Annotated in this window: 48 protein-coding genes (1 of these 48 running past the window's edge); 29 read left to right on the top strand and 19 right to left on the bottom strand. The window is 52.9% G+C overall.

Features of this window, described 5'->3' with window-relative positions; all coding sequences use genetic code 11:
- The first annotated feature begins 278 nt into the window (after positions 1-278).
- Entirely contained in the window at positions 279-734 is a 456-nt protein-coding gene (locus NA986_RS16650) for a DUF4385 domain-containing protein (RefSeq protein ID WP_000985653.1), read from the top strand.
- A gap of 103 nt (positions 735-837) precedes the next feature.
- A complete protein-coding gene (locus NA986_RS16645; protein ID WP_000807818.1) occupies positions 838-2,139 on the top strand; it encodes an MFS transporter in 1,302 nt (433 codons plus the stop codon).
- Here the strand turns inward: NA986_RS16645 and NA986_RS16640 are convergent.
- From NA986_RS16640 to trxC, 5 genes are all read right to left on the bottom strand, one after another.
- Positions 2,136-2,459, bottom strand: a complete 324-nt coding sequence (locus NA986_RS16640; protein WP_001264467.1) for a YfiM family lipoprotein — start codon at positions 2,457-2,459, stop codon at positions 2,136-2,138. The genes NA986_RS16645 and NA986_RS16640 overlap by 4 nt on opposite strands.
- Positions 2,460-2,501: 42 nt before the next feature.
- Positions 2,502-3,857, bottom strand: a complete 1,356-nt coding sequence (gene pssA, locus NA986_RS16635) for a CDP-diacylglycerol--serine O-phosphatidyltransferase (RefSeq protein ID WP_000949286.1) — start codon at positions 3,855-3,857, stop codon at positions 2,502-2,504.
- A gap of 114 nt (positions 3,858-3,971) precedes the next feature.
- A complete protein-coding gene (gene pat / locus NA986_RS16630) occupies positions 3,972-6,632 on the bottom strand; it encodes a protein lysine acetyltransferase (RefSeq protein ID WP_023216176.1) in 2,661 nt (886 codons plus the stop codon).
- A 53-nt stretch (positions 6,633-6,685) separates the two neighbouring features.
- Positions 6,686-7,366 carry a tRNA-uridine aminocarboxypropyltransferase gene (gene tapT, locus NA986_RS16625; protein WP_000183644.1) on the bottom strand — a complete coding sequence of 227 codons (681 nt, stop codon included), beginning with the start codon at positions 7,364-7,366 and terminating at the stop codon, positions 6,686-6,688.
- Between the two features lie 72 nt (positions 7,367-7,438).
- Positions 7,439-7,858, bottom strand: coding sequence for a thioredoxin TrxC (gene trxC, locus NA986_RS16620; protein WP_001098732.1), 420 nt, complete (start codon positions 7,856-7,858; stop codon positions 7,439-7,441).
- Between the two features lie 203 nt (positions 7,859-8,061).
- Here trxC and NA986_RS16615 point away from each other — a divergent pair, with 203 nt between their 5' ends.
- Complete coding sequence (locus NA986_RS16615) at positions 8,062-9,099, top strand: tRNA/rRNA methyltransferase (RefSeq protein WP_000997370.1); 1,038 nt, start codon at positions 8,062-8,064, stop codon at positions 9,097-9,099.
- Between the two features lie 115 nt (positions 9,100-9,214).
- On the opposite strand, the gene ung is transcribed toward NA986_RS16615, so the two are convergent.
- Positions 9,215-9,904 (bottom strand): uracil-DNA glycosylase, encoded by a 690-nt coding sequence (ung, locus tag NA986_RS16610; protein WP_000179978.1) that lies wholly within the window; start codon positions 9,902-9,904, stop codon positions 9,215-9,217.
- 318 nt (positions 9,905-10,222) lie between these two features.
- Between ung and grcA the strand changes: the two genes are divergently transcribed.
- On the top strand, positions 10,223-10,606 hold the full coding sequence (gene grcA / locus NA986_RS16605) for an autonomous glycyl radical cofactor GrcA (RefSeq protein WP_000627811.1): 384 nt from the start codon (positions 10,223-10,225) through the stop codon (positions 10,604-10,606).
- A 61-nt stretch (positions 10,607-10,667) separates the two neighbouring features.
- Here the strand turns inward: grcA and eamB are convergent, their stop codons facing one another.
- Positions 10,668-11,255, bottom strand: coding sequence for a cysteine/O-acetylserine transporter (gene eamB / locus NA986_RS16600; protein WP_000188415.1), 588 nt, complete (start codon positions 11,253-11,255; stop codon positions 10,668-10,670).
- A gap of 102 nt (positions 11,256-11,357) precedes the next feature.
- On the opposite strand from eamB, the gene NA986_RS16595 reads away from it, so the two are divergent.
- Positions 11,358-12,257, top strand: coding sequence for a LysR family transcriptional regulator (locus tag NA986_RS16595; protein WP_001728952.1), 900 nt, complete (start codon positions 11,358-11,360; stop codon positions 12,255-12,257).
- A gap of 17 nt (positions 12,258-12,274) precedes the next feature.
- On the opposite strand, the gene srmB is transcribed toward NA986_RS16595, so the two are convergent.
- Positions 12,275-13,609 carry an ATP-dependent RNA helicase SrmB gene (gene srmB / locus NA986_RS16590; RefSeq protein ID WP_000219174.1) on the bottom strand — a complete coding sequence of 445 codons (1,335 nt, stop codon included), beginning with the start codon at positions 13,607-13,609 and terminating at the stop codon, positions 12,275-12,277.
- A gap of 129 nt (positions 13,610-13,738) precedes the next feature.
- Here srmB and trmN point away from each other — a divergent pair, with 129 nt between their 5' ends.
- Positions 13,739-14,476 (top strand): tRNA(1)(Val) (adenine(37)-N(6))-methyltransferase TrmN, encoded by a 738-nt coding sequence (gene trmN, locus NA986_RS16585; protein WP_020899102.1) that lies wholly within the window; start codon positions 13,739-13,741, stop codon positions 14,474-14,476.
- Here the strand turns inward: trmN and nadB are convergent.
- On the bottom strand, positions 14,461-16,083 hold the full coding sequence (gene nadB / locus NA986_RS16580; protein ID WP_023216174.1) for an L-aspartate oxidase: 1,623 nt from the start codon (positions 16,081-16,083) through the stop codon (positions 14,461-14,463). The genes trmN and nadB overlap by 16 nt on opposite strands.
- A 263-nt stretch (positions 16,084-16,346) precedes the next feature.
- On the opposite strand from nadB, the gene rseD reads away from it, so the two are divergent.
- From rseD to acpS, 12 genes are all read left to right on the top strand, one after another.
- Complete coding sequence (rseD, locus tag NA986_RS16575) at positions 16,347-16,511, top strand: rpoE leader peptide RseD (protein ID WP_014344135.1); 165 nt, start codon at positions 16,347-16,349, stop codon at positions 16,509-16,511.
- Positions 16,508-17,083: an RNA polymerase sigma factor RpoE gene (rpoE, locus tag NA986_RS16570; protein ID WP_000003307.1), complete on the top strand. Its 576-nt coding sequence runs from the start codon at positions 16,508-16,510 to the stop codon at positions 17,081-17,083. Before rseD ends, rpoE begins: the two co-directional genes overlap by 4 nt.
- Before the next feature lie 31 nt (positions 17,084-17,114).
- On the top strand, positions 17,115-17,765 hold the full coding sequence (gene rseA, locus NA986_RS16565) for an anti-sigma-E factor RseA (RefSeq protein WP_001168374.1): 651 nt from the start codon (positions 17,115-17,117) through the stop codon (positions 17,763-17,765).
- Complete coding sequence (gene rseB / locus NA986_RS16560) at positions 17,765-18,721, top strand: sigma-E factor regulatory protein RseB (protein WP_000812021.1); 957 nt, start codon at positions 17,765-17,767, stop codon at positions 18,719-18,721. Before rseA ends, rseB begins: the two co-directional genes overlap by 1 nt.
- Positions 18,718-19,197 (top strand): SoxR-reducing system protein RseC, encoded by a 480-nt coding sequence (gene rseC / locus NA986_RS16555; protein ID WP_020899100.1) that lies wholly within the window; start codon positions 18,718-18,720, stop codon positions 19,195-19,197. The genes rseB and rseC overlap by 4 nt, the downstream gene beginning before the upstream one ends.
- A gap of 251 nt (positions 19,198-19,448) precedes the next feature.
- On the top strand, positions 19,449-21,248 hold the full coding sequence (gene lepA, locus NA986_RS16550) for a translation elongation factor 4 (RefSeq protein WP_000790154.1): 1,800 nt from the start codon (positions 19,449-19,451) through the stop codon (positions 21,246-21,248).
- Positions 21,249-21,264: 16 nt separating this feature from the next.
- Entirely contained in the window at positions 21,265-22,239 is a 975-nt protein-coding gene (gene lepB, locus NA986_RS16545) for a signal peptidase I (RefSeq protein ID WP_000002559.1), read from the top strand.
- A gap of 273 nt (positions 22,240-22,512) precedes the next feature.
- Positions 22,513-23,193, top strand: coding sequence for a ribonuclease III (gene rnc / locus NA986_RS16540; RefSeq protein WP_001068341.1), 681 nt, complete (start codon positions 22,513-22,515; stop codon positions 23,191-23,193).
- A complete protein-coding gene (gene era / locus NA986_RS16535) occupies positions 23,190-24,095 on the top strand; it encodes a GTPase Era (protein WP_000102230.1) in 906 nt (301 codons plus the stop codon). The genes rnc and era overlap by 4 nt, the downstream gene beginning before the upstream one ends.
- An 11-nt stretch (positions 24,096-24,106) precedes the next feature.
- Positions 24,107-24,835, top strand: a complete 729-nt coding sequence (gene recO, locus NA986_RS16530; protein ID WP_000399380.1) for a DNA repair protein RecO — start codon at positions 24,107-24,109, stop codon at positions 24,833-24,835.
- A gap of 11 nt (positions 24,836-24,846) precedes the next feature.
- The gene (pdxJ, locus tag NA986_RS16525; RefSeq protein ID WP_000818964.1) at positions 24,847-25,578 is read left to right on the top strand and encodes a pyridoxine 5'-phosphate synthase; all 732 of its coding nucleotides are present in this window, start codon (positions 24,847-24,849) and stop codon (positions 25,576-25,578) included.
- Positions 25,578-25,958: a holo-ACP synthase gene (gene acpS / locus NA986_RS16520; RefSeq protein ID WP_000986043.1), complete on the top strand. Its 381-nt coding sequence runs from the start codon at positions 25,578-25,580 to the stop codon at positions 25,956-25,958. Before pdxJ ends, acpS begins: the two co-directional genes overlap by 1 nt.
- 111 nt (positions 25,959-26,069) lie before the next feature.
- Here acpS and NA986_RS16515 read toward each other — a convergent pair whose 3' ends face one another.
- A complete protein-coding gene (locus NA986_RS16515; RefSeq protein WP_001196291.1) occupies positions 26,070-26,330 on the bottom strand; it encodes a YfhL family 4Fe-4S dicluster ferredoxin in 261 nt (86 codons plus the stop codon).
- Between the two features lie 37 nt (positions 26,331-26,367).
- Positions 26,368-27,294: a LysR family transcriptional regulator gene (locus NA986_RS16510; RefSeq protein ID WP_001022463.1), complete on the bottom strand. Its 927-nt coding sequence runs from the start codon at positions 27,292-27,294 to the stop codon at positions 26,368-26,370.
- A gap of 115 nt (positions 27,295-27,409) precedes the next feature.
- On the opposite strand from NA986_RS16510, the gene NA986_RS16505 reads away from it, so the two are divergent.
- On the top strand, positions 27,410-28,606 hold the full coding sequence (locus tag NA986_RS16505) for an L-lactate MFS transporter (RefSeq protein ID WP_001276364.1): 1,197 nt from the start codon (positions 27,410-27,412) through the stop codon (positions 28,604-28,606).
- Positions 28,607-28,627: 21 nt separating this feature from the next.
- Complete coding sequence (locus tag NA986_RS16500; protein WP_000684021.1) at positions 28,628-29,545, top strand: oxidoreductase; 918 nt, start codon at positions 28,628-28,630, stop codon at positions 29,543-29,545.
- A gap of 38 nt (positions 29,546-29,583) precedes the next feature.
- Here NA986_RS16500 and NA986_RS16495 read toward each other — a convergent pair whose 3' ends face one another.
- Complete coding sequence (locus NA986_RS16495; protein ID WP_000995695.1) at positions 29,584-30,432, bottom strand: MurR/RpiR family transcriptional regulator; 849 nt, start codon at positions 30,430-30,432, stop codon at positions 29,584-29,586.
- Between the two features lie 115 nt (positions 30,433-30,547).
- Between NA986_RS16495 and murQ the strand changes: the two genes are divergently transcribed.
- From murQ to tadA, 4 genes are read left to right on the top strand one after another with little or no spacing between them, the layout of a single operon-like run.
- Positions 30,548-31,441 carry an N-acetylmuramic acid 6-phosphate etherase gene (gene murQ / locus NA986_RS16490; protein WP_001048541.1) on the top strand — a complete coding sequence of 298 codons (894 nt, stop codon included), beginning with the start codon at positions 30,548-30,550 and terminating at the stop codon, positions 31,439-31,441.
- Between the two features lie 10 nt (positions 31,442-31,451).
- Complete coding sequence (locus NA986_RS16485) at positions 31,452-32,813, top strand: PTS transporter subunit EIIC (protein ID WP_000361660.1); 1,362 nt, start codon at positions 31,452-31,454, stop codon at positions 32,811-32,813.
- A gap of 3 nt (positions 32,814-32,816) precedes the next feature.
- A complete protein-coding gene (gene yfhb, locus NA986_RS16480; RefSeq protein WP_000253558.1) occupies positions 32,817-33,452 on the top strand; it encodes a phosphatidylglycerophosphatase C in 636 nt (211 codons plus the stop codon).
- Positions 33,453-33,476: 24 nt separating this feature from the next.
- Entirely contained in the window at positions 33,477-34,028 is a 552-nt protein-coding gene (gene tadA / locus NA986_RS16475) for a tRNA adenosine(34) deaminase TadA (protein ID WP_023216173.1), read from the top strand.
- Positions 34,029-34,078: 50 nt separating this feature from the next.
- On the opposite strand, the gene mltF is transcribed toward tadA, so the two are convergent.
- Together mltF and NA986_RS16465 are read right to left on the bottom strand one after the other, a co-directional pair.
- Positions 34,079-35,623: a membrane-bound lytic murein transglycosylase MltF gene (gene mltF / locus NA986_RS16470; RefSeq protein ID WP_023216172.1), complete on the bottom strand. Its 1,545-nt coding sequence runs from the start codon at positions 35,621-35,623 to the stop codon at positions 34,079-34,081.
- Complete coding sequence (locus tag NA986_RS16465; RefSeq protein WP_001669324.1) at positions 35,624-35,854, bottom strand: hypothetical protein; 231 nt, start codon at positions 35,852-35,854, stop codon at positions 35,624-35,626.
- Between the two features lie 24 nt (positions 35,855-35,878).
- Here NA986_RS16465 and purL point away from each other — a divergent pair, with 24 nt between their 5' ends.
- The 5 genes from purL to glnB all read left to right on the top strand — a co-directional run bounded on the left by purL (position 35,879) and on the right by glnB (position 44,361).
- Positions 35,879-39,766 carry a phosphoribosylformylglycinamidine synthase gene (purL, locus tag NA986_RS16460; protein ID WP_024147172.1) on the top strand — a complete coding sequence of 1,296 codons (3,888 nt, stop codon included), beginning with the start codon at positions 35,879-35,881 and terminating at the stop codon, positions 39,764-39,766.
- A 649-nt stretch (positions 39,767-40,415) separates the two neighbouring features.
- The gene (qseE, locus tag NA986_RS16455; RefSeq protein ID WP_001670672.1) at positions 40,416-41,846 is read left to right on the top strand and encodes a two component system sensor histidine kinase QseE/GlrK; all 1,431 of its coding nucleotides are present in this window, start codon (positions 40,416-40,418) and stop codon (positions 41,844-41,846) included.
- 1 nt (position 41,847) lies between these two features.
- Complete coding sequence (qseG, locus tag NA986_RS16450) at positions 41,848-42,612, top strand: two-component system QseEF-associated lipoprotein QseG (protein WP_077911523.1); 765 nt, start codon at positions 41,848-41,850, stop codon at positions 42,610-42,612.
- Positions 42,612-43,946: a two-component system response regulator GlrR gene (gene glrR / locus NA986_RS16445; protein ID WP_024131115.1), complete on the top strand. Its 1,335-nt coding sequence runs from the start codon at positions 42,612-42,614 to the stop codon at positions 43,944-43,946. The genes qseG and glrR overlap by 1 nt, the downstream gene beginning before the upstream one ends.
- A gap of 76 nt (positions 43,947-44,022) precedes the next feature.
- Entirely contained in the window at positions 44,023-44,361 is a 339-nt protein-coding gene (gene glnB / locus NA986_RS16440) for a nitrogen regulatory protein P-II (RefSeq protein WP_000717694.1), read from the top strand.
- A gap of 48 nt (positions 44,362-44,409) precedes the next feature.
- Here glnB and dtpD read toward each other — a convergent pair whose 3' ends face one another.
- The 5 genes from dtpD to hmpA form a co-directional block, all read right to left on the bottom strand.
- Positions 44,410-45,870, bottom strand: coding sequence for a dipeptide permease DtpD (dtpD, locus tag NA986_RS16435; protein WP_000856793.1), 1,461 nt, complete (start codon positions 45,868-45,870; stop codon positions 44,410-44,412).
- Between the two features lie 55 nt (positions 45,871-45,925).
- Positions 45,926-48,070, bottom strand: a complete 2,145-nt coding sequence (cadA, locus tag NA986_RS16430; RefSeq protein ID WP_001100652.1) for a lysine decarboxylase CadA — start codon at positions 48,068-48,070, stop codon at positions 45,926-45,928.
- A gap of 82 nt (positions 48,071-48,152) precedes the next feature.
- Positions 48,153-49,484 (bottom strand): cadaverine/lysine antiporter, encoded by a 1,332-nt coding sequence (gene cadB, locus NA986_RS16425; protein ID WP_000100008.1) that lies wholly within the window; start codon positions 49,482-49,484, stop codon positions 48,153-48,155.
- A 360-nt stretch (positions 49,485-49,844) separates the two neighbouring features.
- Positions 49,845-51,386: a lysine decarboxylation/transport transcriptional activator CadC gene (cadC, locus tag NA986_RS16420; RefSeq protein WP_023136412.1), complete on the bottom strand. Its 1,542-nt coding sequence runs from the start codon at positions 51,384-51,386 to the stop codon at positions 49,845-49,847.
- Between the two features lie 181 nt (positions 51,387-51,567).
- A protein-coding gene (gene hmpA, locus NA986_RS16415) for an NO-inducible flavohemoprotein (protein ID WP_000883151.1) crosses the window boundary here: on the bottom strand, positions 51,568-51,713 show its 3' portion. It continues 1,045 nt past the right edge of the window; only the last 146 of its 1,191 coding nucleotides appear in the window; the start codon falls outside the window, past its right edge; it ends in the stop codon at positions 51,568-51,570.

Below are 51,713 nucleotides of genomic sequence, written 5' to 3'. Positions count from 1 at the left end.
CAGAAGTGAAACGCCGTAGCGCCGATGGTAGTGTGGGGTCTCCCCATGCGAGAGTAGGGAACTGCCAGGCATCAAATAAAACGAAGGGCCCTGTCGGAAGACGGGGCCTTTTGTTTTTGTCTGTTTCTGCCGGATGGCGGCTCCGCCTTATCCGGCCTACAGGAATTATCCCGCCTACGAAGCTGGTGCTCTTGTAGAACCGATAAGAGCACAACCCACCCAATCGTTAACGATGAACTATCCTTTACACGTGCTTATATAAGCAGTGAGGATTTTCATTGGCTATCAAACCTTTTAACTACCAGCAGGACTTTTCCAGCATCGACTTCCGCCAGCAGCCTGAATTGTATCAGGTTGGACGAGGCGAGCAGGGGGTGCTACTGGTTGAACCCTACAAAAGCGAAATTCTTCCTTTCTGGCGCTATAAAGATGAAGCATCGGCGATGAAATCCGCAGAGCAGATCTACCAGTTGTTCGAAGCTTACCGGCAGCAGGATGATTTCGTTGGTATGGACATGGCGCGTAAATTTATTCAGATGGGATACACCCGCGCCAGGCGATACGCTAACTATAAAGGCGGTAAAAAGTATGCCGAAGACGGCAGCCTGAATACACGGGGTAATGATCCTATTAAGGCCGCGGCGGCAACGGTTTTCAAAGGTTGGTGGGATAAAATTCGTCAGGACGAAGACTATCTGAAACGGAAACGCCAGCATCAGGCACGGTGGGGATAAAAATTAGCAAACAAATAATTAACACTTTATTTACTTTTTGGTCTCGCGTAATCTGAATCTCCAAAATAAAAGGCCGATTAAGCCTGGCAACAAGGAGAACAGTATGGCAGAAATTATTCAGCGTATAGATAAAAACAACGCTGAGGCTCCGGAGATGCGGCGACGCATATGGGCTATCGTGGGGGCCTCTTCCGGAAACTTAGTGGAATGGTTTGATTTCTACGTCTACTCTTTCTGCTCGCTCTATTTTGCACATATCTTCTTTCCTTCTGGTAATACCACCACTCAGCTTTTGCAAACAGCAGGCGTCTTTGCCGCCGGTTTTTTAATGCGGCCTATCGGTGGTTGGCTGTTTGGACGCATTGCCGATCGACGCGGGCGCAAAGCCTCAATGTTGATTTCGGTGTGCATGATGTGCATGGGGTCGCTGGTGATTGCCTGCTTACCTGGTTACGATACCATCGGCACCTGGGCACCGGCGCTGCTACTTATTGCAAGGTTATTTCAGGGGCTCTCGGTAGGGGGAGAGTATGGGACCAGCGCGACATATATGAGTGAAGTTGCGCTTGAAGGTCGTAAGGGATTTTTCGCGTCGTTTCAGTACGTTACGCTTATCGGTGGCCAACTACTGGCATTGCTGGTCGTTGTGATTTTGCAGCAGGTTCTGGAGGATGCTGAGCTTCGTGCCTGGGGATGGCGTATTCCCTTTGCGCTGGGCGCCGTGCTGGCGGTTGTGGCGTTATGGCTACGTCGCCAGCTGGATGAAACCTCGAAGCATGAGACTCGCGCATTAAAAGAAGCCGGTTCGTTGAAAGGTTTGTGGCGTAATCGCAAAGCCTTTTTGATGGTGCTTGGTTTCACCGCGGCAGGCTCGCTGTGCTTTTATACCTTCACCACCTATATGCAGAAATATCTGGTAAATACAGCAGGTATGCATGCCAATGTCGCCAGCGGCATTATGACGGTCGCGCTGTGTGTTTTCATGTTGGTGCAGCCGTTATTCGGCGCGTTATCCGATAAGATTGGCAGGCGCACCTCTATGCTATGTTTTGGCGCACTCGCGACGCTTTTCACCGTTCCAATTCTCTCCGCGTTGCAGAATGTGACGTCGCCTTATGCCGCATTTGCTTTAGTGATGTGCGCGCTATTGATTGTGAGTTTCTATACCTCGATTAGCGGGATCCTGAAAGCGGAGATGTTTCCGGCGCAGGTTCGCGCCCTGGGCGTCGGTTTATCCTATGCGGTAGCAAATGCGTTATTTGGCGGCTCTGCGGAATATGTCGCGCTGTCGCTAAAATCTGTCGGTATGGAGAGTTCGTTCTTCTGGTATGTTACCGCGATGGCCGTTCTGGCTTTCCTGGTTTCGCTGATGTTGCACCGTAAAGGAAAGGGCTTGCGCCTTTAGTATCGCGCCATTTGCCAGATAGCGTAACCGGTTGTCGCGCCAGCGACATCCCAGACAAAATCTTTCCAGCTCCAGCCGCTGCCTTCCGGGCGGCTGTCCCAGAGTTCTTTTGAGGCTCCGAGACTCAAAGAAAACATCAGCCCTATCGCTGCGCTGCGGTCAGGGCTTACTCCCTGGTGACGCGCATACTCATTACCGGCTGCCGATAGCATCGCTGATGCCATAAAATGCTGGGCTTTATCCTGACCGCTCCAGTGGTCGTTAGCCAGATGGCTGCACCCGGAGAGAAACAACACCGCAAAAGGAATCAACACGCGCACGCTCACTCCTAAGAGAAAACCCCGTACAGGACGGGGCTTCGATTACAGGATACGGCTAATTAATCTGTCGATGCGGATCCGACGCAGGCGGCGAATCAATTTACGCACTTTTATCGGATAGTCGGCAATGCTCTGCAGGTCACGATAATGTTTTACGATGGTTGTGTGCGTTCGGATAAGTTCCAGCTCTTTTTCCCGCTGAGGGGCAAGCTCCTGCTTAGGATCGTGGATCAGAATGGCGTTTTCCAGATCCAGACGCCAGGCGCGAGGATTCAGATTGTTGCCGGTGAGTAGCATCCATTTATCATCTACCCACATCCCTTTCAAATGATAGGTATTGTCGTCATCTTTCCACAGACGCACCACAAGCTGATCGGTATTGACGTAATACTGTAAACGGCTCAGGAAGCGGCGCAGGTTAATCTCATAGAGATAGGGCAGCGCGCCAATGATCTTGAACGGTTCATCTTCCGGAATGTAAAAATCATTCGCGGTTTTATCGCCAACAATGATTTCGACTTTCTTTCCGTCGCGCAGTAGCTGAATAATATTCCGCACCAGTACCGCTGGTAGATTGAAGTAAGGGGTACAAATGGTGAGCTTATGCTCCGCACAGGGCATGAGATGGAAAATGGTTTTGTTCAGCAGACTGGATTTGCCAAGCCCGACCAGCGGCGTAACGGAGAGTTGCTCGTCATTAGCGTCACCCTGAAAATGATATGACGCATCACGCAGCTCCTGACGGTATAAGCGGATATCGTTTTTAATCTCCGGGCTTTTCGGCCGCTGGGTATTATCCAGACGATTCACACCACGGCCATTCATCAGATTTTGCGTCACCCAGTCAAACATGATGTCTGCCATTTGCCGATTGCGAATCAGCTGGTAGCGATCGTAGCGATATTTGTCATGCTGATGGAGATAGACATCGTTCAGGCTGGCGCCGCTGTACAGGACGCTATCATCAATGATAAAGCCTTTAAAATGCAGTACGCCAAGCGCTTCTCGCGTATTAATCGGTACGCCGTAAACCGGGACATCAATGCCGGGGTTTTCCTGCGCCAGTCGGCAATACCAGTCTGCATTGGTATTCGAGGCCGCTGCGCCAATGCGCCCGCGTTGCGCGCGATGCCAGTCGACCAGCACCCTCACGTCCAGTTCAGGACGCTGCCGTTTAGCCGCATAGAGCGCGTCGAGTATACCTTTACCCCCATCGTCCTGTTCCAGATACAGGGCAACGATACAAATACGCTGCGTCGCGCTGGCGATTTTCTCCAGCAGTGTCTCCCGAAAAGTAGCAGGAGTATAAAAGAAATCTACATCATCAACTGACTGAGAAATCTTAGGGAGTTGGGCAAGGTGTTGTTGATGTTTATTACGCTTAAATTTTGACAACATCACAGTGCATTTCTTCTCTGTTCATTGAAGGGTCCTCTGTGCTATGCAGACGACATAAGCGAGCAATAATAACATCAGTACCCGTTAAAGTGGTCAACATTTCCAGTACATTACTCACGATTCATCACATTTGGCCAGATTCAGCGTCAATCCCACGATGCCCTCGTCGAGCTGAATATCGACCTGAAATCCCAGTTTTCTGGCCAGCGCGACCATGCCGCGATTGTTCGGCATCGTAATACCGTTCAGCCGCTTCAATCCGTGATCGCGAGTATAGGCAATCAATTTCTCCATTAAACGGCGTCCTAAACCCAACCCTTTGAGATCTGAACGCACCAATACGGCAAATTCGGCATCTACGTTGTCAGGATCGGAAATCGCGCGCGTTACGCCGAGGATCTCTTCAGCGTTGTCCATCCGCCTCACGGCCACAAAGGCCATTTCTCGATCGTAGTCGATCTGCGTCATGTTGGCTAAATCTTCATGGGTGAATTCGTTGATCTCGCTGAAATAACGGTAGTAAAGATCCTCTTTGGTGACCTGTGCGATGAATTGTCGCAGCTGGGGCTCATCTTCCGGCAGGATCGGACGGCACAGGCAGCGATCGCCGTTTTTCATCTCCACCCACTCTTCAAGCTGGTGGGGATAGGGGCGTACCGCAAGTCGACTTTCGTTATCGCCATCAAACGGGGCAATATCCAGCGTCACATCCAGCGCGGTAAACTCACTGGCGGAAGCCAGCAGCGGATGGATATCCAAACGCTGAATTTCCGGGCAGTCGACAATCAGGTTTGAAACCTGGACCAGCAGCTGGCTTAAACCGACAATATCCAGCGGACGCAGCGCGCTACGGGCGCGAATTTTCCGCTGTTTAATGCCCTGAATCACCAGATAGCGCGCCAGATTCATGTTGAGCGGCGGCAGCGCGACGACGGCCTGCTCTTCCGGACGCCACTCTACGCCGCCTTCACCCAACATAATCAAAGGACCAAACACCGGATCGTGCTCGACCACCACACGAAGCTCCTGCGCGCCGGCGCGGTTAGCCATGCTTTGTACCAGCAAACCGTGAATCCGCGCCTGCGGCCAGGCCATCTTTACACGATCGAAAATGGCGTTCGCGGCCTGTTGTACCTCGCTTGCGGTCCGCAGGTAAAGCATGACCCCCTGAACTTCAGATTTATGCGGAATGTCGGGCGAGCGCAGCTTGAGAGCTACCGGATAGCCTATCTGTTCGGCGATATGCACCGCTTCAGCGCTGTCGCTGGCAATCCAGGTTGGGAGCGTGTGCAGCCCATAGGCGTGTAAAATCGGCTGTACCTCATGGGTATCCAGTGAGGTGGCACCTTCCGCAATCGCCCGCTGTAACAGATTATGCGCCTCAGCGGTATTGGACGTCAGGTTACTCGGCAACGCTGGCGTTTCTCGCAGTTGCTTCTGGTTACGCCGGTATTCCACCATATGCATAAACGCGGTAATCGTGCCTTCCGGCGTGCGGTAGGTTGGTAAGCCGGCTTCGCTGAATAGCCGTCTTGCCTCCTGAGACGAGAACTCGCCGCACCAGTTTGTCAGCAGCGTAACAAACTTGCCTCTGGGGTGGCGCTTAATCGTCTCGATCAGAGCATGGGCGCTTTCCGTACCCGGCGCGGCAGCGCTGGGAGAGTGGATAACCATAAGCGCGTCAAAATCCTGACTGGCGAGCAGGATATCCAGCGTTTTGACGTAATGTTCGCTGCTGGCGTCATCACACAGATCCAGCGGATTGGCAATATCAATGTGCGGGGGAAGCGCCTGCCGTAGTTGCAGGCAGGTCTCTTCGCTCAACGTCGCCAGCTTGCCGTTACGCGACCACAACTCATCTAACGCCAGCGCGGCAGGCGCGGCGCCATTGCTGATGATCATCAGTCTGTCGCCGCGTAGCGGACGCATATGGCTCAGTGTTTCGACGGCGGAAAAAAGCTCGTGCGTATCCTGGACTCGCAGCAGGCCTGCGCGCTGGATGGCCGCATCCCACGCAGGGTCCATTCCCGCGCTGGTATTAAGTAAACGCTGGGCTGCCGGGCTTCGGCCGCTTTTAATCACCAGAATCGGTTTGTTACGTGAAGCGCTACGGGCGGCGGAAACAAAACGGCGGGCGTCGCTTAACTGTTCCAGATAGAGCAAAATCGCGCTGGTCTTGCTATCGCGCGCCAGATAGTCCAGTAGTTCATCGACATCAATATCCAGGCTATCGCCCAGCGCGATAAAGTAGGAAAAGCCCATTTCACGCTGTTGCGCCCAGTCAAGAATAGTATTGGAAACTGCGGCAGACTGGGAAATAAAAGCGAGCTTGCCCTGTTTAATCGGGACGGGAGAAAAGCTGGCATTCAGCCCTTGCCACGGCGCGAGGAGCCCAAGACTGTTTGGACCCAGCAGACGCATTTTATAATGCCGGGCACAGGCAAGAAGTTCTTCATGTTGTGACGTGGGAGCAGAAAGGATAATGCACGTTTTACACCCTTTCGCGCCAAGCGCGTCCAGTAACGCCAGGTTACGGCTGGCGTTAGTGCATAAAATAGCCAGATCGGGGGTGAAAGGAAGACTGGCGATATCCGGCCAGGCCATGACGCCTAAAACGGCTTTCCAGGCGGGCGTCACGGGAAGGACGGGGCCATTGAATCCGCCCGCCAACAAGTTACGCATCATCAGGTAACCCGCGCGGTGGGGCTTCATTGATGCGCCAATCACCGCGATCGATTTTGGTCGCAGTAGCGCTTCCAGTCCTTGCTGGCTCATACCGGTTTCCCTTACACAGAAGTGACCGGATAATTTTAAACGCTTTCGCTATTTTATGCTGTGACGTTTCCCGGATGTTGCGTTTTTCCTGCCAGATAGCGCGTTTTGAAACGGGTGAAATGTTCACCTAAACTGGTTGCCGCCTCGGTATCTCCCGCCAGATCTAACAACGCTATGGCGACTTCGGCGGTACAATATTGCCCTTCGGCATGGATTTCACGCAGACGATAAGCTGAAAGACGCGATAAATCGACGGAAATGACCGGCAGATGATCCAGATAAGGGCTTTTACGAAACATTTTACGTGCTTCGGGCCAGGTGCCGTCCAGCATAATAAACAGCGGCGTTTTCCCGGCGGGCGGGGTGGAAATGACCTCGCGCGCTTCGCCGGCGTAGGACGCAGGAAAGACCACTATCGGTTGATAATCCGGATGCTGTACCAACTCCAGCAACGCCTGTGGCGGCTCGGTACGCGACCACTGAAACGCCGCGGTATCCGGCAAAATATCGGCTATCAGCCGGCCGGTATTGCTGGGTTTCATCGGTTCAGTGTCAAACATGACCAGACAAAAACGGCTTTTCGCCTGAGAAGGCGTTAACGTATCACACAGGCAAGATTTTAGCGGCAGCAGGCAGCGTTGACAGCGGCGAACCCGATTGCCTCTGGCAAGAAAAGGGCGAGTAGCGCGCGCAAGCCGTTCGGCGCGTAACTGAAGGACAGCGTTATTGGTCATAGAAAGCGTTTGCGGAGAAAAACGCTATTGTGGCAGAGGTGAAAACGGGGCACAAGATGCGCCCCGTGGCGTTTACAGCGCTTCGTTCAGCCAGCTGTCGAAAGGCGCTTTAGGCACTGCGCCATTAAGCATATCGACCACCTGTCCATGTTTAAAAATCATAATCGTCGGGATGCTGCGGATACCGAAACGGGCGCTGAGTTCCCGTTCCGCCTCGGTATTCACTTTGACGAAACGGACTTTACCGCTGCGCTCTTCTGCGACATCCTCGAAGATTGGCGCAAAGTTACGGCAAGGGCCGCACCAGGGGGCCCAGAAGTCGATCACCACTGGAAGATCGTCCTTCAACAGTTTGTCCAGCGTTTCGCCGGTCGCATTAATGACTTCTCCGTCAAACAACTCATGACCGCAGCGTCCACATTTTGCCGCGTCCTGAAGCCGATCGTCGGGGATGCGGTTAATGGCCTGACAATGGGTACAAACGGTGTTCATAGCTAACCTCTGAATACGTCGGAAGACGTCCCGCTACGCGCGGGATGTTTCTATAATGTTACATATTATCGAGGAGTCTGTGCTAAACAACAATGTGTTTTATTCAATGAGTACAATAGTCGCAAGCTTTTAAACGAAATCATGGCTAACCGGATGCACATCGGGTAATCTTCGCGCTTCGCGCAGCGCTGGTGGAGAAAAGCATGAACGATGAATTAAAAAACAAAAGCGGCAAAGTCAAAGTGATGTATGTCCGTAGTGATGATGACTCTGATAAACGCACCCATAACCCGCGTACCGGGAAAGGGGGAGGCCGCCCAGCAAAGTCTCGCACTGACGGTGGACGTCGCCCCGCCCGTGATGAGCGAAATAATCAGAGCCGTGACCGTAAACATGAAACTTCGCCGTGGCGCACCGTGTCCCGCGCGCCAGGCGATGAAACGCCTGAGAAAGTCGATCATGGTGGTATTAGCGGTAAAAGTTTTATCGACCCTGAAGTTTTGCGTCGCCAGCGTGCGGAAGAGACACGCGTCTACGGCGAAAATGCCTGCCAGGCGCTATTCCAGAGCCGTCCTGACGCCATCGTGCGCGCATGGTTTATCCAAAGCGTGACCCCGCGTTTTAAAGAGGCGCTGCGCTGGATGGCGGCGAATCGTAAAGCCTACCATGTGGTGGATGAAGCCGAACTGGCAAAAGCTTCCGGGACTGAGCACCACGGTGGCGTGTGTTTCCTGATTAAAAAGCGTAACGGTACGACCGTTAAGCAATGGGTAAAGCAGGCGGCGGATCAAGACTGCGTGCTGGCGTTGGAAGATGTCGCTAACCCGCATAATCTGGGCGGCATGATGCGTAGCTGCGCGCACTTCGGCGTGAAGGGCGTGGTGGTACAGGATGCGGCGTTGCTGGAGTCCGGCGCGGCGATTCGTACTGCGGAAGGCGGGGCGGAGCATGTCCAGCCGATCACTGGTGAAAGCATTGTTGACGTACTGGATGACTTTCGTCAGGCGGGGTACACCGTGGTGACGACGTCCAGCGATCGCGGTCAGGCGCTCTTTAGTACGACCCTGCCGGAAAAGATGGTGCTGGTCTTAGGCCGTGAATATGACTACCTGCCGGAAGCGGCGCGCGAACCCGGCGATCTGTGCGTGAAAATTAACGGCACCGGGAACGTGGAAAGCCTGAATGTGTCGGTTGCGACAGGCGTACTGCTCGCCGAGTGGTGGCGACAGAATAAAGCGTAAGGGCTGCAGCCCGGTGACGCAACGCGCGCCGGGCCAATGATGTACTTTCTACCGCCCGGTCAGACAAGGCGCTTTCGCGCCGTTATCCGGGCGATAAAACGGCGAGTCGCCAACGTTATTCACTCTCAGCCGGTAATACTGGCGTCCAGTCGATAGTTTTCTCGCCGTGTTGTTCCAGCCATTGGTTCGTTAGCGCAAAATGGTTACAGCCAAAAAATCCGCGGTGCGCAGAGAGTGGCGAGGGATGCGGGGCTTTCAGAATATGGTGGCGCTGTGGATCAATAATCGCGCCTTTCTTCTGGGCGTGCGAGCCCCACAGCAGGAAGACAACCCCTTCGCGGTGTTGGTTAATCAGGCTTATCACTTTATCCGTAAAGGTTTCCCACCCCAGGCTGGCATGAGAGTGCGCCTGGCCTGCCCGTACCGTGAGCACCGTATTCAGTAACAGTACGCCCTGGCGCGCCCAGCTTTCCAGATAACCGTGCGCGGGGCGAACAAAGCCGGGAATGGAGGCTTCCAGCTCTTTGTACATATTCACTAATGACGGCGGGGGAGCGATCCCAGGACGCACGGAAAACGCCAGACCATGTGCCTGGCCGGGGCCGTGGTAAGGATCTTGCCCCAGGATCACCACCTTAACGTCGCCCAGTTCCGTGAAGCGAAAGGCGTTAAACACATCTTTTTGCGGCGGGTAGACCGTGATACCCGACTGACGCTCGCCAGCAACAGTGTGAAGCGTATTGATAAAGTAAGGTTGCTGTTTCTCATCAGCCAGCACATCGTGCCAGGTTAACTCAGTCGCCATCTCGCTCTCCTGCGAATTTCCAGTTCCCTTAGCTTAACTGCTTCTTTCTGCAGTGCAAAATCCTGCGTGCTACAAAAACGGTTACCTACAAAAGATAGTTGAAAATTTATGTAAAAAGTTTATAGGTCTGAATGGTGTAAGTTGATGTAAAACAATAAATTCCCTTCATCACCCTTTTTATGGTGTGGTTTTTATTGATTTAAATCAAAGAATGAAGGGTGATCGAAGGGTATATATACACTCAAGCAACAATGGTTTTACCAATTGGCCGGGATTAGGCCGACCGAAATCAAATAATTTTGCCTGGGGAGGCATCACATGATTACAGGTATCCAGATTACTAAAGCCGCTAACGACGACCTGCTGAATTCCTTCTGGCTGCTGGACAGCGAAAAAGGCGAAGCGCGCTGCATCGTTGCAAAATCCGGCTTTGCTGAAGATGAAGTTGTGGCTGTCAGCAAACTGGGCGAGATTGAATACCGTGAAATTCCGATGGAAGTTAAACCGGAAGTACGCGTTGAAGGCGGTCAGCATCTGAACGTTAACGTTCTGCGTCGTGAAACTCTGGAAGATGCGGTTAAGCATCCGGAAAAATACCCGCAGCTGACTATTCGTGTTTCTGGTTATGCGGTGCGTTTTAACTCCCTGACGCCGGAACAGCAGCGCGACGTTATCGCTCGTACCTTTACCGAAAGCCTGTAAGGCTTATCCGGTAATAACAAGCGGAAGAGGCCGGGCCTTTTCCGCTTTTGTTTTATTTGGGTCAGTAAAAAATCCGCACCGCGCAGTACACCAGCAGTAACGCCAGAATGATATTTAACTGGCGACCATAATGGCGAAACGCCCGCTGAAACAGATGTCCCGCCAGCGCCCAACACACATTACCGAACGTGCCGATCAATGCCAGCAATATACTGACGCCGATGACCCAGTTCAGCGCCTGCGTTTGCGGTAAAACAAATGTAGACAGAGCGGTAATGCCGTACAGAATAATTTTGACGTTCACAAACTGCAGGCCAAAGCTTACCCAAAAGCCAACCGGTTTTGGTCTGACATTCTCATCCGCCGCTGGACTGGTAGCAATTTTCCACGCCAGCCACAGGATATACGCAGCCCCCACCCAACTGAGTAAATGAATGATTGCCGGATCGATAACCGCAAGGGAAAACGCGATCCCGGCGCACAGCAGCATGACGACCAAAAATCCCAGACTCATACCTGCCAGTACACGAATACTCTGCCGAAAACCATGTGCAGTTGCTGCGCTAAGCGCGAGAATATTGTTTGGGCCGGGGGTAAGGGCGGTGATTAATGTATAAGTCCAGAAAGCGCTTAAAAGCATCGGTGTCACTTGTCATCTCCTCTGTTTTAGCAGACAGTACCCGATATGAAATATTTAAAAAAATGAATGTTTTTTAATTCTGAATTCGAGATTTTCGATAGGTTGGTGGTTATGGATCTGCGTCGGTTTATTACGCTGAAAACGGTAGTGGAAGAGGGCTCGTTTCTGCGGGCTTCGCAAAAGCTGTGCTGTACTCAGTCGACGGTAACTTTTCATATTCAACAGCTTGAACGTGAGTTTTCCCTGCAACTGTTCGAGAAAATAGGGCGCCGAATGTGCCTGACCAATGAGGGGAAAAAGCTGATGCCGCATATCCATGAACTGACGCGTGTGATGGAGTTGATTCGTGAAGCCGCAAGGCAGGATGCGGAACCCGGCGGAGAGCTGCGCGTGGCGACAGGTGAAACCTTACTGGCGTACAAAATGCCGCAGGTTCTACAACGTTTTAAGCTGCGAGCGCCGAATGTCAAATTGTCGCTACAGTCGCTGAATTGCTATGTGATACGTGATGCGTTGCTGAATGACGAGGTCGATCTGGGCGTTTTTTATCGCGTAGGTAATGATGACGCGCTCACGATGCAGCAACTGGGGGAGCAGTCGCTGGCGCTGGTGGCCTCTCCACTGCTACAGGATGCTGATTTTACGCAGCCAGATCAGCATATCCCCTGTAGTTTCATCATCAATGAACCGCAATGTGTCTTCCGCCAGCTGTTTGAAAGTACGCTACGGCAGAGGCGGATTACGCTGGAAAACACCATTGAACTGTGGAGTATTGAAAGTATTAAACAGTGTGTGGCTGCTAACCTGGGCATCAGCTTTTTACCACGTTTTGCCGTTGAACGAGAACTTAGTACCGGTCAGTTGAAAGAGCTGCCGTTTGGCGCGCCGTCGCTATCGATCATGGCGCTGTGCGCCCATCATGCCGGGAAAGCGGTCAGCCCGGCAATGCAGATATTTATGCAGTGTATGGAGGCGTGTTTTACCGTGGAAGATAAAAAAATGCCGGGTTAACGAACCCGGCATTATCATCACTCTTCGCTGGATTGCTCCTGCATTTTCGTACCGCTTGGCTTGCGGCGCTTACCGATATTTTTTGTATCGCGGTGACGTTTCTTCACGCGCGGCTTCTCTTTTTCTTTCTCTTTTTTCTTCTCGGCGCGTTTCGCCAGCACTTTTTTCGACGGTTTGCCGGTCAGCTTTTCGCTGGGCGCACGCGTGGTCGGGCGAAGCTCATCAATGACGCGCGCTTTTAGCGGCTCTTCGATGTAGCGACCGATTTTCAGCAGCAACAGATGGTCGTGGGCTTCTACCAGCGAGATTGCAGTGCCTTTGCGGCCCGCACGGCCTGTACGACCAATGCGATGCAGATAGGTATCGCCACTGCGCGGCATGTCGAAGTTAATAACGTGGCTGACGTCAGGAATATCAATCCCGCGTGCCGCGACGTCGGTCGCGACCAGCACGTTAACGCGACCGTCGGTGAGACGCTTAATACCTTCGTTACGTTTGATCTGCGCCATCTCGCCTTCAAGATAGCAATTGTTGATCCCTGCCAGACGCAGCGTTTCAGCCAGTTCATGGACGCGTTCACGTTTACGTACAAACACGATAGAACGGGTTGCATCGTCTTGTTTGAGCAGGTGCTTCAACAGCGCAACTTTATGTTCGAAATTGTCGGCACGGTAGTACCACTGGTGAATTTTCTTGCGCTCGCGGGTTGACGGATTGGCGGAAACCTCAACCGGGTCTTCCAGCAGACGCTCGGCAAAATCTTTAATCGCATCGCCTTCCAGCGTGGCGGAGAACAGCATCGTCTGTTTACGCCAGCGGGTCTCACCAGCGATATGTTCAATGTCCTGAGCGAAGCCCATGTCGAGCATCCGGTCAGCTTCGTCAAGAATCAGTGTTTCAACCGCCCGGCAGTCAAAGTTCTCTTCTTTTATATATTGCAGCAGACGGCCCGTCGTGGCGACCACGATATCCTGGTTTTCGCTAAACACTTCAGCATGGTTCATATAGGCCACGCCGCCGGTAATCGTGGCGATATCCAGATGAGTATGCTTAGCCAGTTCACGAGCGTGATCGGCAACCTGCATTGCCAGTTCGCGGGTTGGCGTCAGGATCAGAATACGCGGCGGCCCCGATTTTTTACGCGGAAAGTCGAGCAGGTGCTGCAACGCCGGCAGCAGATATGCCGCCGTTTTACCGGTGCCTGTCGGCGCAGAACCGAGTACATCACGGCCATCGAGCGCAGGCGGAATGGCGGCAGCCTGAATGGCGGTCGGGCGAGTGAAACCTTTATCCTGGAGGGCATCCAGCAGGCTTTCGTCGAGTTCAAGTTCGGAAAAAGTCGTTACAGTCATGTTCTACCTCTGTGTGGGGCGCTGATTATAGACGTTACGGCCGCAATCTTCATCTGTTTGTATGGATATCCCTTCTCAGGTATTGTTTTCACCCGGCGCTGTCGCCGTTTTTTGCAAGGTTGTTTTTACATGTCTCAGTCTGGCTCCGTTCTTCGTCGTAACGGATTTACGTTTAAACAGTTTTTTGTCGCACACGATCGGTGTGCGATGAAAGTGGGAACTGACGGTATTTTACTCGGGGCGTGGGCGCCGGTCGCGGATGTAAAGCGAATTCTGGATATCGGTACTGGAAGCGGTCTGCTGGCGTTAATGCTGGCGCAGCGGACGGATGACAATGTGCCTATTGACGCCGTGGAACTGGATGCCGGGGCTGCCATGCAAGCGCAGGAAAACGTGGCTCACTCTCCCTGGCCGCATCGAATAACGGTGCATACTGACGATATTCAGCGTTGGGCGCCTCGCCAGACGGTACGCTTTGATCTTATTATCAGCAACCCGCCTTATTACGAACCCGGTGTGGAATGCGCCACGCCGCAGCGGGAGCTGGCGCGTTACACCGCTACGCTGGATCACCAGACGTTATTGGCTATTGCGGCGGATTGTATTACCGAAGATGGCTTTTTTTGCGTAGTCTTGCCGGAACAAATAGGTAACGCTTTTACGCAGCAAGCGCTCAACATGGGATGGCATTTGCGATTACGTACTGACGTTGCGGAAAACGAAGCGCGCTTGCCGCACCGGGTTTTGCTCGCATTCTCCCCGCAAGCCGGAGAGTGCTTTAGCGACAGATTAGTAATTCGCGGGTCAGACCAGCATTATTCTGAAAGTTATACGGCGCTGACCCAGGCATTTTATCTGTTTATGTGAGGCGTTAACGGCGAAAGGATCGATGGGCCTGATTCAGCCAGTTGTTGCGGATAATCCAGCGTAAAGTGCAGCCCCCGGCTCTCTTTACGCATCATCGCGCAACGCACAATCAGTTCGGCCACTTGCACCAGATTGCGCAGCTCCAGTAAATTATTCGAGACGCGAAAGTTGGCGTAATACTCGTCAATCTCTTGTTGCAACATAGTAATACGCCGTAGGGCGCGCTCCAGCCGTTTCGTCGTGCGCACAATGCCCACATAGTCCCACATCAGCAGGCGCAGTTCGTGCCAGTTATGCTGAATCACCACCCGCTCATCGGCGTTCTCCACGCGGCTTTCATCCCAGGCTGGAAGGGCGTCAACGCTGTGGACAGAAGGCATTCGCCTGTCGATATCCATTGCTGCGGACCAGCCGTACACTAAGCATTCCAGCAACGAGTTGGACGCCATACGGTTAGCGCCGTGCAGGCCGGTGTAACTGACTTCGCCAATGGCATATAAGCCGTCTACATCGGTACGACCATAATCATCGACGACCACGCCGCCGCAGGTATAGTGCGCGGCAGGAACAATGGGAATCGGTTCTTTGGTTAAATCCATCCCCAAATCGAGCAGTTTCGCATAGATCATCGGGAAGTGCTGGCGGACAAAATCGTCAGGCTTGTGGCTGATATCGAGAAACATACAGTCTGCGCCGAGTCGTTTCATCTCATGGTCAATAGCGCGGGCGACAATATCGCGCGGCGCCAGTTCCCCGCGTTCGTCAACGTCCGGCATAAACCGTGAACCGTCCGGACGTTTAAGGTATGCGCCTTCGCCACGCAGCGCTTCGGTAAGGAGAAAATTACGCGCCTGCGGGTGATAAAGGGCGGTGGGATGAAACTGGTTAAATTCCAGATTAGCGACCCGACAGCCTGCGCGCCAGGCCATCGCGATACCGTCGCCGGAGGAAATATCCGGGTTAGTGGTATATTGATACACCTTTGAGGCGCCGCCGGTCGCCAGCACCACCGACTTCGCATGACAGGTTTCAACCCACTCTTTATTGCGATTCCAGATCCAGGCGCCGACGACCCGGCGAGGCCCCGGCAGACCCATTTTATCGGAGATAATTAAATCAACGGCGTTGCTGCGTTCCAGCACCTGAATATTAGGATGATTTTGTGCCCGACTGACCAACGTGGTTTCGACTTCCTTTCCGGTAGCGTCGGCGGCATGAAGGATACGGCGATGACTATGGCCGCCTTCACGCGTGAGATGATAGCTCTCCTTGCCGTTTGGCTGGACATGCGTATCAAACAGGACGCCCTGATCGATAAGCCACTGCACGCAGGTACGGGCGTTGCTGGCGACAAACTCCACCGCGTGGCGATCGCAAATTCCGGCGCCGGCAATCAGCGTATCTTCGACATGTGACGCAATACTGTCGGTTTCATCAAACACGGCGGCAATACCGCCCTGCGCATAAAACGTGGAGCCCTCGCTCACCGGCCCTTTACTCAGGACGATAATCTTATGTTTTTCAGCCAGACGCAGCGCCAGCGAGAGTCCGGCCGCGCCGCTGCCGATAATTAACACATCACAGGACAGTTCAGGAGTTGTCATCATGGTTCTTGTTTAATTTACTAAACATGGTTGCGGCAGATTAGCACTATATGGCGCTAAAAAGCACGTTATGATTTCGCTGGTGTTGTGCTTATTAAACATAAAATAAAAATACGGCGAGAGATAAACGGCAAAAAATATTTTATAGGGCAGGGTGTTAGCGTCGGATTTTGTAGTGAAATAAAGATGCTGTTAGGTTACTCTGCAAACGACGAAATGGGCATTTCTGTACAGATAGTGCGTTGTTCAGCATCTATAGACTTATAATGGAAGATAAGACCTGTCTACAACATGACAAACAAAAACAAATGCGTAACGGAACTTTACGAAACATAGACACTCTAACCTGTTGCTTGCTCATAGTGCGGCTTATGGAGTGGCGTTTCGAAAGCGCGTGGAAATTTGGTTTGGGGAGACATTACCTCGGATGAGCGAGCAGTTAACGGACCAGGTCCTGGTTGAACGGGTCCAGAAGGGAGATCAGAAAGCCTTTAACTTACTGGTAGTGCGCTACCAGCATAAAGTGGCGAGTCTGGTTTCCCGCTATGTGCCATCGGGCGACGTTCCCGATGTCGTACAGGAATCATTTATTAAGGCCTATCGCGCGCTGGATTCTTTCCGGGGGGATAGTGCTTTTTATACCTGGTTGTATCGTATTGCGGTCAATACCGCGAAGAACTACCTGGTTGCGCAGGGGCGTCGTCCGCCTTCCAGTGATGTAGACGCGATTGAAGCAGAAAACTTTGAAAGCGGCGGCGCGCTGAAAGAAATTTCGAACCCTGAGAACTTAATGTTGTCAGAAGAACTGAGACAGATAGTTTTCCGAACTATTGAGTCCCTCCCGGAAGATTTACGTATGGCAATCACCTTACGGGAGCTGGATGGCCTGAGCTATGAAGAGATAGCGGCTATCATGGATTGTCCGGTGGGGACGGTGCGTTCACGTATCTTCCGGGCGCGGGAAGCTATTGATAATAAAGTTCAACCGCTTATCAGGCGTTGACGATAGCGGGATACTGGAAAAGGTATTAGGCATGCAGAAAGAAAAACTTTCCGCTTTGATGGATGGCGAAACGTTGGATAGTGAGCTGCTCAAAGCGCTTACGCACGACCCGGAAATGCAGAAAACCTGGGAGAGTTATCACCTGATCCGCGATTCAATGCGGGGGGATACGCCTGACGTTCTCCATTTCGATATATCCGCTCGCGTGATGGCCGCTATTGAAAACGAGCCAGTACGTCAGGTGTCGCCATTAATCCCTGAGGCCCAACCCGCTCCGCAGCAATGGCAGAAAATGCCGTTCTGGAAAAAAGTGCGTCCGTGGGCGGCGCAGCTTACCCAAATGGGCGTGGCGGCGTGCGTTTCACTTGCAGTTATCGTCGGTGTCCAGCACTATAATGGGCAATCTGAAACATCCCAACAACCTGAAACGCCGGTTTTCAATACCCTGCCTATGATGGGGAAAGCCAGCCCGGTAAGTCTGGGAGTGCCTTCTGAAGCAGCGCCTGTCGGCAGTCAGCAACAGCAGGTACAGGAGCAGCGTCGTCGCATTAATGCCATGTTGCAGGACTATGAACTGCAGCGCCGACTGCACTCCGAACAGCTTCAGTTTGAGCAGGCGCAAACCCAGCAAGCCGCGGTACAGGTGCCAGGAATCCAAACTTTAGGAACGCAATCGCAGTAATGAAGCAACTTTGGTTTGCCATGTCCCTTGTGGCGGCTAGCCTGTTCTTCTCAGTAAACGCCTCGGCCGACCCTGCGTCCGGGGCGTTATTGCAGCAGATGAACATCGCCAGTCAGTCACTGAATTACGAGCTGTCATTCGTCAGCATCACGAAACAAGGCGTTGAATCTCTGCGTTATCGACACGCACGCCTGGATAGTCGCCCGCTTGCGCAATTGCTACAGTTGGACGGTCCCCGCCGGGAGGTCGTACAGCGTGGTAATGAAATCAGTTATTTTGAACCGGGCCTTGAGCCGTTCACCCTGAACGGTGATTATATTGTCGATTCTCTGCCTTCCCTGATTTACACCGACTTCAAGCGCCTGGCGCCTTACTACGACTTTATTTCTGTCGGACGCACCCGTATCGCAGACAGATTGTGCGAAGTTATCCGCGTTGTGGCGCGCGATGGTACGCGTTACAGCTATATCGTCTGGATGGACATGGACACCAAACTACCGATGCGCGTTGATCTGCTGGATCGCGATGGCGAGACGCTGGAGCAGTTCCGCGTTATTGCGTTCACGGTGAGTCAGGATATCGGCAGCAACATGCAGGCGCTGGCGAAGGCGAATCTGCCGCCGCTGCTTTCTGTTCCCGGTGGCGAAAAAACGAAATTTAACTGGAGTCCATCCTGGGTGCCGCAAGGCTTTAGCGAAGTTTCCAGCAGCCGTCGTCCGTTGCCGACGATGGATAACCTGCCTATCGAATCGCGGCTTTATTCTGACGGTCTGTTTAGCTTTTCCGTCAATGTGAACCGGGCGACGCAAAACAGCAGCGATCAGATGCTGCGCACCGGGCGCCGAACGGTTTATAGCAGCGTTCGCGACAACGCGGAAATCACCATTGTCGGCGAGCTTCCGCCGCAAACGGCGAAGCGCATTGCCGACAGTATCAAATTCAGGGCAGTACAATGATTAAAGAGTGGGCAACCGTTGTCTCCTGGCAGAATGGTCAGGCGGTGGTGAGCTGCGACGTTAAAGCGTCATGCAGCAGCTGCGCCTCCCGTGCGGGATGCGGCAGTCGCGTGCTGAATAAATTAGGGCCGCAAACCACGCATACCATTGTTGTGCCAAGCGCGGAGCCGCTGGCGCCGGGGCAGAAAGTCGAGTTGGGCATCGCCGAAAAAAGCCTTTTAGGTTCGGCGTTGCTGGTCTATATGTCGCCTTTAGCAGGGCTATTTCTTTGTGCGGCGCTTTTTCAGATGCTGTTTGGATCTGACTTTGCCGCATTAAGCGGGGCCGTGCTGGGCGGCGTGGGCGGTTTTCTGGTTGCCCGCGGCTATTCCCGAAAACTGGCGGAGCGCGACGCCTGGCAGCCGGTGATTTTAAACGTTGCCCTCCCGCCGGACCTTGTTCGCGTCGAAACTACCTCAATCGAAACGCGCCAGTAAACGTTTTGCCCAACGGTACACCTGCCGCGTTGGGTTGTTGTCCCGATAAGCATGCGCTTTTCCTGCGTTGCGGTGTTTTACAGGAAAAAAGCGAGGCGTTTTCCAGTTCCCGCTCTCCTTACACTATGAACATTTCCTCGCCTTAGCGTTGTAGTGTAGAATGCGGCGTTTCAGTTAAAACAGACGTTAAGCTCAGAACAGCGACCTCTAAAGTCTGGTCAACCAGGCGTAAGGCATAATAATTTATCTCTATGAAGAACATACGTAACTTTTCGATCATTGCTCACATTGACCACGGTAAATCGACGCTGTCTGACCGTATTATCCAAATCTGCGGTGGCCTGTCTGACCGTGAAATGGAAGCTCAGGTACTTGATTCGATGGATCTTGAGCGTGAGCGCGGTATTACTATTAAAGCCCAGAGTGTGACGCTGGATTTTAAAGCGTCTGATGGTGAAACTTATCAACTGAACTTTATCGACACGCCGGGACACGTTGACTTTTCCTATGAAGTTTCCCGTTCGTTAGCCGCCTGCGAGGGCGCGCTGCTGGTGGTGGATGCCGGCCAGGGCGTAGAAGCGCAAACGTTGGCGAACTGCTACACCGCGATGGAAATGGATCTTGAAGTGGTGCCGGTGCTTAACAAGATTGACCTGCCGGCCGCCGATCCGGAGCGTGTGGCGGAAGAAATCGAAGACATTGTCGGTATCGATGCGACGGACGCGGTACGCTGCTCCGCCAAAACGGGTGTCGGCGTGACGGATGTTCTGGAACGCCTGGTGCGCGATATCCCGCCGCCGCAAGGCGATCCGGACGGCCCGCTGCAGGCGCTGATTATTGACTCCTGGTTCGATAACTACCTGGGCGTGGTATCGCTGGTGCGTATTAAAAACGGCACCATGCGTAAAGGCGACAAAATTAAAGTGATGAGCACCGGGCAGACCTACAACGCTGACCGCCTGGGGATTTTCACGCCGAAACAGGTTGATCGTACCGAGCTGAAGTGCGGCGAAGTAGGCTGGCTGGTCTGCGCCATTAAAGATATCCTCGGCGCGCCGGTTGGCGATACCTTAACCTCAGCGCGTAACCCAGCGGAAAAAGCGTTGCCGGGCTTTAAGAAGGTGAAACCGCAGGTCTATGCAGGTCTGTTCCCGGTCAGCTCCGACGATTATGAAAGTTTCCGCGACGCGCTCGGCAAGCTGAGCCTGAACGATGCCTCACTGTTTTATGAACCGGAAAGCTCCTCGGCGCTGGGCTTTGGTTTCCGCTGCGGCTTCCTCGGCCTGTTGCACATGGAGATCATTCAGGAGCGTCTGGAACGCGAATACGATCTGGATCTGATCACCACTGCGCCGACCGTGGTGTATGAAGTAGAAACAACGGCGAAAGAGACTATCTATGTTGATAGCCCCTCCAAGCTGCCGCCGTTGAATAACATTTATGAACTGCGCGAGCCTATCGCCGAATGTCATATGCTGTTACCACAAGCCTATTTAGGTAACGTTATTACGCTGTGTATTGAGAAACGCGGCGTACAAACTAACATGGTGTATCACGGTAACCAGGTCGCGTTGACCTATGAAATCCCGATGGCGGAAGTGGTGCTCGACTTCTTTGACCGTCTGAAATCAACGTCGCGCGGCTATGCGTCTCTGGATTATAACTTCAAGCGCTTCCAGGCTTCCGACATGGTGCGTGTTGATGTGTTAATCAACAACGAACGTGTCGATGCGCTGGCGCTGATCACGCACCGTGATAACTCGCAAAGCCGTGGTCGCGAGCTGGTGGAGAAGATGAAAGATTTGATCCCACGTCAGCAGTTTGATATCGCGATTCAGGCGGCGATTGGTACGCATATTATTGCCCGTTCGACGGTAAAACAGTTACGTAAAAACGTGCTGGCGAAGTGCTACGGCGGTGATATCAGTCGTAAGAAAAAACTGCTGCAGAAACAGAAAGAAGGTAAGAAACGCATGAAGCAGATCGGTAACGTCGAGCTGCCTCAGGAGGCGTTCCTCGCCATTCTGCATGTCGGTAAAGACAATAAATAATCCCTAAGGAGTTGGCATGGCGAACATGTTTGCCCTGATTCTGGTGATAGCCACACTGGTGACGGGCATTTTATGGTGCGTTGATAAGTTTGTTTTCGCGCCAAAACGTCGGGCGCGCCAGGCTGCCGCGCAAACGGCGTCGGGAGATGCGCTGGATAACGCTACGCTCAATAAAGTGGCGCCTAAGCCAGGCTGGCTGGAGACCGGGGCGTCGGTTTTCCCGGTTCTGGCGATCGTTCTGATCGTTCGTTCATTTCTTTATGAACCCTTTCAGATCCCGTCAGGCTCAATGATGCCGACACTGCTTATCGGCGATTTTATTCTGGTGGAAAAATTTGCCTACGGCATTAAAGATCCGATCTACCAGAAAACCCTGATTGAAACCGGTCATCCAAAGCGCGGGGATATTGTGGTATTTAAATATCCGGAAGATCCTAAGTTAGATTACATCAAACGCGCAGTCGGTTTGCCGGGCGATAAAATCACTTATGATCCGGTTGCGAAAGAGGTGACGATTCAGCCTGGCTGTAGCTCCGGTCAGGCGTGCGAAAATGCGCTGCCGGTTACCTACTCTAACGTTGAGCCGAGCGATTTTGTACAGACCTTTGCCCGCCGTAACGGCGGAGAAGCGACCAGCGGTTTCTTTGAGGTTCCGCTAAACGAGACAAAAGAAAACGGCATTCGCCTGACCGAACGTAAAGAGACGTTAGGCGATGTGACGCACCGCATCCTGATGGTGCCGATAGCTCAGGATCAGTTGGGCATGTATTACCAACAGCCAGGACAACCGCTGGCGACCTGGGTTGTACCGCCGGGGCAATATTTCATGATGGGCGACAACCGCGATAACAGCGCGGATAGCCGTTACTGGGGATTTGTTCCGGAAGCGAATCTGGTCGGTAAAGCGGTCGCTATCTGGATGAGCTTTGACAAGCAGGAAGGGGAGTGGCCGACAGGCGTACGCCTGAGTCGTATCGGCGGTATTCACTAACTGTGACGAAATGATCGTTCACGCTGCCGTCTTTTTAGCGGCAGCGTGAATTATTTCCTGGATAAATTCCCTCAGACTAACGACATCCCCTGTCGTTGTGTATAGAATATTCCCCCGAAGTTTTAGGTTGGCGCCGTTTGGTCGCCACGGCACACGAAACAGCGTTGGTTATAGACAACCTTCTTTCCGCTGCAGCGATGCGGCAGGACAGATGACGTGTATCAGGTCTGTTTCGTGTGCTGGATTGTTGACGCATTCATTTATTGGTATCGCATGAACCCCATCGTAATTAATCGGCTTCAACGGAAGCTGGGCTACACTTTTAATCATCAGGAGCTGTTGCAGCAGGCATTAACTCACCGCAGCGCCAGCAGTAAACATAACGAACGCCTGGAGTTTTTAGGCGATTCAATCCTGAGCTTCGTTATCGCTAACGCGCTTTATCATCGTTTCCCACGGGTGGATGAGGGAGATATGAGCCGTATGCGCGCCACGTTGGTACGTGGTAATACGCTGGCGGAATTAGCCCGTGAGTTTGATTTAGGCGAGTGCCTGCGTTTAGGGCCGGGCGAATTAAAAAGCGGCGGATTCCGTCGGGAGTCCATTTTGGCGGACACCGTTGAAGCGTTAATCGGCGGAGTATTTCTCGATAGCAATATCCAGACCGTCGAGCAGTTGATCCTTAACTGGTATAAAACCCGTCTGGATGAGATAAGTCCGGGCGATAAACAAAAAGATCCTAAAACGCGCTTGCAGGAGTATTTGCAGGGTCGCCATCTGCCGCTGCCATCTTACCTGGTTGTGCAGGTGCGCGGCGAGGCGCACGATCAGGAATTTACTATCCACTGCCAGGTCAGCGGCCTGAGCGAACCGGTGGTTGGCACGGGTTCCAGCCGTCGTAAGGCGGAGCAGGCTGCCGCCGAACAGGCGCTGAAAAAACTGGAGTTGGAATGAGCACTGACAAAACTTACTGCGGATTTATTGCCATCGTCGGACGTCCGAACGTTGGCAAATCCACCTTGCTGAACAAACTGCTCGGGCAGAAGATTTCGATCACTTCCCGTAAAGCGCAGACCACGCGCCACCGCATTGTCGGTATTCATACCGAAGGCCCGTATCAGGCAATCTATGTCGATACCCCGGGACTGCATATGGAAGAAAAGCGCGCCATTAACCGTTTGATGAATAAGGCGGCGAGCAGTTCGATTGGCGACGTTGAGCTGGTGATTTTCGTTGTGGAAGGCACCCGTTGGACGCCGGACGACGAAATGGTCCTGAACAAACTGCGCGATGGCAAAGCGCCGGTTATTCTCGCCGTTAACAAAGTGGATAACGTGCAGGAAAAAGCCGATTTGCTGCCGCACCTCCAGTTCCTGGCAAGCCAGATGAACTTTCTTGATATCGTACCGATCTCTGCTGAAACGGGTATGAACGTCGATACCATTGCCGGTATCGTGCGTAAACATTTACCGGAAGCGATTCACCACTTCCCGGAAGATTACATCACCGATCGCTCTCAGCGCTTTATGGCGTCTGAAATCATTCGTGAAAAGCTGATGCGTTTTCTCGGCGCCGAGCTGCCGTATTCCGTTACCGTTGAGATTGAACGTTTTGTTACCAACGAACGCGGCGGCTATGATATCAACGGGCTGATCCTCGTCGAGCGCGAAGGGCAGAAGAAGATGGTGATTGGCAACAAAGGCGCCAAAATCAAAACCATTGGTATTGAAGCGCGTAAAGACATGCAGGAGATGTTTGAAGCGCCGGTACACCTGGAACTGTGGGTGAAAGTGAAATCCGGCTGGGCCGATGACGAACGCGCTCTGCGCAGTCTCGGTTACGTAGACGATCTGTGAGTTAACACAGCGTGGAAGGGTGGCAGCGCGCATTTGTCCTGCACAGTCGCCCCTGGAGCGAAACCAGCCTGATGCTGGACGTCTTCACGGAAGAATCGGGGCGAGTGCGCCTTGTCGCCAAAGGCGCGCGATCTAAACGTTCCAATTTGAAAGGCGCGTTACAGCCTTTTACACCGTTATTGTTACGCTACAGCGGACGCGGCGAGGTGAAAACCCTGCGCAGCGCCGAGGCAGTTTCTCTGGCGCTGCCGTTAAGCGGTATTACGCTCTATAGCGGCCTGTATATCAACGAACTCCTCTCTCGCGTACTGGAATATGAAACGCGCTTCTCCGAACTCTTTTTTGATTATCTGAACTGTATTCAGGCGCTGGCGGGAACCACCGGCTCGCCTGAACCAGCGTTGCGACGTTTCGAACTGGCGTTGCTGGGACATCTGGGGTATGGCGTCAATTTTACCCACTGTGCAGGCAGCGGCGAACGGGTGGATGACACCATGACCTACCGTTACCGCGAAGAAAAAGGCTTTTTCGCCAGCGTCGTCATCGATAACAACACCTTTACCGGACGGCACCTGAAAGCGCTGGAGGCGCGGGAATTTCCGGATGTAGATACCCTGCGTGCCGCTAAACGCTTTACCCGTATGGCATTAAAGCCGTATCTTGGGGGAAAACCGTTAAAAAGCCGGGAGCTGTTCCGGCAATTTATGCCCAAACGCACAGTAAAAACGAAGAAAGATTAACGAGGATTGTCATGGCTGAATTACTGTTAGGCGTCAATATTGACCACATTGCCACGTTACGTAATGCGCGCGGCACCGACTATCCGGATCCGGTACAGGCGGCGTTTATTGCTGAACAGGCAGGCGCGGACGGCATTACCGTACACCTGCGCGAAGATCGTCGCCACATTACCGATCGCGATGTGCGCATTCTGCGTCAGACGCTGCATACGCGTATGAATCTGGAGATGGCGGTGACCGAAGAGATGCTGGCGATCGCCGTAGAAACCAGGCCGCATTTCTGTTGTCTGGTGCCGGAAAAACGCCAGGAAGTCACCACCGAAGGCGGCCTGGATGTGGCCGGACAGCGCGATAAAATGCGTGATGCCTGCGCGCGCCTGGCGGCGGCTGGCATCCAGGTTTCGCTCTTTATCGATGCCGATGAAGCGCAAATCAACGCGGCGGCGGAAGTCGGCGCGCCGTTTATCGAAATCCATACCGGCTGCTATGCCAACGCAGAAACCGATGCGGAACAGGCAAAAGAGCTGGCGCGTATTGCCAGCGCCGCGACCCTGGCAGCCCGTCTGGGGCTAAAAGTAAATGCGGGTCATGGCCTGACCTACCATAACGTCAAAGCTATTGCCGCACTGCCGGAAATGCACGAGCTCAATATCGGTCATGCCATTATTGGTCGGGCGGTGATGACGGGGCTGAAAGAGGCGGTGGCTGAAATGAAACGTTTGATGCTGGAAGCGCGCGGCTAATGGCGATTCTCGGCCTGGGAACGGATATTGTAGAGATTGCCCGCATTGAGGCAGTGATCTCCCGTTCCGGCGAACGTCTGGCAAGGCGTGTGCTCAGTGACAACGAGTGGGCTATCTGGGAGACGCATCAGCAGCCGGTGCGTTTTCTCGCCAAGCGTTTTGCGGTCAAAGAGGCGGCAGCGAAAGCTTTTGGCACCGGCATCCGCAACGGTCTGGCGTTTAATCAGTTCGAAGTGTTTAACGATGAGCTGGGAAAACCACGTTTGCGGCTGTGGGGCGAGGCGTTAACGCTGGCGGAGAAACTCGGTGTGGCGCACATGCATGTCACGTTGGCCGATGAACGCCATTACGCCTGCGCTACGGTCATTCTGGAAAGTTAGATTTGCCGGATGGCGGCGTAAACACGTTATCTGACCTACAGGCCGATATATTGTCGGCCTGATAAGCATAGCGCCATCAGGCATTGTTGCGTTGGAAGTGCGTTAACCCGCTTACAGTTTATCTGCGTGATGCATCAGAACAAACTTATCCCACAACTGTTCTTCGGTTTCGACATGGGCGGGATCCTGCAAAATCGTATTGGGGATCGGGCAGACTTTCTGACAGGTCGGCGTTTCGTAATGGCCTACACACTCGGTGCATTTGTCGCTGTTAATCTCATAAATGCTGTCGCCCATTGAAATCGCCTCATTCGGGCACTCCGGCTCGCACATATCGCAATTGATACATTTTTTGGTGATTAACAGCGCCATCAGGAAATTCTCAGAAACAACACAAATCGGGCGGGCATTATACGCCTATTTTCTGCTCGGGCCAGCTCTTTTCTGGCGCTGATTTGTTATCTACAGTGTAAAAATTTTTGATCTGCTTGAGCAGGCAGATGGTTGCGTTATCCAGTGAAAGGTCATTACTGTGCACCAGCATGACAGGAATAAAGAATGCGGGGATGCCCAGTGAAACCAGGCGAACATTTTTGGGTGTCGATAAATGGGTTAGCGAGCGGGTAATAAATGCGATGCCAATCTGCGCTTCGGCATACTCAAGGCATGAGTAGTGGTTATCCAGTTCGCAGATGACGTTAGGAACGACTTTGCGGTTATTAAATTCTGTGGTGATGATCCCTCTTAATAGCAGAGAGTCATTAAGCACGATAATGGGCTGGTCGTTTAAATCTTTTAGATGCAGACGTTCGCGTGTCGCCAGAGGATGAGAAAGTGGGATTGCAGCGATAATTTCATCTTCAAACAGCATGGTCGAGCTTAGCTGGGCAGGGAGCGCTGTTCGATAAACAATGCCAATATCAACGGCGCTATCCGTCAGCTTTTTAATGGTTTGCTCAGTTGAGAACTCTTTAACATTTAAAGATATTTCCGGATGGTGCGCCATAAAGTTGCGAAAAGCGGGCAGGACCAGGTAGCTGCCTGACACCCCGATTGAAATAGTATCGCGCTGTTGGTCCTGATAGGGAAGAAGTTCATTTTCGGCATTTTTTAAATCCAGCATTATTTTGTTAGCATGTCGTTGCAAAATAATGCCTGCTTTTGTTAATTTAATTCCTCTACCTTTTCGCTTAAATAATATTGTTTTAAGTGATGACTCAAGTTGTTTGATTTGCTGACTTAATGATGGCTGAGTGATAAACAGGCGACTGGCTGCCCGACCATAATGTAATTCATCACACAATATCAGGAAGGAATGTAGTTGTTTGATATTCATTAAAATTTAATGCCAATCGATTGGGTTTTGTTATAACGATTATAAAAAATACCAAATTGTTTGCCTATTTTGCTTTTTTTAAACTGTGATCAGTGCATTTTAAAAAGGGAAAATTATGTCGGCATCAATCAACCGCTGGGGAATGCTTGCCGCTCACGTGTGCATCAATTTTGTGCTCGGGGGCGTCTACGCATTTAGCTATTTCAAAACACCACTCATGGCGCAATATCACTGGGATCCGGCTACGCTGGCGTTAGCATTCTCTATCAACATGGGGATCATTCCTTTACCGATGATTTGGGGCGGGAGAATGATCGACAATGGTAAAGGAAAGCAGGCGATAGTTATCGGCGGTATCCTGTTTTCTTTAGGTTTTATCTTGTCCGGGTTTGTGGATAATTTGCCCATGCTGTTTTTAACCTACGGCGTCATTGCCGGGTTGGGATCGGGCCTGGCTTTTACGGGTAATCTTAATAATATTCTGAAATTTTTCCCTGACCGTCGCGGTCTGGCCAGCGGTATCGTACTGGCGGGTGTTGGCGTCGGGACGCTACTTTGCACCCGCCTGGCCGAATATTTTATGGCGCAAACTCACGATGTTAGTCGGGCGTTGTTATATCTGGGTATTGTTTATCTGGTGGTTATTTTTATCGTCCAGTTCTTTATTCGTAGCGCGCCAGCAAAAGATAGTGGAGGAATTAAAGCGTCGCCACTGGATAAAGACTATCGGCACATGCTGAAAGATCTGCGCTTCTGGCTGCTGTTTATGATTCTGGCGCTGGGCGTGTTCTCTGGGATGGTAATTAGCTCAAGCTCTGCGCAAATTGGTATGACGCAGTACGGTTTACTGTCCGGTGCATTAGTCGTTAGCCTGGTATCGATATTTAACTCGATCGGTCGCCTGTTCTGGGGAGGGTTAACTGATAAATTAGGCGGCTATAATACGCTGGTTATTGTTTACCTCTTTACTTGCTTGTGTATGCTGCTGTTATTTTTCTTCAATGGCAATACTTCGGTATTTTATTTCAGCGCTCTGGGCGTGGGCTTTGCTTATGCCGGTATATTAGTTATCTTCCCTGGTTTGACCAGCCAGAATTTTGGTATGCGTAACCAGGGACTAAACTACGGCTTTATGTATTTTGGTTTTGCCGTCGGTGCGGTTATTGCTCCTTATGTAACGTCCGCTATTGCAAAATATACCGGAAGCTACAATACAGTATTTATTTTGACCACGGTGCTATTGCTTATTGGAGTCGTGTTGACCCTGATAACGAAAAAATATGTCGCAACGGTTTTAGCCAAAATTCATTAATCAGATAATAAGGAAATAAAAATGAAAATTGCAATCGCAGGTGCAGGCGCTATGGGATGTCGTTTTGGCTATATGCTGCTGGAGGCCGGGCACGACGTGACGCTTATTGATGGCTGGCAGGAGCATGTCGACGCTATTCGTAGCAAGGGGTTGTTTGTCGAAACGGAAACGACTCAGAAGTATTACCCCATCCCTGCTATGTTGGCTGATGAATCCCAGGGGGAGTTTGAGCTGGTTATTCTGTTTACCAAAGCCATGCAGCTGGATAACATGTTACAGCGTATCAAGCCGTTACTGCCAGCCGCGAAAGTGGTGATGATTTTATCTAACGGTCTGGGAAATATTGAAACGCTGGAGAAATATGTCGATCGGCAGAAAATCTATGCGGGTGTGACGTTATGGTCCAGCGAACTGGAGGGGGCTGGGCATATTATGGCCACCGGTACCGGAACGATTGAACTGCAGCCGATTGCCAGCCAGGATTCGGCTCAAGAGGCTAAGGTCATTGCCACCCTTAATAGCGCTGGATTGAATGCTGAAATAAGCCCTGACGTATTATTATCGATCTGGAAGAAAGCAGCCTTTAATAGCGTAATGAACACCTATTGCGCGTTACTGGATTGTAATGTCGGCGGATTTGGTCAGCGGCCTGGTGCTTTAGATTTAGCGCAAGCGGTAGTTGATGAGTTTGTGTTAGTTGCTGCCAGCCAGAATATTCCGTTGACTGAGCAAATGGTGATGAATACGGTGAAGAAAGTGTTCGATCCGCGTGAGAGCGGCCACCACTATCCTTCTATGCATCAGGATTTACATAAAGGCCGACTGACTGAAATCGACTATTTAAATGGTGCGATTGCGCGAATCGGCGCTCAGAACAATATTGCCGTACCGGTTAACACACTCCTGACGCAATTGATTCACGCTAAAGAAGCGCAATAAACTTGATGGCTCTTCTGCATGAGGCGGAAGAGTCATTTTCAAACCAGTTTTTTTACCAGCGCCTCGCTATGGCGAATACGCTCCGGCGCCCGCTCTAAATCCTGTTGTACCAGCGTCATAAACAGTAAGTCGGTCAACATCATTTGCGCATGTGTTGAGGAGATAGCGGCGCTGCGCGTCGCCTGCTCTTCAGCAATCGTATACAGACAGCGGGTGGCGCGCTGCTGCAAGGCGTTGGGAGAAAAACCGGTAATGGCCAGGATTTTCGCGCCTGCGCGTAATGTTTCGTCCGCCGCCAGGTTCAGCTCGCGCCGCTCCCCGGAATAAGAGATCGCCAGCAGCAGATCCTCCGGCGCCAGCGCCTGCACCGTCGCCAGCAGGGCGTGCATATCGCGCTCAACCACCGCGTTAATGCCAATCTTCAGTAGCTTCCAGGCAAAATTTTGCGCCACCAGCCCAGAGGCGCCAATCCCGGTGATCACAATACGGCGGGCGTGGCGCAGCATCGTGACGCTTTCTAACAGCTTTTCTTCACTGTTAACGTCCAGCGTGGCGTGCATCGCCGCCACATTCTCTTTAATTAATTTTTCTCCGACCAGGCGCATCGGATCGTCGCCGCGAATCTGGTTATGAACGGGAACGGAATGCGGATTAGGATTGCTGGCCAACGCTTCGCTGATAGCCAGTTTCAACGCCGGAAACCCTTTAAACCCCAGTTTTTGCGCGAACTTGACTACGCTGGATTGGCTGACGCCCGCTTCGGCCGCCAGTTGCTGTGAGCTCAGATGCCGCGCCGTATCCGGTTGCGCGAGCAGATAATCCGCCAGTTTCCTGTCGCTTTGCGCGAGATCCGGATAACGCTGGCGAATACGAATCAAACAGTTCATGAGCAGCTCCTGCGAAACGTGATGGCGACGACAAAACGAAATTTCACTCGCCTGGGGGAATATTCTATTCCATCATGGACGCTTATTATGAATTAAAAATTCCAGAGGGACAAAAATGAATCTTGGTACCTTAGTGTCTGAAACCCGTAACCCGCAAACGATGGATCTGGATGCGTTGTCTACTCCTGAATTAGTTAAGCGTTTTAATGAACAGGATACGCGGGTAGCGGAAGCAGTAAAAGCCACTCTGCCTGACGTTGCGCGTGCGGTGGATGCCGCTGCGGCGGCGCTGAAGTCTGGCGGACGTATCATCTATATGGGCGCGGGCACCAGTGGTCGGCTTGGCGTACTGGATGCCTCAGAATGCCCCCCGACGTTTGGCGTTCCGCACGGTCTGGTCGTCGGGCTGATTGCCGGTGGGCCGGGCGCGTTGCTGAAAGCGGTCGAAGGCGCGGAAGACAGCCAACAGGCAGGCGAAGACGATCTTGTCGCGCTAAATCTGCAAGAACAGGATCTGGTCGTGGGGCTCGCGGCGTCGGGTCGTACACCCTATGTGATTGGCGGCCTGCGCTATGCGCGACAGTCCGGTTGTACCACTGTTGCCGTCTCCTGTAATCCAGATTCGCCTATTGCGCGGGAGGCTAATATCGCTATTTCGCCCGTTGTCGGGCCGGAAGCGCTTACCGGCTCTACGCGGCTGAAATCCGGCACCGCGCAGAAAATGGTGCTCAATATGATTTCTACCGGCGCGATGGTGAAGTTTGGCAAGGTCTATCAAAACCTGATGGTGGATATGAAAGCCACCAACGTCAAACTGGTCGATCGCGCGTGTCGGATGGTCGTTGAAGCGACCGGGATAGGTCGTGAAGAGGCGGAAACGTTGCTGAAACAGACCGATTTTGAGGTTAAGCCCGCCATTTTGATGGCGCTTACGGGGCTGGATGCTGCAGCCGCCAGGGAAAAACTCGCTGCTCATCAGGGCTTTTTAAGGGCGGCGTTAGAACACTAAAGAGGTGTGTATGGATAAGACGGCAGCGCTCGCCAGCGACATTTTACGTGGTATCGGCGGAGAGCAAAATATTCTGCGCCTGGAAAACTGTATGACGCGAGTCAGGGTGGAGGTACAGGACGACAGCCAACTGGATATTCCGCGCTTAAAAGCGTTGCCTGGCGTCAGTGGATACGTAAAGCAAGGGGAGCAACATCAGCTGATCGTTGGGCCGGGGAAGGCTGCGCAGGTGGTTGATGCGATGCGCGTGCAGATTGCCGCAGGTGGTGTAAAGCCGGACGATGCTATGGCGCGTACCAAATCCGAGGCGAAAGCGAAGTATAAAGCGCCGATGAGCGATGCGTTGCGTAAGCTGGCGAATGTTTTTATACCGCTTATCCCCGCCTTTATCGCATCCGGCTTGATTACCGGCATTATCAACATTCTTAAACGTCCGGATATCGTCGGCGATGTTGCCGTCCACTATCCTAACCTGCTGGGCCTGATGGGGATATTTGGTAGCGCGGTGTTCGCTATCATGAACATTCTGGTTGGCGTCAATACCGCGAAAGTCTTTGGCGGATCGCAGGCGTTAGGCGGCGTGATGGCGGGGATCCTTTCCAGCCCGCAACTGGCGCAGATTACGCTCTTTGGCGAGGCGCTTCAGCCGGGACGGGGCGGCGTTATCGCCGTCCTGCTGGTGGTGGCGTTAATGTGCTGGATTGAGCGCCAGTTCCGTAAGCTGCTGCCGGGGTCGCTGGAGTTAATTCTTAACCCTTTATTGACGACTGTTATCACCGGCGCGGTAGCGATTGTCGCTCTGCAACCGCTTGGCGGCTGGATTTCAGACGCTATCGCTCACGGCGCGTCCTGGGCTATCGATCGCGGCGGTTTTCTGGTGGGCGCGGTGTTAGCCGGAACCTTCCTGCCGTTGGTACTGACCGGGCTGCATCAGGGGCTGGTGCCTATTCATGTGGAGCTGGTGCAAGCGCACGGCTATAACGCGCTGTTTCCCATCCTGGCGATGGCGGGCGTTGGTCAGATAGGCGCGGCCATTGCCGTACTGATGAAAACCCGCAATGCGCGGCTCAAAAAGGTGATTAAAGGCGCGCTTCCGGTCGGACTGCTGGGGATTGGCGAGCCGCTGATTTTTGGCGTCACGCTGCCATTGGGTAAGCCATTTATTGGCGCTTGCCTCGGCGGCGCGGTAGGCGGGGCGTTGATCAGCTACTGGAAAGTGGCGACGGTAATTACCTTTGGTATTTCCGGTTTGCCGCTGGCATTAACAATTGTTGCCGGAAAAGTCCTGTTCTATCTGTTAGGCTATTTAATAGCGGTAATTGCCGGGTTTATTTTTACCTGGCTGCTGGGGTTCAATGATCCAGAGGAGTAAGGTTTGGTCAGCCACGAGCGTCGTGTCGTCTTTTTTGATTTGGATGGAACGTTACATCAACAGGATATGTTCGGCAGTTTTCTGCGTTATTTGCTGCGCCGTCAGCCGCTAAATGCGCTGCTCGTACTGCCGTTGTTGCCCATTATCGGTATCGGTTTACTGGTAAAAGGGCGTGCGGCCCGCTGGCCGATGAGTCTGTTGTTGTGGGGCTGTACTTTTGGTCATAGCGAAACGCGTTTGCAGGCGCATCAGGCGGATTTTGTCCGTTGGTTTCGCGCTAACGTCACGGCGTTTCCGGTTGTACAGGAGCGTCTGACCACCTATCTATTGAGCTCTGACGCGGATATCTGGCTTATTACCGGTTCTCCGCAATCATTGGTAGAGCAAGTCTATTTTGATACGCCGTGGCTGCCGCGCGTTAACCTCATCGCCAGCCAGATGGCGCGACGGTATGGCGGCTGGGTATTAACCGTGCGCTGTCTGGGCCATGAAAAAGTCGCGCAACTGGAACGTAAAATCGGTACGCCGCTGCGTCTTTATAGCGGCTACAGCGACAGCAAACAGGATAACCCGCTGCTTTATTTTTGCCAGCATCGCTGGCGGGTGACGCCGCACGGCGAGTTGCAGCAGCTCGAATAGTGAAACGCATAGCGTCTGTGTATAATGCCGCCCGCTTTCATTACCGGAGTTACCTCTTTGTCTGATGTCGAATTAGATCACGAATACTGGATGCGCCACGCGCTGACGCTGGCGAAACGCGCCTGGGACGAACGCGAGGTTCCGGTTGGCGCGGTATTGGTGCATAACCATCGCGTCATTGGCGAAGGCTGGAACCGACCCATTGGCCGCCACGATCCTACTGCGCATGCTGAAATAATGGCGCTGCGTCAGGGCGGTCTGGTATTGCAGAATTACCGGTTACTGGATACCACGCTGTATGTCACGCTGGAACCCTGTGTGATGTGCGCAGGCGCTATGGTGCATAGCCGCATTGGACGCGTTGTCTTTGGCGCGCGCGATGCAAAAACCGGCGCGGCCGGATCGCTAATTGATGTGCTGCACCATCCGGGAATGAATCACCGGGTCGACATTATTGAAGGGGTGCTGCGCGATGAATGTGCGACGCTGCTCAGTGATTTTTTCCGTATGCGTCGTCAGGAAATTAAAGCCCTGAAGAAAGCCGACCGTGCGGAAGGTGCGGGGCCGGTAGTATAGCGCAATGCCGGATAAGACGTTGCGCGTCGCCATCCGATAAGACCATCACGCTATTTTTCTTCTTTCTTCTGCGGCGTAAACAGTAAAGACGGCGAATGCGTCAGGTAGCCTGATGACTGCGATAAAAACGACAGGAGGGGGAAGGGCGCTTTATTCAGCTCCTCCGGCGACACCGCCGGGTAATTCTGCGCCAGTTTCATGGCTTCCGCTTCCTGCTTTTCTTTTTCCTGCAAATACCCCACTAAACTTATCTGGTATTTACGGATATTTTCCACATAAGCATAAGCCTCATGTCCACGCGCGTAACCGTAGGTTAGCTTACTGTAATACGGTTTTTGGCTTAACAGAGGCAAACGCTGCTTCACATCGGTCCAGCTATCCGGATTGCCTTTGGTTTTTACCGTCAGCGATCTGGCATCGAGCATGTGCGCATAACCCATATTGTAGGCGGCTAAGGCAAACCAGATACGCTCGTCTTCCGGAACGGTTTCGGGAACTTTAGCCATCATATCTTCAAGATAGCGAGCGCCGCCGCTGATGCTTTGCTCCGCATCGGTACGGTCGGTCAGCCCCAGACTTTGGGCGGTATTTTTAGTCAGCATCATCAGGCCGCGCACGCCGGTTGGCGAGGTCGCCAGCGGGTCCCAGTGTGATTCCTGATAAGAAATCGCCGCCAGCAGGCGCCAGTCTATCTCTTTGGCATATTTTTTAAATAACGGTTCCAGCTCCGGCAGGACGTTATCCACCGCTCGCAGGAAAGAGCGGGTATCAACGTAGTCGAAATCATCGCCATGTCCCAGATATTTCTCTTCGATCCGCGCCAGAGAACCGTCTTCATTGATCGAATTGAAAAAATCGAGCAGCGCGGCGGAGAGCGTATTATCGTCGTCCAGTCGGCTAAACCAGGTCACGGGCTGTTCATCCGTGACGTCCAGCGCCACGGCCAGCTCGGGATGAACGCGCTGAAACAGACTGATCGCCACTGAATCGGCAATGGTGTAATCCAGTTTGCCGCTGATGACCTCTTCCAGCAGCGTCGTCGAGCCTTTTTTATCATCCACTTTCCAGCTCAGGTCGGGAAACTTTGTCTCTTTTAAACGCTGTAAATCATTGACCACGACGTGCCCTGGCGCAATGGCAAGCTGATTCTCGTTAACGGTCGCCAGCGAACGTGGGCGATATTGTCCGACCCGGTAGACGAGCTGTTGCGAAACTGAATAATACATGGGGCCGGGCTGATAGTTTTTAACGCGTGCGCTGTCGTAGACCAGCCCAGCCGCGAGCAGGTCGGCATTGCCGTTATCCAGATCGTCAAACAATTGGCTGATATTCTGGCGCACCGTCACTTTCAGCTTCACGCCGAGATAGTTGGCGAACTGCTGCGCCAGTTCATAGTCCAGACCATATTTTTTACCGTTGATAACGGAATAGGTTAATGGCGAGTCGATCGTACTGACGCGCAGTACCCCCCGGGCTTGAATCGCGGCGATATGGTTTTCGGTTTTACCGAACCAGGGGATTGAGGGCCAAAGGGCTGCTGCCAGCAGCAGCGTCAATATGCCGATGAACAGATAATTAATCTTTAATTTTTTCAATTAGTTAATTCTCTGGATCGTGCGTTGCCTCGGGCTGAAAATGATGTTTTGCTGCAATAGATAAGTCATTAATGAGCGGCATTTTGCGTAACAATGCGCCAGTTGGCAACTTATTCGCAACGATAGCCGCACCGTATGACAAGAAAAAGCGGTGATTTTATTTCTACGCAAACGGTTTCGTCGGCGCGTCAGATTCTTTATAATGACGGCCGTTTCCCCCCTTGCGCACACCGAAGCTTAGAAGACGAGAGACTTATGATGGAAATTCTGCGTGGTTCGCCTGCACTGTCTGCATTCCGTATCAATAAACTGCTGGCGCGCTTTCAGGCTGCCAACCTCCAGGTCCACAATATATACGCTGAGTATGTCCATTTTGCTGACCTGAACGCCCCGTTAAATGATAGCGAGCAGGCGCAGCTTACCCGTCTGCTGCAATACGGCCCGGCGCTTAGCAGCCATACGCCGGCGGGTAAACTCCTGTTGGTCACACCGCGTCCTGGTACCATCTCCCCCTGGTCTTCAAAAGCAACGGATATCGCCCACAACTGCGGCCTGCAACAGGTTGATCGTCTGGAGCGCGGCGTAGCGTACTATATCGAGGCTTCGACGTTGACGACGGAACAGTGGCGACAAGTGGCCGCAGAGCTGCACGACCGTATGATGGAGACGGTGTTCTCTTCTTTAACCGATGCGGAAAAACTGTTTATCCACCATCAGCCTGCGCCGGTTTCCAGTGTCGATCTGCTGGGAGAAGGCCGTCAGGCGTTAATTGACGCCAACCTGCGTCTTGGTCTGGCGCTGGCGGAAGATGAAATCGACTATTTGCAGGAGGCGTTTACCAAACTGGGGCGCAACCCGAACGATATCGAACTGTACATGTTCGCCCAGGCGAACTCCGAGCACTGCCGCCACAAGATTTTTAATGCCGACTGGATTATCGACGGTAAACCGCAGCCGAAGTCGCTGTTTAAAATGATTAAAAACACCTTCGAAACCACGCCGGACTATGTGCTCTCTGCCTATAAAGACAATGCCGCGGTGATGGAAGGATCTGCGGTGGGGCGCTACTTCGCCGATCACAATACCGGCCGTTACGATTTTCATCAGGAGCCCGCGCACATTCTGATGAAGGTCGAAACGCATAACCACCCAACCGCCATCTCTCCGTGGCCGGGGGCGGCGACCGGTTCCGGCGGCGAAATTCGTGATGAAGGCGCCACCGGGCGTGGCGCGAAACCAAAAGCCGGGCTGGTGGGCTTCTCCGTTTCCAACCTGCGTATTCCGGGCTTTGAACAGCCGTGGGAAGAGGATTTTGGCAAGCCGGAACGCATTGTCACCGCGCTGGATATCATGACCGAAGGTCCGCTGGGCGGCGCGGCGTTTAACAACGAATTTGGTCGCCCGGCGCTGACCGGTTACTTCCGTACCTACGAAGAGAAGGTCAACAGCCATAACGGCGAAGAGCTGCGCGGCTACCATAAGCCGATCATGCTGGCGGGCGGGATCGGTAATATCCGCGCCGATCACGTGCAGAAAGGCGAGATCGTCGTGGGCGCGAAGCTGATCGTCCTTGGCGGCCCGGCGATGAATATCGGCCTCGGCGGCGGGGCGGCATCGTCAATGGCTTCCGGCCAGTCTGATGCGGATCTCGATTTTGCCTCTGTTCAGCGCGACAACCCGGAAATGGAACGCCGCTGCCAGGAAGTGATCGACCGCTGCTGGCAGTTGGGCGACGCTAACCCAATCTTGTTTATCCATGATGTGGGCGCGGGCGGTCTCTCCAATGCGATGCCGGAGCTGGTGAGCGACGGCGGGCGCGGCGGGAAATTCGAACTGCGCGACATTCTTAGCGACGAGCCAGGCATGAGCCCGCTGGAAATCTGGTGTAACGAATCCCAGGAGCGCTACGTACTGGCGGTCGCGGCTGACCAGTTGCCGCTGTTCGATGAACTGTGTAAGCGCGAACGCGCGCCGTATGCGGTCATTGGCGACGCTACCGAAGAACAGCATCTCTCGTTGCATGATAACCATTTCGACAATCAGCCGATCGACCTGCCGCTGGATGTCCTGCTGGGCAAAACGCCGAAAATGACCCGCGATGTGCAAACATTGAAGGCGAAAGGCGATGCGCTGAACCGCGCGGATATCACAATTGCCGACGCGGTAAATCGTATTCTGCATCTGCCGACCGTGGCGGAAAAAACCTTCCTTGTCACTATTGGCGACCGTACCGTCACCGGTATGGTGGCGCGTGACCAGATGGTTGGCCCGTGGCAGGTCCCGGTGGCTGACTGCGCGGTCACTACCGCCAGCCTCGACAGCTACTACGGCGAAGCGATGTCGATTGGCGAGCGCGCGCCGGTGGCGCTGCTGGACTTTGCCGCCTCCGCCCGTCTGGCCGTCGGTGAAGCGTTGACTAACATTGCCGCGACGCAGATTGGCGATATCAAGCGCATCAAGCTTTCCGCTAACTGGATGGCGGCAGCCGGTCATCCTGGCGAAGATGCCGGTTTGTATGACGCGGTTAAAGCGGTGGGAGAGGAACTCTGTCCGCAGCTTGGCCTGACGATTCCGGTGGGCAAAGATTCGATGTCGATGAAAACCCGCTGGCAGGAAGGCAACGAACAGCGCGAAATGACCTCGCCGCTGTCGCTGGTGATTTCCGCGTTTGCCCGTGTGGAAGACGTGCGTCACACCCTTACGCCGCAGCTGTCAACGGAAGATAACGCCTTGTTGCTGATCGATCTTGGCAAGGGCCACAACGCGCTGGGCGCAACGGCGCTGGCGCAGGTCTATCGTCAGCTTGGCGACAAACCCGCGGACGTGCGTGACGTCGCGCAACTGAAAGGCTTCTATGACGCCATGCAGGCGCTGGTCGCTGCGCGTAAATTACTGGCCTGGCACGACCGTTCCGACGGCGGTCTGCTGGTGACGCTGGCCGAGATGGCCTTTGCCGGCCACTGCGGCGTGCAGGTCGATATCGCTGCGCTGGGCGATGACCATCTGGCCGCACTGTTCAACGAGGAGCTGGGCGGCGTGATTCAGGTACGCGCTGAAGACAGAGACGCGGTCGAAGCGCTGTTGGCGCAGTACGGCCTTGCTGACTGCGTCCACTACCTTGGTCAGGCCCTGGCTGGCGATCGCTTTGTGATTACCGCTAATGACCAGACGGTATTCAGCGAAAGCCGCACTACGCTGCGTGTCTGGTGGGCGGAAACGACCTGGCAGATGCAGCGTCTGCGCGACAATCCGCAATGTGCTGACCAGGAACACGAGGCGAAAGCGAATGATGCCGATCCGGGCCTCAACGTGAAGCTGTCGTTTGATATTAATGAAGATATCGCCGCGCCGTACATTGCGACAGGCGCACGACCGAAAGTCGCTGTACTGCGCGAGCAGGGGGTGAACTCTCACGTGGAGATGGCGGCGGCGTTCCATCGTGCGGGCTTTGACGCGATTGACGTCCATATGAGCGACCTGCTGGGCGGTCGTATCGGTCTGGGCAACTTCCATGCGCTGGTGGCTTGCGGCGGCTTTTCCTACGGCGACGTGCTGGGGGCGGGCGAAGGCTGGGCGAAATCCATTCTGTTTAACCATCGGGTGCGCGACGAATTCGAAACCTTCTTCCATCGTCCGCAGACGCTGGCGCTGGGCGTGTGCAACGGTTGCCAGATGATGTCGAATCTGCGCGAGCTGATCCCGGGCAGCGAACTGTGGCCGCGTTTTGTACGTAACCATTCTGACCGCTTCGAAGCCCGCTTCAGCCTGGTGGAAGTGACGCAAAGCCCATCGCTGCTGCTGCAAGGAATGGTAGGCTCACAGATGCCGATTGCGGTTTCCCATGGGGAAGGGCGCGTTGAGGTGCGGGACGATGCGCATCTTGCCGCGCTTGAGAGCAAAGGCCTGGTCGCCCTGCGCTACGTTGATAACTTTGGTAAGGTGACCGAAACCTATCCGGCTAACCCGAACGGTTCGCCGAACGGCATCACGGCGGTGACGACCGAAAATGGTCGGGTGACGATTATGATGCCGCATCCGGAACGCGTATTCCGCACCGTCGCCAACTCCTGGCACCCGGAAAACTGGGGCGAGGATAGCCCGTGGATGCGTATCTTCCGTAATGCGCGTAAGCAGCTTGGTTAATTAGCCCGATAGCCATTAAGCCCCTCTTCACGAGGGGCTTTTTTGTAGACGGCGCTTATCAGGCCCACGGGGAAGCGCGGTTGAAGCTACCGTCTTGAACGTCAAGCGGTAGGCCGGATAAGGCGTTTACGCCGCCATCCGGCAATAAACTAGTGCTTATGCCGCAAGATTAAAGTGTCGGGAAATCCCGACATGAGTGGGGGATAGGTTGTCGCCAAAAAGAGACATTTAACTATTTGATTTTAAATTGTTTTATTTTTAGGTGTTGCAGGTGTTGCTGATTGGCGACAGAAAGGGCAAAAAACAGACAGAGCCATTTTTAGCATGAATAACGATATTTTTCATATCTATCATTGTGTTAACAAAGTCTTTTGAATGTTGGCACAATTACTGCATAATGATAACCAGTGGCTCATTCACCTTCTTATGTCAGCCCCTTAGGGACGCGCTACATAAACTTCGAATGACGCACAACAAGGTGCCTGCCGTCCAACTTCTGATAATAGCGTAGCTTTATCAACCTCCGGGCGAAACGTCGAGTTAGGCACCGCCTTATTCCATAACAAAGCCGGGTTTAGCCCGGCTTTGTTGTATCTGGCGCTTCCCTCGGTTAGCATCTTTTTTATTCTTCTTTTATGTGAGCGACACGTTGAAGCGCTGGTCTGTTTTCCCCCGTTCTTTACGACAATTGGTCATGCTGGCCTTTTTGCTGATCCTGCTGCCGTTGCTGGTTCTGGCCTGGCAGGCGTGGCAAAGCCTTAACGCGTTAAGCGATCAGGCTGCGGTGACTAACCGCAGCACGCTTATTGACGCCCGGCGCAGCGAGGCGATGACCAACGTCGCGCTTGAGATGGAGCGAAGCTACCGACAGTATTGCGTGCTTGACGATCCGACGCTGGCAAAAGTGTATCAAAGCCAGCGTAAGCGCTATAGCGATATGCTGGACGCCCATGCCGGCGTCTTGCCGGATGATAAGTTGTATCAGGCGTTACGCCAGGATTTAAACGCGCTGGCGCAATTGCAGTGTAAAGATAGCGGCCCGGAAGCGGCAGCGGCCGCGCGCCTGGAGGCCTTTGCCAACGCGAATACGGAAATGGTGCAGGCGACGCGTACCGTGGTTTACTCGCGCGGGCAGCAGTTACAACAAGAAATCGCCGAGCGCGGACAATTTTTCGGCTGGCAGGCGCTGGTGCTATTTCTGGTGAGCCTGGCGATGGTGCTACTTTTTACCCGCATGATTATCGGGCCGGTGAAAGGAATTGAACGGATGATTAATCGCCTGGGCGAAGGCCGTTCTTTAGGGAATACCGTCACCTTTACCGGTCCGCGTGAATTACGATCGGTGGGGCAGCGCATTATCTGGCTGAGTGAGCGTCTGGCGTGGCTGGAATCCCAGCGCCATCAGTTTCTACGTCACCTGTCCCATGAGCTGAAAACTCCGCTGGCCAGTATGCGCGAGGGGACAGAGCTGCTGGCCGATCAGGTGGTTGGGCCGCTGACGCCGGAGCAAAAAGAGGTGGTCGATATTCTGGATGACAGCAGTCGTAATTTACAAAAATTGATTGAGCAATTGCTTGATTACAACCGGAAACTGGTAGACAGTGCCACAGAGCTGGAAGCGGTCGATATCGCGCCGCTTGTGGATATGGTGGTTTCCGCCCACAGTTTGCCTGCCCGCGCTAAAATGATGCATACCGATGTCGACCTGGAGGCCGAACGCTGTATAGCAGAGCCCATGTTGCTGATGAGCGTGCTGGATAATCTCTATTCCAACGCGGTGCACTATGGCGCTGAATCCGGTAACATTTGTATCCGTAGCCGCTCTCAGGGCTCCACGGTTTATATCGATGTGGTTAATAGCGGCGAGCCGATTCCGCAAACTGAAAGAGAAATGATTTTTGAGCCTTTTTTCCAGGGAAGCCACCAGCGAAAAGGGGCGGTAAAAGGCAGTGGGTTAGGGCTGAGTATCGCCAGAGATTGTATTCGTCGAATGCAGGGAGAGATCCAACTGGTGGATGACAACGCGCAGGAAGTCTGTTTTCGCATCTCGCTGCCATTGCCTGCATCTGACAAACACTAATATGAATTTAAGCCTGGTGCGTATGTCACACGTTTTCGTCCAAACTATTAAACGATGCCTTTTGCGGTGGGGAATACCGGTGGGTATATCGTGTCTGGCGCTGACCGCATGTGTTCCCCATGCTTCACAGCAACTGCCCGGTAGCGCAGCGCAGGACACGCTCCCCCATTATCAACTGGCGGATTATCTCCCGACGGCGTGCGCGGATATCTGGTCGCTACGCGGGCAGGCGGTGGAGACGAATCCGCTGTACTGGCTACGCACGATTGACTGCGCCGATCGTCTGATGCCGGTTCAGTCGCGCGCAGAGGCGCGCGCGTTGACGGATGATAACTGGCAGAATGCCTTCAGGCGCGGGATTTTACTGGCGGATGCAAAAATTACGCCGCCGGAGCGGCGCGCCATAGTGACCCGTCTGGAGGCGTTAAGCGCGCAAATACCGGCTCAGGTACGGCCCGTCTACCAAATCTGGCATGACGGTCAGGCGCTGCAATTAGCGCTTTCTGCCGAACGTCAGCGTTATAGCAAACTCCAGCAAACGTCAGATAGTGAGCTGGATGCGCTGCGCCAGCAGCAACAGGCCTTGCAAACGCAGCTCGATCTTACCACCCGTAAGCTGGAGAGTTTAACCGATATTGAGCGCCAGCTTTCGACACGAAAACCGGCAGGGAATTACAACGCCGATACGCCGCATACGAATGACAAACCCGCGACGTCTGAAGATGGCGCGGCGTCGTCGCCGTCACAAGATGAGGTAACGCCATGATAAGCCGTAAACCGGCGCACCTGCTGCTGGTCGATGACGATCCCGGATTACTGAAATTGCTCGGTATGCGCCTGACCAGTGAAGGATACAGCGTCGTGACCGCAGAGAGCGGCCAGGAAGGACTGCGGGTACTGCATCGGGAAAAAGTGGATCTGGTAATAAGCGACCTGCGCATGGACGAAATGGATGGTATGCAACTGTTCACAGAAATTCAGAAAGTACAGCCGGGAATGCCGGTTATCATTCTGACGGCGCATGGTTCCATTCCGGATGCGGTGGCCGCTACCCAGAAAGGCGTATTCAGCTTTTTGACGAAGCCGATCGACAGAGACGCGTTATATAAAGCGATAGATGAAGCGCTGGAACAGTCCGCTCCCGCGACGGACGATAGCTGGCGCAACGCTATCGTTACCCGTAGCCCGCTGATGCTGCGACTGCTTGAACAGGCGCGCATGGTCGCGCAGTCGGATGTCAGCGTATTGATTAACGGACAAAGCGGCACCGGGAAAGAGATTTTCGCACAGGCGATTCATAATGCCAGCCCGCGCAGTAACAAGCCGTTTGTCGCCATCAACTGCGGCGCGTTGCCGGAACAGTTGCTGGAGTCCGAATTATTCGGCCATGCGCGCGGCGCCTTTACCGGCGCAGTGAGCAATCGTGAAGGGTTGTTCCAGGCGGCGGAAGGCGGCACGCTGTTTCTGGATGAAATTGGCGATATGCCCGCGCCGTTACAGGTGAAGCTGCTGCGGGTGTTACAGGAGCGCAAAGTCAGACCGCTGGGCAGCAATCGCGATATTGATATCGACGTGCGAATTATTTCCGCGACGCACCGCGATCTGCCGAAGGCGATGGCGCGGGGCGAATTTCGTGAAGATTTGTACTACCGGCTGAATGTCGTGAGCCTGAAAATTCCGGCGCTGGCGGAGCGTACCGAGGATATTCCGCTGCTGGCTAATCATCTGCTCAGACAGTCGGCACAGCGGCATAAACCGTTTGTTCGCGCCTTTTCTACTGATGCAATGAAACGGCTGATGACGGCAAGCTGGCCGGGCAACGTGCGTCAACTGGTCAACGTCATTGAACAATGCGTGGCGTTAACCTCTTCGCCGGTGATCAGCGATGCGTTGGTCGAGCAGGCGCTGGAAGGCGAAAACACCGCGCTGCCAACTTTTGCCGAAGCGCGAAACCAATTTGAACTGAACTATCTGCGCAAGTTACTGCAAATTACCAAAGGTAACGTGACGCACGCGGCAAGGATGGCGGGGCGCAACCGCACGGAATTCTATAAGCTACTCTCCCGTCACGAACTGGATGCGAATGATTTCAAAGAGTAGTTTTCATGCCGTAAAGTAGCGCGAAATATGTTACGTTTAACCGATCAAAACACAGGCGACCTTTTCAAGGAATAGCATGAAAAAGATTGATGCGATTATTAAACCCTTCAAGCTGGACGATGTCCGTGAAGCGCTGGCCGAGGTAGGTATTACCGGCATGACGGTCACTGAAGTCAAAGGCTTTGGCCGTCAAAAAGGCCACACCGAGCTGTATCGCGGCGCGGAATATATGGTGGATTTTCTGCCGAAGGTAAAAATTGAAATCGTTGTGCCTGACGACATCGTGGATACCTGTGTTGACACCATCATTCGTACCGCGCAGACGGGGAAAATCGGCGACGGTAAGATCTTTGTCTTTGATGTCGCCCGCGTTATTCGTATCCGTACTGGCGAAGAAGACGACGCGGCTATCTGATGTGCCGATTCGCTGCCCGTCTCCTCCTTGTGGGCAGCGAACCACCGTTTAATCGCCCTGCGGTAGCGCCGATGTAGTCCGGGTGCAAACCCATCTCAGGCCGACAATGGCGACGATCAGCGCCACGCAACTTAGCGTCCACTCGCCCATTTGCGAGAAAAAGTGTCCGTAGGCGGCTACCGCCGTATCACTAATTTGCGATTCCGTGGTTTGTTGCGCGACGACGCCAGCCAGCCAGTTAGCGACCGCGCCGGTCGCCAGCATATAAATACCGGTCAGTACGCCCGTGACGCCAGGCAGGTTGAGGCGGGTAATTTGCGCCATCGCGACCGGATCAATAAACAGCTCTGCAAAGCCCATCAGCGCCAGCCCTGCGATCATCATTCCCATTGATGCCTGCCCGTCTAACCGGGCCTGATGCGCGTTTAGCGCCAACAGCATAAAACCGCCGCCCATTAATACCAGCCCCACGGCAAATTTAAGCCAGACGCGCAGCACCGAGCGGGCGCTCTCTTTCGGGCTGCTCAGCCACGCCAGCACCACGCCCGCCGCCATCACCGCAATCGCATTGACCGACTGGAACAATGCGGTGGGGACGGTCATGTTCAGCCAGTGGCGGTTGACAAAACGGTCGATGAATAAACTGATCGAACTTCCGCCCTGCTGCGCCAGAACCCAAAAGAGAGTGCCGGTGATCATTAACAGAACGATTTGCCACAAGGCGCGACGGTGTTCGGGAAATTTAACCATAATACGGGCGATAAGTTGCGCCGCGAAGACGCAGACAATGGCCAGCACATAGCCAGACCAGTTATTTTCCAGCAGGAGGGTGAAGAATACCGGCGCGATACACAGCATTAATACCAGCCAACCCCAGGTTGGAAGGGCGAATTTAACCGCCCGCAGCGCGGGGCGATTAACACCGCGCGTCTGCTGAAAGTGGCGATGACCGCTTAAAAAGATGAGCAGGCCGATGAACATTCCGACGCCCGCCAGCGCAAAGCCGACATGCCAGCCATACCACTGCGCCGCCAGACCACAGGCGATCGGCGCGGCTATCGATCCAATATTCCCGGCGGCGTAGAGCAGCGAGAATCCCCCGTCGCGGCGGTTGTCATCAGGGGCGTAAAGTTCGCCCAGCAGACAGCTAATATTGGATTTAAACAAGCCGTAGCCGCAGATAATAATGGCCAGCGCCGCATATAAACTCAACGTTGAATCAGATTCTAAGCCCAATACCACATGACCCAGCGTCATCAACAGGGCGCCGGTGATAACCGCCACGCGGTTGCCAAGCAGGCGGTCGGCAAGCCAGCCGCCAAGAATAGGGGTAACGTAAACTAAGGAGGCGTAGGCGCTGAAGAGGTTGATCGCGTGGCTGTCATTAAAACCAAGCTGGTGGGTAAGATAAAGGATGAGTAAGGCACGCATGCCGTAAAAGCTGAAGTATTCCCAAATTTGAATCGCCACGATGTAAAAAATCGCGCGCGGTTGTGAGGGTGTTTTCATAAAGTCTCCTTGCTGCGTGAAAAAAGGGAAGTGGCAAGCCACTTCCCTTTGGTACTTATTTCGTATTTTCTTTCAGCACCTTAACGGTGTAACGTCCGTCTGCCTGACGATAGGCGCCGTGGATATCGGTTTCGAAGCCCGGATAGTGGGCGCCGATTTCGCACAGCATTTGCAGGAATTCCAGTACCGGACGGCTTTCCTCGGTGATCATTTCACCAGGCATCACCAGCGGCACTCCCGGAGGGTAAGGAAGGATCATGTTGGCGTTGACGCGTCCAACCATCTCTTCAAGATACACCTCTTCCGTTTCGCCATGCAGCTCTTTCTGGAACGCAGTATACGGCGTCATCACCATTTTCGGCAGCACTTCAAACGCACGGTACATTAAGTCCGGCAGATTATGATGTTCGACCAGTTTATGAATATTCTGTGCCAGTTCCTGGATGCGCATATTTTCATAAAACTCAGGCGCTTCGCGGTACAGTGCCGGCAGAATGTTTTTGACGCGCAGGTTCAGGTCAAAGGCGCGTTTAAATTCAGTGAGCGCGCGCAGCAGGCTCAGAGCTTTGGTTTTGTCGATACCAATGCTGAACAGGAACAGCAGGTTGTATGGACCGGTTTTTTCTACGATGATGCCGCGTTCATCGAGATATTTGGCGACCAGACTTGCCGGAATACCGAATTCATCCATCGTACCGTCTTTCTTCATCCCCGGCGTCAGGATAGTGACTTTGATCGGGTCGAGGTACATGTGTTCGTTATCGATATTTTTGAAGCCATGCCATGCGCTATCTGAACGCAGCGGCCAGCACTCAGCTCCATCGATATGTTCCGGCTGCCATACGTCAAAGAACCAGCCGTCAGATTCGCTTTTCAGGCGTTTAATTTCTTTACGGAATTTAATCGCACGTTCAATAGAGCCGTTAATCAGGCGTTTACCCGCATTACCTTTCATCATCGCCGCTGCGGTTTCAGTAGACGCTACGATACCGTAGTGCGGAGAAGTGGTGGTATGCATCATGTAGGCTTCGTTAAAGGTTTCTTCGTTAATGTCGCCTTTAACATGAATCATGGATGCCTGTGAAAACGCCGCCAGCAGTTTATGCGTGGACTGGGTTTCATAAATGATTTTGCCTTCTACACGGTCGCCGCTCATACCGCATTTACCCTGATAAATAGGGGAGAAATTGGTATAAGGCACCCAGGCGGAGTCAAAATGAATGGACTTCACGTCCAGAGTTTTCTTGATGTAGTCAGTGTTATACAACAGACCGTCATAGGTTGAGTTAGTAATAACAGCATGGACCGGCCAGGTTGCGTTAGGCGTCTCTTTTACCCGTTTAGCGATAGTGGCGTGCTGGAACTCGCTTTGCGGAATACCGCCAAGAATACCGTAGGCGTTACGGGTTGGGCGGAAATAAATCGGCGTAATGTCGCTCATCATCATCAGATGGGTCAGCGATTTATGGCAGTTACGGTCAATCAGTACCGTGCTGCCTGCCGGCGCGGAGTACATACCGACGATTTTGTTCGCCGTAGAGGTGCCGTTCGTCACCATGTAGCTACGTTCGGCGTTAAAGACGCGGGCGATATACTCTTCTGCTTCTTTATGCGGGCCGGAGTGGTCCAGCAGCGAACCCAGTTCGGAAACGGAAATCGAAATATCGGATTTCATCGTGTTCGGGCCGAAGAAATCATAAAAGATGCTGCCGACGGGGCTTTTCTGGAAAGCGGTCCCGCCCATGTGGCCAGGCGTACAGAAAGTATATTTCCCTTCGCGCACATATTTGAACAACGCTTTTGTCAACGGCGGCAGAATATTGTCGATGTATTCATCGGTATTCTGGCGAATTTTCGCCGCGATATCGGCTGCGGCGCCTAAAGCATATTCAAAGAAGCGAACCTGCATTCTCAGATCGTTGAGGCTGACGTCCAGCGTAGAGTAGCTGTTGGCGAAGGCGTACAGCGGCATATACTCGTTCAGCTTGCTAATCTCTTCGCAAAGCTCAAGGTTATATTTATCCCAGTCGAAAATGACGCCGCAAAGGCGGGAGTTATTTTCAATCAGCTTCAGCAGGTCTTCTCGGTCGTTTGGATAGACGATACGGAAATTTAAACCTTCCAGTGCACGATGCAGTTCACGAATAGGCTCTTCTTTAAAGTAGACGCCCATGTGGTTCATGATAGCAATAACGTTCATAGTCTTGTTCCTGGTAAAGTGGGCCCCTCCCGCTACGCTATAGCAGGTGACGAAAGGGGCTTTGAGAAAAAGGAGTTAGCGGTTAAAGCGCTTCAGCCGTATTGTTGTCGCTGTCGTTGTTCTGGCGCTGGTGCATTTTGCGACCGTAGAACATCAGGATGATCAGACTGACGATAAAGGTGCCGGAGAGTTCGAAGGAGCTGGCGCCCATCAGTGCGATGAAGCAAAATGCGCAGCCCAGTACAGAACAAATCAGGCTTACCGAGTTACGGATGTTGAACCCTTCGAAGCGAATCAGGTCAACACAGGAGTAGAAGTACGGCAGCATGGTAAGCAGTACGGCAATCCCGGTCAGTTCGCCGAACAGGTCGGACGCTTTACCGCCGCTGGAGTTCATGATGGTGATCAGAATCATCAGCGCCGTCATTTTCACCGCAGCCAACAGCAGACCTTTTTTCGGAATACCGTTTTTATCCATTTCACCGTAAATTTTCGGGAAGTTGCCGTCGTTAGCGGCGCGAACCCCAGCCTGGCCGACCAGCATCATCCAGGAGCCCAGAGACGTCAGGCAGGCGAAAGCGGTAAAGGCGGAAACCAGCGGCGCAGCCCAGCCACCCAGAATCGTGGAGGTACTGATAGCGAACGGCGCGCCGGAAGAGGCCATAACGGAAGCTGGGAACATCCCGGCGATAACCTGAGTCGCAGCGATATAGATGATGCCTGCCAGCGCGGTACCCAGCATGGTTGCCAGAGGTACGGTGCGTTTCGGGTTTTTCACCATGCCGGTGCTGACGGCGGCAGACTCAACGCCAACGAACGCCCACAGGCAGAGCAGAATACTTTTAACAATGGCGTGAGAGTCGGTCGTCGTAGACGTGTTCCAGTTCGCGTGATAGGTCGCGATATCGAACCAATGCCAGCCGGCGACTGCGGTCAAGACTACCGGGATCAGCACCAGGAATAGGCCAATCGTTGTTAAGCGGCTGACCCAGGCCCCGCCCAGCATATTAATAAAGGTGAACAGCCAGACGATAGCAATACAGGCAATACCTGCCGGTATTGGATTATTTAATGCCGGGAAGAATGTAGAAAGATAAGAAACAGCGGTAATGCCGATGGCTAAGTTACCAATCCAGTTTGCGTGATAATAAAGAACACCGGTCTGGAAACCAAACGCCGGAGATATTTCCCCAGCATAAGCGATAGGGCCACCCTGTTGAGGGTTTTTGGTTGCCAGCCTCGCATAAACATAAGCCAGCGACATTGCCCCAATAATAGAAATTACCCAGCCCCAGATGGCAATGCCACCAATACTGGCAAGGTTGGCGGGTAATAATGCAATCCCGCTCCCCATCATATTACCGGCAACGACGCCAGTACAGGCAAATAGCCCGATCTTTTTGACAGAACTCATGTTCATTTCTCCTGAGCTGTATTTTTAAGAACCGGGCTTATGCTTCATATATGCTGCGTGCCCGTTCAACTGTCGACAAGATTAACGAATGGGTTGAGATAAGTCCTAAAGAAAAAGTGAAATAAACACAAACATGAAAAAACTGATAGATTGATTTTTTTGAATTAACATATAAATATCATGGAAAATATCATGAAAGGATAAACATCGTTTAATTACAAAGGGTTATATTTACATTTCTTTGCGATGAATATGTTGCCAAAATTAACATAAGCTATTTTTGGCAACATATTTTTCACAAAATAAAAGCGAAAAATTTAATATCTTTTCGCTTTTATTTGTCATGGTTCAGCGTTAAATTTAATCTTCTGCCAGAAAACTATTCAGATAAGGGACAATTTTCTGAACGGATGTCTGAAATACGCCGTTCTCGATCCAGTACAGCGTATTTTCACCTGGACGTAAATTAAAGGCGGTCAGATAGGCATCAGCGGCCAGACGATTCTCACCTTTCATTTCGTAAACTTTCCCCAACAGGACATAGTTAAACCACGACATTTCAAGCTCGATGCTTTTATTGATTTCCTCATACGCTGCATCGATATCACCTTTGCCCAAAAGATCAACGGTCTTGATTTTATAATAAACAGACGTTTTCTCAACGCCCGGAATTTGATCTATTTTTTTAAACTCTTCGTTCAGCGCAGCCACTTGTTCTTTATCAAACGGCTGTTGTGATTGCCGTAATACATCTACCAGCACTTTATATTCATAGGCATAGTTGAAATCAGGCGTTTCCTTAATAATGCCATTCAGAATATCGCTGGCTTTACCTAGCGCCTGCGCATCGCCGCTCAGAATAAGCTGGCGCGCCTCATAAAAACGCATCAGCGCGGTATTTTGCGGCGTTCTGAACAGGGCCAGTTGTTCTCGCATACGATTAGGCCAGGGCTGTGTTAAAACGAAAGACAGGCTATTAAACAGATCATCCTGGATGGACAACTGGTTAGTATTGGTGACGAAATAACGCTTATCCAGCATGGTTGAACCATCGGCGTTATCAATGAGCACAACAGACATAAAGCACTGCTGCGCCCGATAGTGGCGCTGATTGACAAACTGAATGGTTAACGTCTTACCGGAGCTGCTTGGCTCATTGACCCGGTAATTGGTTTTATCGTGCACCATAAAGGTCGAGTAGGTGTTCAGCAGGTCGGTGATTAAGCCGCCCAGACCGATGGCGTAGGACTCCTGCGAGACCCAGTTATTACAGGAATTGCCGCCTTCAAAACGAACATCTATATCTCGTGGGTTAAGTAATAACCGCGTTTTTGTTACCGCGGCATTATGATCTACCACCGACATCACGATAAACACCACCAGCGTCGCCAGCGAGAGCAGGAACATCACCCACGTCCAGAAAGCGGCGATACGCGGCTTTTTCGCCTTTTTAGTCGGCGTTTGCAAAGAGGCGGGCGGCACAGGCGCAGCGGCAGGAACCCCCTCTGTCGGTTCTGCATTCGTCGCTGCGATCGGCGGCGGCGACGTTGATGAATTATCGATCTCATCGCTATTTTCTTCGCACCAGATAACCGGCGCCGTCAGCTTATAGCCGCGTTTAGGTACGGTAACGATGTATTCAGCATTGCTGTCTCCGCCATCTCTTAATGATTTGCGTAGTTCAGAAATGCTTTGGGTGACAACATGGTTGGTCACGATGGTGCGCATCCAGACATGATCAATAATGTTATCCCGGCTTAACACTTCATCCGGATGATGCGCAAAATACATCAGAAGATCGATCAGCCGTGGTTCAAGAGTAATCTGGCGTCCCTGACGACTGATCTGATTAACAGAAGGTGTAACCAGCCACTCTCCAATGCGTACAACAGGTTGCTGCATAAAAAGATGCCCTAACGAGCTAAGTCAAACGTTAATAATAACACGATTTGCACAGACTTTTTTTATTCCCCTTTTTTGTAAAAGAAAGGCATAAAAAGCAGCGCAATAAGCAGGGGAACGGGGAGGAAAACGGGCGTTCGCCTTAACGATAACGCCCGTTTTTTCAGAGGATTTCTTGCAATTACAGCACCTTATGCGGGCCGAAGCATTCGTAATGAATGTTTTCGTTATTCACGCCAAGGGAAACCAGTTGTTTTGCGGCAAACTGCATAAAGCCTACCGGGCCGCAAAGATAGAACTGCATTGCCGGATCGCTGATCGCGGCTT

This window comes from Salmonella sp. NW177, assembly GCF_051811585.1.
GTDB classification, from domain to species: Bacteria; Pseudomonadota; Gammaproteobacteria; order Enterobacterales; family Enterobacteriaceae; genus Salmonella; species Salmonella enterica.
This window is presented reverse-complemented; position numbering and strand designations above follow the sequence as displayed.

Bases quoted from the DNA above. Each gene is read 5' to 3' on its own strand.
- trmN (WP_020899102.1), top strand. From the start codon at position 13,739: ATGTCTCAGTCTGGCTCCGTTCTTCGTCGTAACGGATTTACGTTTAAA.
- NA986_RS16515 (WP_001196291.1), bottom strand. From the start codon at position 26,330: ATGGCGCTGTTAATCACCAAAAAATGTATCAATTGCGATATGTGCGAG.
- NA986_RS16500 (WP_000684021.1), top strand. From the start codon at position 28,628: ATGAAAATTGCAATCGCAGGTGCAGGCGCTATGGGATGTCGTTTTGGC.
- rnc (WP_001068341.1), top strand. From the start codon at position 22,513: ATGAACCCCATCGTAATTAATCGGCTTCAACGGAAGCTGGGCTACACT.
- rseC (WP_020899100.1), top strand. From the start codon at position 18,718: ATGATTAAAGAGTGGGCAACCGTTGTCTCCTGGCAGAATGGTCAGGCG.
- tapT (WP_000183644.1), bottom strand. From the start codon at position 7,366: ATGACCAATAACGCTGTCCTTCAGTTACGCGCCGAACGGCTTGCGCGC.
- murQ (WP_001048541.1), top strand. From the start codon at position 30,548: ATGAATCTTGGTACCTTAGTGTCTGAAACCCGTAACCCGCAAACGATG.
- tadA (WP_023216173.1), top strand. From the start codon at position 33,477: ATGCCGCCCGCTTTCATTACCGGAGTTACCTCTTTGTCTGATGTCGAA.
- cadC (WP_023136412.1), bottom strand. From the start codon at position 51,386: ATGCAGCAACCTGTTGTACGCATTGGAGAGTGGCTGGTTACACCTTCT.
- srmB (WP_000219174.1), bottom strand. From the start codon at position 13,609: ATGACTGTAACGACTTTTTCCGAACTTGAACTCGACGAAAGCCTGCTG.
- cadA (WP_001100652.1), bottom strand. From the start codon at position 48,070: ATGAACGTTATTGCTATCATGAACCACATGGGCGTCTACTTTAAAGAA.
- pdxJ (WP_000818964.1), top strand. From the start codon at position 24,847: ATGGCTGAATTACTGTTAGGCGTCAATATTGACCACATTGCCACGTTA.
- acpS (WP_000986043.1), top strand. From the start codon at position 25,578: ATGGCGATTCTCGGCCTGGGAACGGATATTGTAGAGATTGCCCGCATT.
- NA986_RS16615 (WP_000997370.1), top strand. From the start codon at position 8,062: ATGAACGATGAATTAAAAAACAAAAGCGGCAAAGTCAAAGTGATGTAT.
- rpoE (WP_000003307.1), top strand. From the start codon at position 16,508: ATGAGCGAGCAGTTAACGGACCAGGTCCTGGTTGAACGGGTCCAGAAG.
- pssA (WP_000949286.1), bottom strand. From the start codon at position 3,857: ATGTTGTCAAAATTTAAGCGTAATAAACATCAACAACACCTTGCCCAA.
- rseB (WP_000812021.1), top strand. From the start codon at position 17,765: ATGAAGCAACTTTGGTTTGCCATGTCCCTTGTGGCGGCTAGCCTGTTC.
- NA986_RS16510 (WP_001022463.1), bottom strand. From the start codon at position 27,294: ATGAATATCAAACAACTACATTCCTTCCTGATATTGTGTGATGAATTA.
- era (WP_000102230.1), top strand. From the start codon at position 23,190: ATGAGCACTGACAAAACTTACTGCGGATTTATTGCCATCGTCGGACGT.
- nadB (WP_023216174.1), bottom strand. From the start codon at position 16,083: ATGATGACAACTCCTGAACTGTCCTGTGATGTGTTAATTATCGGCAGC.
- NA986_RS16495 (WP_000995695.1), bottom strand. From the start codon at position 30,432: ATGAACTGTTTGATTCGTATTCGCCAGCGTTATCCGGATCTCGCGCAA.
- lepB (WP_000002559.1), top strand. From the start codon at position 21,265: ATGGCGAACATGTTTGCCCTGATTCTGGTGATAGCCACACTGGTGACG.
- qseG (WP_077911523.1), top strand. From the start codon at position 41,848: ATGAATTTAAGCCTGGTGCGTATGTCACACGTTTTCGTCCAAACTATT.
- cadB (WP_000100008.1), bottom strand. From the start codon at position 49,484: ATGAGTTCTGTCAAAAAGATCGGGCTATTTGCCTGTACTGGCGTCGTT.
- NA986_RS16485 (WP_000361660.1), top strand. From the start codon at position 31,452: ATGGATAAGACGGCAGCGCTCGCCAGCGACATTTTACGTGGTATCGGC.
- pat (WP_023216176.1), bottom strand. From the start codon at position 6,632: ATGAGCCAGCAAGGACTGGAAGCGCTACTGCGACCAAAATCGATCGCG.
- trxC (WP_001098732.1), bottom strand. From the start codon at position 7,858: ATGAACACCGTTTGTACCCATTGTCAGGCCATTAACCGCATCCCCGAC.
- ung (WP_000179978.1), bottom strand. From the start codon at position 9,904: ATGGCGACTGAGTTAACCTGGCACGATGTGCTGGCTGATGAGAAACAG.
- NA986_RS16595 (WP_001728952.1), top strand. From the start codon at position 11,358: ATGGATCTGCGTCGGTTTATTACGCTGAAAACGGTAGTGGAAGAGGGC.
- NA986_RS16505 (WP_001276364.1), top strand. From the start codon at position 27,410: ATGTCGGCATCAATCAACCGCTGGGGAATGCTTGCCGCTCACGTGTGC.
- NA986_RS16645 (WP_000807818.1), top strand. From the start codon at position 838: ATGGCAGAAATTATTCAGCGTATAGATAAAAACAACGCTGAGGCTCCG.
- dtpD (WP_000856793.1), bottom strand. From the start codon at position 45,870: ATGAAAACACCCTCACAACCGCGCGCGATTTTTTACATCGTGGCGATT.
- grcA (WP_000627811.1), top strand. From the start codon at position 10,223: ATGATTACAGGTATCCAGATTACTAAAGCCGCTAACGACGACCTGCTG.
- purL (WP_024147172.1), top strand. From the start codon at position 35,879: ATGATGGAAATTCTGCGTGGTTCGCCTGCACTGTCTGCATTCCGTATC.
- lepA (WP_000790154.1), top strand. From the start codon at position 19,449: ATGAAGAACATACGTAACTTTTCGATCATTGCTCACATTGACCACGGT.
- rseA (WP_001168374.1), top strand. From the start codon at position 17,115: ATGCAGAAAGAAAAACTTTCCGCTTTGATGGATGGCGAAACGTTGGAT.
- glnB (WP_000717694.1), top strand. From the start codon at position 44,023: ATGAAAAAGATTGATGCGATTATTAAACCCTTCAAGCTGGACGATGTC.
- rseD (WP_014344135.1), top strand. From the start codon at position 16,347: ATGGAAGATAAGACCTGTCTACAACATGACAAACAAAAACAAATGCGT.